Consider the following 57671-nt stretch of genomic DNA (forward strand, 5'->3'; position numbering starts at 1 on the left):
GCATGGAAGCATTTACGAAACGCTCGCAAAACCTTGTTCAAAACAATCTTTGGGCAGAACAACGAGGCAGCATGAACTATAAACCATGCGATCAGCTTTCAGACTCATTTACGGATTGGAAAATACTATAGTGTTTCTGTTTTAATCCATGGAAAATGGAATGCGCAGATGGCATCTTGAATAGATGCTGGCGTGTTTGAGTGGGCAGCGTTTGGATTCTGGAATTGATCCGGAGATGATCAGCCCCGCTGTGTGGTAACGGGGAGTTATGATGTCTTAAAAAGATAGCCACCCCGAAGGGTGGATTGAATCTGAATAATTGCTTCCTGGTTTAAAATGCAGATGAGATAATGCCCAAAGCACCTACAACTGCAGTAACCATGATGACAGTAGCCATCGGGCTCTGCTCATCTTCTTTTGAATCAAATGATTCCGGGGTATTACTGTGTTTATGCATATCAGCCTCCTGATCTTTAGCTACAAGCCAAATCTAGCTGGCGATGAATTGTGCTGATGTGAGATGTATTACAAAACCGCGTTAGAAAACTGTTTTTTGCTCCAGATTATTCTGGGTGCTTTTTAATTCTGATCTGTATGACTACACTGGCACCATGAGGTCTATTGATAATAGCGTCATCGAGAAGATTGCTACGCTGTCCGGCGAATTGCCTGAAAAGCAGAAACAGCAGTTGCTGGATCTGATCGGAAGTTGGCGGGAAGATGTACGCCAGGCACCTCGTGCTCCCTATAAAGAACTGCTGAACTTCACCTCAAAGAAAGGCAGTCATTACGGCCATGCCCACGATGTCAGTGCTTCGGGTGTGTTTATTGAGACTACAGCCTACTTTGAAGTTGGTGAGCAAGTTAATCTGGTCCTGACATTTATTTCTGCCCCGAATCCGGTGCGGCTGACCGGTTCAGTTGTTCGTAAAACAGCTGATGGAATCGGAGTGCATTTTGATGAAAGCAGTCAGTCGCAGGTGAAAGAGATGGATTCCATTATTTCCAAGCATGCACTGATTCTTCGCCAGCCTTGATGATCAGGTTGAGGGGTAGACTGTGAGTTATGTTGATCCCAATACTGTTAAACTGATTTCTAAGATTGCAAAGGGCTTGCCGCCTGACTTGCAGGAAGAACTATTGTTGCTGGTTGCATCGTGGAAAACGGATGTGCGTAATGCACCACGCTGGCATTTTGTTGAGATTCTGGGGTTCACCTCTGAGCAAGGAACTCATCAGGGAAGAGCTAAAAACATCAGTGTCACAGGTATATTTATCCAGACTAATTGTCATCTGAAATTAGGTGGTCATATTCATATGGTGCTTTCATTTATTGCTGATAGTAAACCTGTGAGTTTGCACGGCCATGTAGTGCGCCAGACATCTGAAGGTATTGGTGTGAAATTTGATCTGACTTTGATGGAAACCCACTACCTTGAAAAAATGATTTTGGATTATCACGAGACGATCAGATGATAGTCGCTAGAAGTGGTCTTTTTTTAATCTGATATCTGTAAATACGGCTACTGCATCATTCTCAATATTATTTTGCGTGGCGTATGAAGAACAAAAATTCTGATGTGATGGTCTGAGAAATGGATTGGTAAGTTTCTCCAGGCCAACAGTAGAGGGAATGGTAGGCTCGTTGGCATTGCGCTTTAGCTTGTCCAACTCGATACGCCGTTCAAGTTGCTTGTTATCCGCATCGATGTGGCGGGCAAATTCGAGATTGGCCAATGTGTATTCATGGGCACAGTAGACTCTGGTTTGATCAGGCAGTGCAGAAAATTTATTCAGACTCTGCCACATCTGGCTGGCTGTGCCCTCAAAAAGCCTGCCGCAGCCAGCTCCGAACAAGGTGTCACCGCAGAATAGGGCATCATCAATAAGGTATGCAATATGACCGCTGGTGTGTCCGGGTACTTCCAATACCGTGATGTTTAGCTCTGGTATATCAGGAGAGAAAGCTTCAGAGGTTTTAATATCAATACCGGGAATGCGTGGTGCATCCCCTTCAAAGCCAATGATCTGGCACCCGAAATCGGATTTAAGTTCCAAGTTCCCATCGGTATGATCCCAGTGATGATGGGTATTAATGATATGGCTAAGCTTCTTATTCAGCTTTTTGCAGGCGTTTCGCACCGATACCGCCACGGCCGGATCGACAGCAATCAGGATATTTGTTGTGTGTGACTCTATCAGATAGATATAGTTGTCCCGAAGAGCAGGCAGTTGATGGACGGTGAAGTTTTGATGCCGGTATGACCACATCGGGCCAGTTTAACCTACAAGGAGGTTTCATGTCACACGGTTCGACAAAAGCAGTGTTAACGGCGGTAGCAGGTAATTCACTGGTGACAATTGCCAAATTCGTCGGGTTTATGCTTTCTGGCTCCAGTGCGCTACTCGCGGAGGCCGTCCATTCATTGGCCGATACAGCTAATCAGGCGCTGCTATACCTCGGATTGAGGCGCTCTGTCCGCAAAGCGGATGATGAACATCATTTTGGTTACGGCCAGGAACGATATTTCTGGAATCTTGTTTCTGCAGTGACAATTTTCTTTCTTGGTTGTGTTTACACTATTATGCATGCTATCGAACAGCTTCGGCATGATCATTCACCGGAGATTTCGCTGATTCCGTTTCTGATTATTGGTTTCGCATTTATTGTAGAAGGATATTCACTCATTGTTGCTTTGGTTGAATTCAAGCGTCAATACAGGGAGGCGGGTAAAACGTTTCGCCAGTATTTTGTAGAAACGAAAGACCCGACCACGCTGGCAGTATTGATTGAGGATTCAGTCGCCGTGTTCGGCCTGCTTGTGGCTCTGGCGGGCATTGGCCTTGCAGCTTACACAGGCTCAGCTGTATTTGATGGTATTGCGGCTATTGTGATCGGTTTGTTAATGGGTGGACTTGCTTATTTCCTGGCCTCAATGAATCGCAAATACCTGCTCAACCATTCCAATGAAGAGGTGGATGAAGTCGCGAGGAAAATCTGGCAGGCGGACGGGCAGGTGCAGCATGTGCAGCGGGTGAATAGTATCGTGCTGTCACCCGAGGACACTTTGCTCATGGCAGAAGTGGAGTTGCGTGAAGAGACAATATTTTCTGATATGACACAGGAAGAAATTGCCCGCGCAATCCAATTTATGCATAAGCTGGATGATATTCGCAGATCGCTTGAAGGTGATGTCAGTCGTATTGCTCCAGAGACAAAACATATCTTTATCGAGTTTACCACCCCACAGGATAAACCTGATAAAGCGTAGGGTGGTGCGATCTGCATGAATCCACTACCATTGCATTTCACATTATTTGTATCATAAGGAGTTTTAATAATGAGCGTATTGGTTGGCAAACAGGCACCTGATTTTACGGCCGCTGCTGTGATGGCAGACGGTTCTATCAATGAGAACTTTTCTCTTTCCGATTACAGTGGCAAATATGTTGTGCTGTTTTTCTATCCTCTGGATTTTACATTTGTATGTCCATCCGAGCTGATCGCATTTGATCATCGTATTGCAGAATTCGAATCTCGTGGTGTTCAGGTTATTGGTTGTTCTGTTGATTCACAGTTCACCCACGCAGCATGGCGTAATACTGCAGTGGATGCCGGTGGTATTGGTCCTGTGGCATACCCTCTGGTTGCAGATCTGAGCAAAAATATTGCTGCTGACTACGATGTGTTGATCGATAACGACAGTGTAGAAGATGAAGATGGCGATGCGGTTCACTTGCTGGGCGGTACTATTGCACTGCGTGGTTCATTCCTGATCGACAAAGATGGTGTTGTACAGCATCAGGTTGTAAACAACCTTCCATTGGGTCGTAATGTTGATGAGATGCTGCGTCTGGTTGATGCACTGCAGTTCACTGAAGAGCACGGTGAAGTCTGTCCTGCAGGCTGGAACAAAGGCGACAAAGGCATGGTTCCTGATGCAGATGGTGTTGCTTCTTACCTGTCTTCTGAAGCGGACAAACTGTAAATCTAATCTGAATCAAAAAAGGCGGCTCGATGAGCCGCCTTTTTTTGTGCGATTTTTTTTTTAAGGCTAAACGTGAGCTGCAACCAGCTTGAGCCAGTAGTTTGTCAGGGTTTTGCTGTAACTATCCGGCTCTCCATCCTGAAGCTGCTGGACCAGATCAAAAGCATGTTCTTCCGGAATGTGGTAAATAGCTCCGGATGTTTCCCATGCACCTTCACACTCTATAAGGCGAAGTCCTACAATATCACCGGCATCAAACATGCGGCTGGTTACAGCATCCTCGATTTCTACAACTTCCGAGTTGTCATCAGGATATAGGGCGAGGGAGTAACTTTTGCCTGCAATGCATTCTGTCACCTGATATAAACGCAAAGGCCGTTCTGCCAGTTGGTTCAGGTAAGCGCGCTGCTGTTCATCAAGGTCCAGATCTGCATCAAGAATAAGCTGCAGAGGACTGGAAGTGTTGCCCTCTTCATCGGTGAATACGCCTTCTGCAACCAGATATTCGAGAAGGTTTACATCGTGAACGCTGCGGATGCGCGGATCAGCACTGGTGATGCCCGTGCGCTCCTCGGTGGGGATATCCTTGAGCCAGCTGTCTTCCAGCCAGCGGCCGATATCATCCTGATGCGCATGGTTGATCCATCCTAGCGATTTTTGAATGCCATCGCGGCGATTGATGCGATTGCTGGCCAAGTCTCTGGCTTTCAGGCCGCAGCATCGTTTATATTTTTTTCCGCTACCACATGGGCAGGGCTCATTGCGTTGAACTTTACGAACCACAGGTGCTCCTTGCTGTTAATGATGATTGCGCGTCAGCATATACTAGAAGACAAGCCGGGTGAATATTAAGCTGAAAACTAATAACTATCAGTGGATATTCACCTTTTATAATTAATTATATTATGCCATTGCCATATCGGCTTTGCGTGCTATCTTTCCGGCCTGCAAAAAGAGAGGCCTGTTTGAAGTTGTTTTTCAGGTCTGATGTAGTAACAACGGAAGGGTGACAGAGTTGGCCGAATGTACCGGTCTTGAAAACCGGCGTAGGGAAACCTACCGTGGGTTCGAATCCCACCCCTTCCGCCAGTTATCTCTGTGATGCGAACAGCTCGCGCATTACTACGAGACATAGTTGAATCAACGGAGAGATGGCTGAGTGGCCGAAAGCGCGCCCCTGCTAAGGGTGTATAGGCTAAAACCTATCGAGGGTTCGAATCCCTCTCTCTCCGCCAGTATTAACAGCTTTAAGTTTTTTCGCATGTCAGCTTGGCATGCATAAAGCTTTAAAGAGTCAGGCTTTGGTAAACAGGAGGCAGCTTGAAGAAACTTGCGTTATTCGCTGTCGCTTTATTGATGCTGTCGGCCTGTGAACAAAAACAGGCTGAACAGATCGAATGGCAGCTACCATTGGAAGCGCAGGAAGATCCTCACGGAAGTCAGAATCTTGCAGTTGTTCCGGACTGGGCAGTAGCAATCCCCGGGGAAGCTGAACTGGTTTGGCTGGAAAAAAGTACGACGAAAACTATTCCGTCTATCGTATCGCTTGGCACTGCGACACAGGTAAACGGATGGGATGTTCAGCTGCTGGGATTGGCAACAGGCCTCAGAGTTGAAAATAGCGCTTTTCTGAACGATGAAAATGTGCATAATCCCGCCGCCTTCGTACAGATCAGCAAGGATGGTGACATTCACTATCGTGGTTGGCTGTATCAGAACTTTCCGGAGTTGTTCGGTATGGATAATTTGGAATGGAAAGTTTGGTTGAAAGGCATTACTCTTCGGCCCGCTTCATAAGGACGAAGGATTAAGAAGCACAACAGGCTCCCTTAGCTCAGCTGGATAGAGCATCTGACTACGAATCAGAAGGCCGGGCGTTCGAATCGCTCAGGGAGCGCCATATAAATCAAGCACTTACGGAAACGTAGGTGCTTTTTTTTGCTTGAAGAATGGATTTGTATGCAAGTTTGTATGCAAGTTTCTATCAGGCACATGTGATTTTAATGTGGGAGTCCATACATTCGGGATTAGCCGCTATAATATAGATTCATAAATATGATCTTATGGTTTCATACACATGGCCTTTTCGAAATTTACTTGTCAGTTCCAGATGAAATTAAGCTGGATAACCTTAATCCGGTCCCAATGAAGAATAGCATCCAGTAGTTTCTTCTCGAAAAATCATGTAAACCTTTGATGGTGAATAGATTCAAGTAAATCGAAGCAACAACCAGTAACAAACCTATCTCTCTGCATTTTTTCATATGTTTTATTAATTATTATTTTACTTCTCCAGCTTTTGAGTTGGTTTATTTTGTGGATAAGCAGGAGGGGCGAGAATCGCATTCATTTGGCAGGTGAAGAGAAACCAAGGGGGCTGAATAGAGGTTTTTGGTGATTTGGGCTTTAGAAGAAATTCCTCGTGTAGGGTGCCGGATATCGTTTAGATAATACTTACCAACGGAGAAGAGTATGCTGCAGCAAGAAATGTATTACGTAAAAGATATGTCGATTTTGACAGGCAGGACAGAGAAGGCAATTCGTACGGCATTGTGCCGTGGGGATGACGGGAAAACCTTACCGCCATCCATAAAGGCGGGTGGCCGCCGCTGCTGGAAGCGAAAAGTCCCAGATGATTGGTTCTTAAACCTCGGGGAAGAAGAGTGAGTATCGGGGATGATGAGTTGCAGGGAGGGCAGAATTGTGTCCTTACCGCTCCTGTGCCAGTAATGGAAGAAAAGGAGATGTATCAATTTAGGATTAGCGCGGATGTGGAAGGCAGAATAATCGAAGCGGTAAATGATTATTTTGCTAAGAATCATAAGATGCCGTCTGTAGCAGTGGTTCGTAGCGTAGCACGTGTAGATGGTAATGCTGCGTGTGAAGTGATGCGAGTATTACGCGAATCTTTGAAGGAACAGTCACCACTACTTACTTCAGCAGTTACCGAGAAAAAAGATACTCTGGTAGAAACGAATATAAGTAATTCATATGAAGCTGAGTGTGAGATAGAACATTTGCGCAGCGAGTTGGCTATGGCAATAAAAGAGGCAAACCAATTTCGGACTTACTCTGCTCGGCTCTTAGGTCGGCTTGAAATAATTACGCAGGAAAAAGCTGATCTGCTAGCGCTGGTCGAAGCCAGGGTTAATCATCGCACTTTTTTTGGCTTACTGAAGTTTTGGGGAAGTAAATGATCCACCCCATGTGGTCGCCTATAAGTGCCGCACCAATCACTGGTGCGGCAGGTTAATGAAATCGATGATTTTAAACGTGAAGACGGATTCAAATTTCAGGCTGCATAACGCAGGTCATCATCAATCATTCTTCTTCTGATTGTTATTTCCCGGTGGCACGGTCTGCAAACGGCTTGCAGTAGGGCACATTCATGTATTTTGAGAACATACTCAATCGAGGGATGATCTTCTGGCAATAACAAAGGCTTTTGCGTTAACCAATCCATCTTCTGCTGCGATACTTCGAGGTTCATAGTTGGAGTCAGGCTCATCGCATTCTCTATTATCGTGTTGAATTGTGGAGAAATGTGGTCCACCTCTTCGCTTGGATTGTGTCCACAATGCTCACAGATTGGGTGCTTATTTTTATACGCTATTATTTGAGGATAAACTGCATACCTTAGCCTTTGTTCAAGTATTTTTTTGTGATTTTTAGGGTATACGCACTCGTACCATGAGGTTCGATGCCACCCATGAGCAGGAAAGTGAGCTTCGAGATAATAGTTATTTCTTGCGTTGGGTTTCTTTCTGAATAGCACAGGAAATAGGTTATGGCGTGAGCAATAATAATGCTTTTTCAGGATTAGATCAGAGAGCAGTGGGAAAGAAAACTCCTGATCATATTCATATGTCTGTATAACAGTTTGGATTTTGATCGCTAGCTCAGACTTGCTCATTCCCTCAAAAAAATCATTTTTTGTATTCATAGTTGTATGTTTCTCCTGTGATTTAAAGTCACAGGTAAGTTTTTGAGGGGGGCTCAAGAGAGAGTGGCGAGTGTCGTGCTATTTGCTATTCACAACGATTGATGTGAGAGCTGGCGCTAGTCAGCTTTTAGTCTGTTATCTAGAATAATAATGTTATTATTTCATGTTTTACTCTCAGTTAATACATTGAAACTGTCTTATTATATAGCCGTTGATCATCTTGGGAGTTAATCGCTGCAAGTCTCGGAAGGATGTCAGTACGTGAGATTAGCTCGCCATAATCACAGGATACATAAACCTCACTTTCGCATCTGATTTCTTGCCCGAAAATGCCCCTGCCATTTTCACAGTGCTACTGCCATACCGTTTATTAATTTTATCCATGGTAAGAAATAGGCCAGCCTGTTTCTCATCAGTCTTCATAACGCCAAATAAGTCAGGTAGAGCATCTTCAGCATTGGTAATGTTTTCTGCAATTATGCCGCAAGCCCGATATAGCTCATTGGCCTGATAAAGATCGGTCACCATACCTTGAACGGAGCGGAAGATCCTGAAGTAGTTGTTTGTCGGGTACTCAAAATCAGCCTTGGCTGAAACCGAGCTGAAGTCTTTGAGTCTCATGAAAATAGTAATGCGTTTAATAAGAAGACGCTTTATCACAAGTTCCGTTGCCAGCCGAGTTATATGGCGGATCAGATGCGATATAATGGTTTTCTTGTTGCCTGTAACTTCTCCCATGCTGGCTGTTCTGGCCATGCTTTTGGGGAGCTGAGTGTGTAGCTCCAGTCCTATAGCTGTTATACCTTTCATCTCATGCCAGAGGTCGTTTCCGGCCTTTCCGAGGAGGTGTTTGATGGCCTCAAGATCAGCATTAACAAAGTCCATCGGAGTCTGAATGTTAGCTTTGTTCAAGGTTGAGAGCCGATTGGATCCAATGCCGCATACATCAGATAGTTCAACCCGTTCGAGAAACAGTTGAATCATGCTGGTTGGTACAATGGTTGTTCCATTCGGTTTATTATATTCCGATGCCATCTTTGCCAGAATCCGTGTGACCGAAACACCTACTGACACTGTGATTCCGACCTCACGATGCACTGCACGCCGAATATCATGGGCGATACCTTTGTAGTCCTTCTTCCAGAGCAGTCTAGTGCCATTCAGATCGAGGAACCCTTCATCAATTGAATAGACCTCCATATCAGGGGAGTAACGCCTCAGAATTGAAAACATCTTCTCTGAGATCAGGCCATAGAAGCGGAAGTCTGCTGAAAGGTAGGTGGCATGTGGCATCAACTTCTTTGCTTCCCAAATCGGCATGCCTGTTTTAATGCCCACAGCCTTCGCGTCATAGGTCTTGGCTACCACGCATGCATCTTGGCTGGAAAGAATGCATACAGGCGATCCTATGAGTTCTGGGCGACGTACCAGTTCACATGATGCGAAGAAGCAGTCGGCATCTATGTGGGCTATGGCGTTCGGCCAGTCGGGATCAGGGGAGGAGGTCATGCGCGCATTGTAGTGTACGTTCGTACACCTATAAAGGGATAATAGGAGGGGATTGGCCATCCACCATTACCTCTGCGGTTGATCTCGAACGAGATCTCGCATATGAATTGACTCAGTTTTGTTACCTCAAGGAACAGTTTTTTGTGGGAGTAGCTCTGAGGATGGAAGAAGGGAGGAAAAAGGGGTGAAAAACGGACACTGAGATTCAGCTATTATCGGCGCCCCCCCCCCCCGCAATTCGACACACATTTCAGCGTTCCAAAATCATAAGAAGCGGGTGGTCATTGGAGCGAAAATCAGAGGCCGGATTTCTGGCATCCGGAGATGTCATCACCACCATCATCAAGGTGAAAATCGAGAGGGCGATCTGGGGTGCGTTTCTGAGAGAGATGATTGACTTCATGATAGCGACTCCTTCTTCACGAAGATGCTTTTTTGTGGGAAAACGGGAGAGAGATGATTTGCCGAAAACATGCAAAATCAAATCTGAAGAATCGGCTCGAAAGGCGATGGGAAAAAAAGAGGGGACGGAGAGGTTGTGTTGCCGAAGGCAGGAGGGGTTGCATCTTGGATGCGGTTATTTTTTATCTCTCTTGAGATGGGTGTTTGGGCACCTGGTAGAGGGTTTTGGTGTCACTCTGGATTTGTTTGAGTTGTAGCTACACTTTTTGGTGTGAGACACTTTTTCAAAAAGAGGGTTGAAACACAAACCTCTATTAAAGGCTTTTGCGCCGTAGAGGTGGTTCGAAGTGTAGCTACGCTGTCCCACGCGACACCCTGCTTGTCTCATGGGACAGGTGGGGTGTGGCGTCGCACATGGGTATTTGTCTCACGGCTAAAAGTCCAATGTTTTCAACAAAAACAAAAAAAACGGCTGATTAAGACCGGTTTCATTGCAGGTGTGTTTTTGTGTGTTTCAGGGGTGTCTTAGTTACCCCCAGAAGTCATTTGTATCGATTGATTTTGTGACAACCTCATCGTCAAATTCCTTGTATGCTTCCTCTCCATTTATCTGGTCGTTGGACAATTTTCGGATACAATCTTTGGTCCTTTCGTATAGTCTGAGAGGCTTCTTTTTGCCGTGATAGGAAGCTCTGGAATCTTATCTTCAACTGGATAGTTGACCGGAGGGTTCACAAAAGCATGGATGGTTTTGATGCGGCGAAGACCTCCATCACGGTAGGTTAGAGCCTCCCACAAATCGAGGTTGGCGAACATCTGAGAATGGACTAAATCATCGAGCTGTTCTGAGTATCCATGGGTCATTGTTGTACGCACATCTTTGTTCGGATTTATGAACCTTTCAGCGCTGAATTTTTTACCTGATTCACCACCCATTTCAGCAGCCGAAATAATGCGCATATGAAATGTTATTTTAACGAAGAATTTTGCTGCTCATTGGCACCCTAAAAGCACTCCATTTTCATCAAAAGATGACGATCGATTTCCTCAGATAACCCATGTCACTCTTCACTACTGCTTGAAGAGTCCTGATTGTAAATTCCGAGCACCCAGAGGGTAATGCCACTTATACTCAGCAGCCCTAGCCTAGTGGGCTCCACCCCATCCACCTCAACCACAAATAACAAAACTGAGATCACGGTTAAGTATAATCCAAGATCACGGCACGATTGAAACACTATGTTTTTATTAATCATCATTTTTTACACCTCAAGTTTGGTAGGTATAATTTTTAAGCATGGAATAATTTTTTGAGGGATGATTCATGAAGGTTATTTGAATTCGCCAGTACTTTTGTCGGTATTTCTTAATATGAATGGGGGAGAGCCTAAACTATAGGATCAAAAAGGTTCGAAGATGTGAGTCCTTGAAACGCCACCTTACATTTCATGTGGCGCTTTTCGAGTACCGAAAGAGAATAAGACTCTCAGTCTCTTTTGATAAAATTTTATTCGATGGATTAGAGATCAGGGTTAGATCAGTTCTTTATTACCTTAACACACTTTGATGGGAGTTTTCTAATCTCTTTTTTCAAGTTTATTCATTGTTTTTTAATCTTGGGAGGCATAACGTAGGCCGCATGTTGAATCGTAAACTGAACCTGCGTGGCCTTTCCCGACTGATGATCGGGCTGTTTGCCGTGCAGATTCTGGCAGCTGGATTTTGTCTGATTTCACCAGAATCACATACCGCTAATGCTCACGCTGCAGATATGCAGATGCCAATGTCCACTGACATGCTTGAGCATTGCGATGTGAATGCTGAAGCTGAATCCGGCCATGGTGATCATGGTTCTGCTTGCGCTCACTGTAACCAGCCGGACGAACTGGTGCAGAGCAAAGCTTCTACATTCAACATCGATTTCGATCTGCCTGTTATGCTGGTGGCATCTACCGAAATAGTGCTGTCCGCTCCGGCTAGTATCGATCTAGCTGTGCGAACCCCCACAGGTCCACCGCGAAGTTCCACCCTTATCTACACAACCACTAAACGTATTCGTATTTAAAACCCACCTTCTGCCGATACCGCGATTCGACTGAATCGAGGTGCATGCCCCTGTGACTTTAAACAGGCATGCGCATCTTTTGCAGGAGGCCTTCATGCCTTTATTTAAACCGCCTTTTTATAAACTACCTTTATTCAAAACCGGCTGGCTGTTGCTGGCACTGCTTTCCTATTCTTCTCTTGGCATAGCAATACCACTGACGCTCAAACAGGCTGAGGCGTTGGCATTAACCAGCAATCCAGCACTGCATGCTGCTGATAGTAACGCGGTAGCCATGGCTACCATTCCATCTCAGGTTAGCAGCCTGCCTGACCCGACACTTTCACTGAACGCAATGAATCTGCCAGTAGACTCATTCTCCACCACACAAGAAAACATGACTCAGCTGCAACTGGGCATCTCTCAGAGTCTGCCATTTCCCGGCAAACTGGCTCTGAAAGCCGAGGCGGCAGAAAGCCTTGCTGGGGCTGCAGCCAGTAACCGCGATGAGTTACGTCTGCTTCTACTACGTAATGTACGTATTCATTGGTGGAACCTGGCATATCTGGATAAAGCACTGATGCTGGTACAGAGCAATCAGGCTCTATTACGTAATCTGGTGAGGGTTTCAGAAGCCAAGTACAAAACCGGCTCCGGGCTTCAGCAGGATGTGCTACTGGCACAGTTGGAGCTATCTCACCTGTTGGAGAGGGAATTATCCCTGAAGACTCAACGCGAATTTCAGGTGGCAGAGCTCAATGCTCTGCTTGGCCGTGATTCAGTTGCTGCGCTTACATTGCCTGAGCAGTTACCTGAAATCATAAAGGTCACCCCGAATATTATTGCGTTAAAACAGTGGGCACGTGATAACCGACCCATGCTGACTTCTCTCAACCGCCATGTTGATGCAGCCGACAGTATGGTTGCTCTGGCTGAAAAAAATTATTACCCGGATTTTAAGCTGGGTGCGGTCTACGGTGTCAGGCAAGGCATCAATCCTGTGAGTCGCCAGTCACGTTCTGATCTCGGCAGCATTATGCTATCCATGACATTGCCTATATATACCGGCAATAAGCAGGACCGGGCTGTAGATCAACGTAAGGCTGAAAAGGCTAAAGCAGAGTATTCCTGGCAGGACGGAGTTAACCGGGTTAATGCCGAGATTGATGCAGCAGCTGCAGACTTGCGCATAACTCGAGAGCAATTATCCCTGTTCAAGCAGGGCATCATCCCGCAAGCGCGGCAGACCACAGCATCTATGCTGGCGGGATATCAGGTGAACAAGGTCGATTTCCTTAACCTTGTTCGAGCCCAGTTGGCCGAATTCAATAACGACATTCAATACTGGCAACTCTATGCCCGCGCAGCACAGGCCGAAGCTCGCCTTGCTGCTGCATCCGGTAAAAAACATCTGGAAAAGGACGTGATAAATCATGAATAAAAACACACTGATGATGGTTGTAGCGGCTCTGGCTGCGGGCCTTGCAGGCGGTTACTTTTTCTCCGGCGCTGAGCAGAAAAGCAGTGGAGTTGAGCCTGTTGCAGGCGATGGCCCATGCCCCGATGGTTCCAAAGCATTGTCCTGGCGCAATCCGATGAATCCAGAGGTCACCTCGCCGGTATTCAGTAAAGATGAAATGGGCATGGACTATTTACCTATCTGTGCTGAGACCAAGAAAGAAAAGAAAATTCTATTTTATCGCAACCCGATGAATCCAGCTATTACCTCACCCGTAGCGGCCCAGGATGAGATGGGTATGGATTATATCCCGGTTTATGAAGATGGTGGCAATGATGCGGTAGCAGGCACTGTCAGCATTGATCCAACCGTAGTTCAGAACATCGGTGTGCGTACAGTGAAGGCAAAGAAGAAGACCATCTCTCGTGATGTACGCACCGTTGGCCGTGTCACCTTTGATGAACAACGTGTGGCTCGCTTGCATCCCAAGGTTGAAGGTTGGGTAGAGAAACTGTTTATCGACAGGACCGGCGAGAAAGTAAGTAAAAATACCATGCTGTTGGCTATCTATTCACCTCAGCTGGTGGCTAGTGGTGAAGAATATCTTCTGGCCCTGAAAAACTGGCAGACCCTGAAAAATAGCCCGTTTGCAGATATCCGTGATGGAGCCAAACGACTGCTGAACACATCACTGGACCGGCTGAAACTACTTGATGTACCAGAGCATCAACTGAAACAGATTCGCGATACCGGTCGCGTACCAAAAGCACTGCATATCCATTCACCGTTCGATGGCATTGTCATGAATATCGGTGCCCGTGAAGGGCAACGTATTACGCCGGAAACCGAACTGTACATGGTTGCCGATCTCTCCCGTGTCTGGGTGCAGGTGGATGTCTATGAGGATGAACTGCCCTGGGTACAGCTTGGTGATGAAGCAGAAATGCGATTGCCGTCCGTACCCGGTAAGGTGTTCAAGGGTAAACTCAGTTATATCTATCCTTATCTGGAAGGAAAAACCCGCACCAACAAGGTACGCATCGAATTCGCCAATCCCGACCTGGCCCTGAAGCCGGACATGTTTGCCAATATCACCCTGAGAGCATCACGCACAGTTGATGCGATTGTGATTCCATCTGAAGCAATTGTACGTACCGGAGCACGCGAGCAGGTGTTTGTTCAAAGGGCTCCCGGAAAGTTTGAACCGCGTGTAGTACAGCTGGGTCTCTCTTCTGACGGTGAAGTACAAGTCACCTCCGGTATCAAAGCCGGTGAACAGGTCGTCACCAGCAGTCAATTCCTGATCGATTCCGAGTCCAAACTGAAAGAAGCCACCGCAAAAATGCTGGATGCGATGAATGAACAACAAACTCCAGCTCCGGAAATGGATATGCAGATGGAAGGCATGGAAATGGACAGCAAAGAGATGGATATGGATGCCATGAATATGGGCATGGATGGGAAGAACATGGATTCGATGGACCATTCGACAGGAGATCCGAATGGGACGGCCACAGGCCGCCCACAGGGTGAGGGGCAGGAGGCCCCGAATCAGATGCCCGCGGATAAACCTGCGCATCAGATGGAGCACCATCATGGCCACTAATGTTTCTAATACATTCAAGGTGAACAAACCATGATCCGCAAACTGATTGAATACTCGGTTCACAACCGTTTTCTCGTACTGATTGCCACTGTCATTATTGTTGTAGCAGGTATTCAGGCGATGCGGGCGACACCGCTGGATGCCATTCCCGATCTCTCCGATGTGCAGGTGATAGTCTTCACAGATTATGCCGGTCAGGCACCACAGGTGGTTGAAGATCAGGTCACCTATCCGCTGACCACAGCCATGCTCTCTGTACCCAAAACCAAGGTGGTGCGTGGTTACTCATTCTTCGGATTCTCCATGGTCTATGTCATTTTCGAGGATAAGACAGATATGTACTGGGCGCGCACACGCGTGCTCGAATATCTGAATTATGCCCGTGATCGTTTGCCATCATCCGTATCTCCAAGGTTGGGGCCTGATGCCACCGGTGTCGGCTGGATCTATGAATACGCACTGGTTGATAAAACCGGCAACCTCGACCTGGCTCAATTGCGTTCACTTCAAGACTGGTATATGCGCTACCCGCTGCAGACGGTTCAGGGTGTTGCTGAAGTGGCCTCCATCGGTGGATTTGTGAAACAGTACCAGGTCGAAGTTGATCCTGATGCCCTGGCCGCATTCAATATTCCTTTATCCAAAGTGAAACAGGCGATTGCGCGCAGTAATAATGATGTCGGTGGCCGATTAATTGAAATGGGCGAAACCGAATACATGGTTAGAGGCCTGGGTTATATCAAATCCATTGCTGATCTTGAGATCACACCGATTGGCGTGGATACGCACGGAACGGCTATTTTTCTCAAGCAGGTGGCACATATTCACCTTGGCCCTGAACTTCGGCGTGGTGCGGCTGATCTGAACGGTGAGGGTGATGTTGCCGGCGGCGTGGTGGTCATGCGTTATGGTGAAAATGCTCTGACGACAATCGAGCATGTGCGTGAAAAACTGGATGAACTGGCCAAAGGGCTACCTGAAGGCGTGGAAATTGTACCTGTTTATGATCGTGGGGCATTGATTGAGCGCGCTGTTGATAATCTGGCTGAAAAGCTGATTGAAGAATCCATCGTTGTAGCTCTGATCTGCCTGATCTTCCTTATGCACGCCAGAAGTGCATTGGTTGCTATAGTTTCATTGCCCATAGGCATCCTGATGGCCTTCCTGATTATGCAGTGGCAAGGCATATCCGCCAACATCATGAGTCTGGGCGGTATCGCCATTGCTATTGGTGCCATGATTGATGGTGCGATTGTAATGATCGAGAATGCACACAAACATCTGGAACGTGCCGGGGAAGATCTATCTACATCGGCCCGCTGGGATGCTGTGTTGGCTTCCACCAAGGAAGTCGGACCGGCACTGTTTTTCAGCCTGCTGATAATCACTGTCTCCTTCCTTCCTGTATTCACACTTGAGGCTCAGGAGGGCCGGCTCTTCTCGCCACTGGCCTTTACCAAGACCTACTCCATGGCCGCAGCAGCTTTGCTGGCTGTGACACTGGTGCCGGTGCTGATGGGGCTGTTCATTCGTGGACGCATTCCATCTGAAGAGCGTAATCCGCTGAACCGTATTCTGAAGAAGCTGCATACACCGCTGTTGAATCTGGCGGTTAAAGCACGGGCACTGACCGTGGTGCTGGCTGTCGCGCTGCTGGCAGTTAGTGCATACCCGGTGATGAAAACAGGTTCGGAATTTATGCCGCCACTGGATGAGGGAGACATTCTCTACATGCCGACGACATACCCCGGCATTTCGATTACCAAGGCTCGTGAGTTGTTGCAGCAAACTGACCGTATTCTGAAAACCTTCCCTGAGGTGGAATCGGTGTTCGGCAAAGTCGGACGTGCTGAAACGGCCACTGATCCTGCACCACTGGCCATGCTGGAAACCACGGTCAGACTCAAGGATAAGAAAGATTGGCCCGATCCGGATAAAACGACACGACAGCTGATGGATGAGATGGATGCGGCGATCAAGTTCCCGGGTCTGGCCAATGCCTGGACTTATCCGATCAAAACACGCATCGACATGCTTTCCACCGGCATCAAAACACCCATCGGCATCAAAGTCTCCGGCCCTGATCTGAAAACTCTGGAGAAAGTCGCTGGTGACATTGAACAGGTGTTGAAAACCCATCCGGATACTCTCTCTGCTTTTGCTGACAAGGCGGCTGGTGGCTATTACCTCGATTTCGATATCAAACGCGAAGAGGCAGCGCGATACGGGCTGACCGTTGGTGATGTTCAGGATGTAATTACCAGTGCCATCGGTGGTATGAATGTCACACACACCATTGAAGGCCTGGAGCGTTATCCGGTTAACGTGCGTTACCCGCGTGAATTGCGTGACAATATCCAGTCATTAAAACGTGTGCTGGTGCCAACACCAACTGGTGCACAGGTCCCGCTATCGCTTGTTGCCGATCTTGAACTCAGGCGTGGCCCACCATCCATCAAGACCGAAAATGCACGTCCAAACGCCTGGGTCTATGTCGATATCAAAACCAGTGATATTGGTGGCTTTGTACGGGAAGCGAAACAGATCGTAGATGAGCAAGTGAAGTTGCCAGCCGGTTATACCATTGGGTGGTCCGGCCAGTTCGAGTACATGGAAAGGGCCGCAGCTAAGCTGAAACTCGTTATTCCGGCAACATTGCTGATCATCTTCCTGCTGCTCTGGTTCAACTTCCGCAATATGGCGGCACCGGTTGTCGTGATGCTATCTATTCCGTTCGCCATGGTTGGCGGCTTCTGGCTGGTCTGGTGGCTGGGTTACAACCTTTCGGTCGCTGTCGCTGTCGGTTTTATTGCCCTGGCAGGCGTTGCCGCCGAAATCGGCGTGCTTGTACTTACGTTTATTGATCAGGCAGTAGCTGAAAGGCGAGCTGAAGTAACGGGGCCACTCAACAGAGAGTCATTATGGCAAGCGGTTCAGGAAGGCGTAGCTCAACGTGTGCGCCCCATTGCCATGACCGCGACAGCGGTAATAGCAGGCCTGCTACCCATCATGTGGGGCAGTGGCACGGGCTCGGATGTTATGCAGCGCATCGCAGCCCCCATGATCGGCGGCATGGTCACCACCACCATCCTCTGTCTGATCGTATTACCGGTGATCTACGGGTTAATTCTGCAATGGAAGGAAAAATCAGCACAGAAGGAGGCGACATGAAATATCACATGAGAATAACTCTGTTGTGGCCGCTATTCCTGGTTGGCGTGATGCTTGCCGGTTGTGAGGCATCTAGCGCAACTAAACCTGCAGCGGTTGTTTCTGAATCCAAAGCCGAGATCGTAATGTTTAAATCAGAGGGCTGTGAATGCTGTGCTGGCTGGGCTGAACACATGCGTAATGCAGGTTTTAACGTCGTTGAGAAAAAGCAGAACGACATGGATCTCATCAAGACCAAGTACGGAGTACCGGAAAAACTTTCATCCTGTCACACCGCAATTGTGGATGGCTATGTTATTGAAGGCCATGTACCAGCGAATGATGTGGCTCGTCTTCTCAAAGATAGACCAAAAGTAACAGGCCTTACCGCGCCCGGCATGCCAATGAAATCACCCGGCATGCAGGCAGGGGGACAATCACCTGAAAATTATGACGTATTCACCTTTGATGAGGTTGGAAAATCAAATGTTTTTACTAGTTATTAAGACGGAGAGAAGAGCTATGGATTCACACGTTAGAAAAATGAATAAGGAGGAGTTATGAACAAAATGTTGGCAGTTGCGATGGTGCTGGTCGCAACCTGGATAGGCGGCTGCTCAAGTATGCATGACGGAAAAGGCTGGGAACACAAGGGCGACCCTATAACGCATGAGAACAATCAATCTGATGTTTTTGAACATCGACATTAAAGGAGAAAAAACATGAAAAAATCAATGATTATTTTGACAGCTATTATGGCAATGGCAACTGCACAACCAGCTTTGGCTGCTGGAGATACCCATCACATGGGTGGTCATATGCAAGGAGACCACCATAACGGAGACATGCAGAAGCATGGAAAGCATGGAGATATGGATAAAATGCAGGGCATGAAAGGTGATATGAGCCAGATGAAAGGCGCATTTCTCGTTAAAAAAGAGATTGATGGTTACACGGTTAGTTTCCATGTCATGAAAGCGAAAGAAGGCATGCAGCATGGAGGAACGCATAATTTCATGGCTAAAGTTGAAAAGGATGACAAAGCACTGACTAATCTGGTGGTAAATTCGAAAGTCACACATCCGAATAATAAATCTGAATCAAAAATGCTGATGAAGATGGGTGATTGGTATATGGCAGGTTACGACCTTGGCCATGAGGGCCAGCATCAGTTGATGGTGCTGTTTAAGACCGCTGATGGGAAGAAGCACTTCATCGGTACCAACTATCCAGAGAATAAACATCAATATCACGATGAAGAAGATGCGAAGGAAAGCGAATAAAGCTATGGCTAATAGATAGTAATTCAACGTATGGGATACCCTGGTTGTTGCAGGGGATCCTGAGGCTGAGTGATGAAGTCTTATCAGTTGCAGGCGATCCAAGTAGCAAGGAGTAAATCATGAATAGCAACTCCTGCCTAGTGTGTAGAAGTACAGTAACTTTGTACGACCATAGACACGAAGATGATGTTTATTATTTCTGCTGCTGGCAATGCAGGGAAAGCTTTTTGGAGCGGCCGGATTTATATAGCCAAAGTAATGACTTGGTCAAAGATAACATGTTTCAAAAGTGGATATGTTTTTTGTTTGAAAGAAAGGAAAAGCCATGAAATACAGAAAGTTCAATGCCATTATAAGTTCTTTAAATCTGGAAAAAGTCGAATCGGCATTGCGGGATTTAATGGTGTCAGGTATCAGTATTACTCAGGTTCAAGGCTATGGAGAATACCATGACTTCTATAAGCCGGACATGATGTGCAGTCATGCTCGAATTGAGATTTTTTGTCATAAATTCGAAGCTGAGGCAATTGCCCAATGCATTATGGATGCAGCACATATTGGTCAGCCCGGTGACGGTATCCTCCCATTCTTCCAGTCGAGACAGTGTTTCGCATCCGCACTAAAAGCGAAACTTCCTCTGATGAGGGTACAACAGGCACTTAAGTTTATCAGGATGATAAGCAGTGCTATGACTTTAGGTTGGCAGGGAGAATTAACATGAGTAAAGACTTGGCAATTTCAGTAATCATTATGTTACTCGGTAATATTCAACCGAGTTGGGCTGGTGATGGGTCTCATGATGAGAAGCATCATAACAATGTAGATACACTGTATGAAAAAAGCACTGAGTATATGCATACGGAAAACATGAAGGGACTCTTGTTAAAGAAAGAGGTCGTTGATGGATATCACCTAACTTTCCATGTGATGAAAGCAGAAAAAGACGAAGTGCAGGGCTGCGAGTTCCGGTTCATGTTCAGGGTTGAACAGAATGGGGCGATGGTTCAAAACGTAATTGTGAACTCCAGAGTCAGGCACCCCAATAATCAGTCAGAATCAAAAATGATGGTTAAAACAGGTGACTGGTATACAGCCGCATATGACCTGACTCATCCAGGTGAACATGAACTTATAGTGTTGTTCAAAGTGAAAGATGACTCGAAGCATTCAGCTAAGGTGACTTATATGGTTGAGAAGAAGGAGTAGGCGATGAAAACATTGATTTTAGGAAGCCTGTCCTTACTTATTCTAGCTAATTGCAGTGAACCACAACAGACTGATTCCAGGCAAGACGATTACCCATCCCCGGTAGTAGTCCAAGCAGATGCAGGGAAGGGTCTTGATGTTTTTTTAGCAAAATGTGCCCTGTGCCATGGCAAGTCTGGTAAAGGTAGTAATCAAGGTCCGCCGTTGGTGCATAACATTTACAGACCCGATCATCACAGCGATTACAGTGTTGAAAGAGCCGTAAAGTTTGGCGTTCAAAGCCATCATTGGGGCTTTGGGAATATGCCTCCAATTCCAGGCTTGAGTCAGGAGGATATTAAGCATTTAGTCGCTTATATTCGTAAGGAACAGAACAAGGCAGGCATTCAATAGCTGTGTCTTTATTTTCTATGAAAGCACTTACTGACAGCAAGTTATTATGCGAGGTGATCATACTATGATTTTCAAAGGACTTTCAGGACGTATCGCACTTTGGTTTCTTGCAGTTTTTGTATTTGTCGCATTTGTTGGATGGCATCAGTTACGGGATATCACATCCATTCATAATAAGGCTACAGAATTGGAAATGGTAAATCACCAGAGCCATCGTTTGCATGAACTTGAGACAGGCATTCGCAAGCTGATTGATATTGTACGCAACTATTTAATCACAGGCTCTGCATATCATATCAGGGACTTTCGGGATGCAGATAATAGGGTTCAGCGTATTATTGACCATGCTCGGGCAAATGGTATTGAAGTGAGCAAAGTGGAAAGCACTTTAAAAGATGTCTCAATGTTGGCGAGCAAGATTTTCGCATTACCTTTTTCAACAGGCAATATGGAAGGCCCTATCCTCATGCAGGAAATTGATGAGAAACTAGGAGAGTTATCACAGTCCTTATCCAGCAGACACCATGAGATGGATGAATCCGTCAATCAATCCATGAGCATGGTTTCAGGGCTGCATGTGGACATGAGATACGACATCATGGTTTCACTGATTCTATTGTTTGGACTGCTATTAGGTCTAAGTGTTTACCTATATTTGCGAATGATTCATCCGATAATTCTGTTGCGCCGGGAAGTAGGCCGGATTGAAAATGGTGATTTTTCACCGGTAAGCCCTGATCTGGGCGACAATGAGCTTGGAACACTATCCCTAGCGCTAAATTCAATGGGGCAAACACTATTGCACAGGAATGATGAATTGGTTCAGGCGAAAAGTCTGGCCGCACATCAGGAAAAAATGCATGCACTGGGTCTTATGACTGCAAGTATCGCTCATGAGGTTGGCAACCCCTTAACCGCAACGGCTGCGTTGCTTGATCTAGCCAGACACAAGCTATCCAGAGGTGAGCATGATGCTGCAGATAAACCTCTCAATGAAGCGGTGCAGGAATTGAGACGAACAGAGATGATGATCAACAATATCCTGGATTACGGTAGAATATCTTCACAGGAAAGTGAGCCAGTGAATCTGGATGCTGTAATTGAAAGTGCCGTTCAGCTGGTGCGATTGTCGTCTAAACCAAATGGCATAAGGCTGATTAGTCATAAAGATTCCAATCTTCCGTCTGCATGCGGAAACATAGATATGTTGAGGCAGGTGATGGTCAATCTCTTGCTCAATGCTGTAGATGCATGCCAAGCTAATGGAGAGATTTGTATCGAGTCTCATAGTGATGATCAATATGTATATGCCGATGTTGTTGATCAGGGTGAAGGTGTACCTGAATCTATGGCTGAAGAAATTTTCTCTCCGTTGTTCAGTACCAAGCCGAAAGGAGAGGGGACCGGGCTTGGGCTGTCCATAAGTCGAGATCTGATGCGAAAAATGTCCGGTGAGTTGGAGTTGATAGCAGGTGATGCCAAAGAGTGTCGATTCCGTTTAAGTATTCCATTGATGAGTGAGGATTAACATGCAGATACTGATCGTTGAAGATGAAGTACATATTCGCAGTAGTATTGCTGAAATGTTAGCTGACGAGGGCTATACAGTGCTTGAGGCGGGTTCAGTTGAAGAGGGCATCAGGATAGTAGATCAGGAAGCTCCCTCAGTAGTGTTGAGTGACATTAATCTACCTGATGGTGATGGTTTTAGGATATTGCACTACTGCAAAAGCCAGGGGCATCCTTGCTCTGTACTGTTTATGACCGCTTTTGGTAACAGGGAATTAGCGATTCAGGCGATTACAGAAGGAGCGGACGACTATATCTCCAAGCCAATTCGCTTTGATGAGCTATTTGCCCGACTGCACAGGATCAAGGAGATGCAAAACCTCAGGGGGCAAGTTCAGAGGAAAGTTGCCAGGAAAGTTGCTGAGAGCGAATTGTCGATACTGGGTGATTCGCGACCAATGCAACTTGTACGCCGTATCGCTGAAAAAGCATCAGAATCACATGCCCCGTTATTGATCACAGGTGAGACAGGAACAGGAAAAGGTCTGTTAGCCAAACTGATACATACGAGCAGCACGAGAAAAGAACATCCTCTAATTTCCATTAACTGCGCATCGATTCCGGAAAACCTTCTCGAATCAGAGTTGTTTGGATATAGAAAAGGAGCATTTACTGGTGCAGATAGAAACAAACAAGGTTTGCTGGAGGAGGTTGGTGATGGGACATTGTTTTTAGATGAAATCGGAGAAATGCCTTCAGCACTGCAGGCCAAGCTATTACATGTGTTAGATGATGGGGCATTTCGCCCACTGGGAGGAATGAAAAGCCAACGATTTAAAGGCAGAGTTATTGCAGCTACTAATGTTGACCTGGAAGAGAAAATCGGACAAAAAGAGTTCCGAGAAGATTTATATTATCGTCTCTCAGTGTTAACTATCGAGATGCCTCCACTGCGTCATCGAATTGAAGATATCATAATATTGGCAGAAAGGATTTATGCAGTCCTTGCCGAAGAGATGGGGTGTTCTGAGACCCGGCTACCATTTAATATGGTTGATCAACTGCAATCTCAACCATGGCCGGGCAACGTCAGGCAGCTGAGGAATTATCTGGAGAGGATGCTAATTTTGGATGGAGATACCGATGTTACATTGGCTAGTCCGAACTTGGCTGAGGCACTCCATCGTTTTGAGAAATCATTTATTGAACGAACAATAGCTGAATGCTCTGACGATAAGCAGAAGGCAGCTGATCAGTTGGAGATAGGACTTTCCACACTGTATCGTAAGCTGGAAGCCTAATTCCCGTAAGTGGGAATCAGGCTATGATAAATTCTCATCTCTGGTAGTGGAGTACTGTAAATACGTTGCTATATATTGCCTTTTCATATCCTATGTTTTGGCACAAAAGCTGCGAATGGTGTTCAATAGGAGAATCTATGCGCAGTTATATAATGAGCATGCTGATGTTGAGCAGCCTTGTTCTTTATCCTCAGATTTCGTGGGCTAAAAAAGTGTATTCACCGCATGCAGAGCAAGGTGAGATGGCATTAGAGACACAGACCGATGTTTATTTTGATCCTGACCCGGCCAGGGATGGGAAAGTTCGCCAACAGTTTGAATTGGAGTACGCTTTTTTCGATTGGTGGAAAACCGGTGTATACGCTGTATATGAAAAGCCTGCTAACAGGTCGAGCTATGATTACACGGCTACGAAATGGGAGAACATGTTTGTTCTTCCTGAATTGTCTGGGCTGCCTGTTCGCTGGGGAGTGTATGGCGAATATATTTGGGCTGCCCCCTCCACAAGAGCAGCCGATGCAGTTGAAGGTAAACTGCTCGTTGAAACGGAACTTAGCGACTGGAAACATACGCTTAATCTGACATTGAAACAGGTTCTTGCATCGACTGCTCCATCGGCCAACTTCAGTTATGCGTGGCGATCCAGAGTGAAAGTGTCAGGTATTGACTTGGCTTTAGAGGCATACGGTTCGGCAGGCCCTTTTGACCAGTTTCTTCCACTGGCTAGTCAAAGCCATCTGATAGGCCCGGTGGTTTCATTTGAACCTCTGGAGCATGTTGAACTGGAAGCCGGCTGGTTGATGGATGTTAATGCAGGCCCAGGTTACGGTGACTTGAAAATTAATATGGAATTAGAGTTTTGATCACTGGGGTGTTGCTGTGATACTAAATCAACACAAGCCTCGAATTTCCTTTGAACACCTGAGGCTATGTTTTGCTTGGATGTTATCGTGATAAATAAGCATATTCGGATCGCCACTCACCGGTCGCCTTTGGCTCTTATGTACACCGACAAAGTTGTTTCGGATATCAAACGACTGCATCCGTATATAAGCATAGAGTTGGTTAAGGTTGCTACCAAAGGCGATCAATTTTACTTTGAGCCGCCACCGGAATGGGGTGGTAAGAGTCTGTATGGCAGTGATGTTGATCAGACTCTGTTGGATAGGCGGGCAGATATTGCTGTGCATGTGATAGAGGAGCGTCCGCGAGCGAGTACAAATTGGCCCAGGGGATGGCTATCTGCTTTATCATACCCTTATGGGAATGATAGCTTCTGTTTTATTACAGATTTGAGAAAGATTCCTGAGTTGCTCTTTTCAATATCCAAAAGCCGTTCAGATTAATCGATCACACATATCTCTCTTCTTAACTCCTTTTCTGCAGTTGTACTGCTGATGCATGGTGAATGTATGGCCATTTTGCGTGTGCGTGTGTGGTTAAGTAAACCAGCCATCTGAAAGGTCAAAGTGACCAGCACCATGAAAATAATTATGAAACCATAAGGGTATGATTGTTACATCAGCGGGATTGTCATTTCTAATGCAATATCGATTCTCGAAAATGGGACAGAGTGATATGCATATTCTCGATTATGGGAACCTTATTACCTAGGGTTGCCAAAGGATTTCTTGTTAACTCACTGAAATATAAAGAAAATATATTAATATTCAGTGAATACATTTTACTTTGATGTATTGGCAACAACCTTTCTCTCATTTAAACCAGATCAACACTAGGTTGATATGGAAATCTAATGGAGGATGATTTTATGAGAAAACTACTGATGGCCTTGGCTGTCAGCTCTTTTAGTCTTGTGGGTACTCTCACGTTCTGGGCTGATGATGCTGATGCAATTCCGGTCTTTGCACGAAAATACGGCATGTCTTGCAACTCGTGTCACACAATGTTTCCCAAGCTGAGCAAAATGGGAGTGGCATTCAGGGAGCGCGGCTTCCGCTTTGCCGAAGGCAAGGATGATCTAGATAGTCAGGATGACCGAGGTAAGAATTTTGATACAGATGATTCTCCTGCAGCAGTATTTGCTGCGAACTTTCCGTTTACAGTAAGAACTCAGATATTGTACAGCGGTTCCGGACCCATTGCTGATGTAAATGACCAACCTGTTATGCCCGGACACCGTATAGGCATGCTTGATGGCTCTCTCACTCAGGATGCGACAGGTAAATGGTCATCCAACAATAAGGTTGGTTTTGGTGAATTTGGGCTAATTTCATCCGGTTCGTATGACAATTTTTCTTGGTGGATGGATGCCAATTTGAATGGTATTGCGATGGCTGAAGGCGTGTACTTCGTAGATGATCTATTCAAGGTGAGGGTTGGTCGTGTGCAGAATAATGTGGGATACGGCATGACTATGATGTCTCGCAGACCACTTGGTTTTGGTTCAATAGATGCTGCGCAAATGGCCGGAGGCTCTATGCTGATGATGGGTGATGGTATCTCTATCCATGGCACGACCAATGGTGATTCTGGCGTGGGTACACTGTATAACTTCTCCGCTTTCACTTATGGCAAAAACGGCGATGCTGATGGATTGGGCAATGCAATCAATGCCAGTTTGGCAGGTAAGCAGTCTGGGGCAATTTACGGAAGAATTGCCCAGGAAATCATGGATAATTATGTAATTGGTGTCTATGGGTATCAGGCCAAGAACTGGGTTAGCGATGCCATGGGCGGTGAAGCCGCAATGTATATGAATATGGGTGGTGCTGCAGGTGTGGGTGGTGCAGCAAACTCCATGCAATTTACTGATGTGACCCGTTATGGTGTGGACTTTGCGCTAAATTATGGTGAGCCACTGCAGCTTTATGGTGGATTTACTTTTGGCAAAAATACCAACCCGGTAACTAAGCAGAAACTCGATGTGCGCGGATTTACCGTTGCAGGTGAATGGTTGATTCAGGACGGCATTATGCTGGGTGCAAAGTGGGACTATAGTCGCACTGATCTGCAGATGCTTGGAAATACAAAGGTTCGTCCAAAGGCAACCCAGAATATTACCTTATTTGGTCTTTATCAGGTGGCCCAGAATGTGCAGGCATTTCTCAGCTATACCAATAGCAAAAATCTTGTGACGGGTATGGGTGCAATGGCTGGTAACACAGTGGTTTTCCAGCAAAACAGCCTAAATACCGCGATTGCAGGTATTGATATAGCTCTATAAGCCTAGTGAGAGGCCGGAAATTCTCCGGCCGTCATCCTCAGACTCCGGTCTCTTGCTAACCATTTTTATGATGTTTTTAAATTGGAGACAATATGAACGAAAGCATTTTGGGCACTATTCAGCCGATACGGCATGGGTTGTTTATGGCGGTTTTGGCCCTTTTGTTCGGAGCACTTTGGGCAGCTTATATGGCTACGCATCATGAGCAGTTGCATGGTGCATTCGAAGCACAGGTAGAAAAAAAACAACAGGCTGAAATGAAGCATCTGATGGAAGGAATGGATATGGAAACCATGAGTATGGACCATAGCCATTCGGCAGGGACAGCTGTCGGTCATCATCAGGCAGTCACGCCAGATTATTTTAGTGATGGCCATGATGATGCTTCGGGTCATGAGGCAGGCGCTCAGCACTCCCACTCCGGCTCGTTAGCAAAAGATGCTATGCAGCGACTTCTGCGTGGACATATACATTTCATGGGTATTGGTGTTCTGGCAGCAGTATTGTTGTTAATCACTGCATTCACGTCTTTGAAAAACTGTTGGAAATATGTGCTCGGTTTCACATTTGGCATTGGTGCACTGGCATACCCTCCCGCGTGGATATTAATGGGTTTTCGTACTGTTGAGTTAGGGCCTGAAGCTGCTGAAGCCAGTGTTATGTGGTTGTTTGGGCCTGCTGTAGCTTTGCTTATGGCATCGATGGCCGCCGTGTCCGTCGTATTGCTACTAGAAACTTTATTTTTACAAAATCGTATACCGATTTTAAAAAACTGCTTTATTGACAGAAAAGGTGGATGAATAGCGACTGTTGTTAAGAAGGTTGAATAAATGAGAAAGGTGGTCATGACTGTAAAGGGAATGGATAGCCCCGAGTGGCAAGGGGTTGCCGAACAATGTCTTTCAGTGATTGATGGTGTAATCAATGTAAAAGCCACCCCTAAGTCTGGTGAAATTCTAATAATTGTAGATCATGGCTTTAGTTTAATACGTATTTTTAAAGAACTGAGGAACCTTGGACTTTCTTTCGCAGGACGCTTGAGGTCTTCTGAGATAGCCCACGTTGAAAATTGTAAGAGTCGATAATGTTAACTGTTGGAGATTTGGCAAAACGCTGTAACGTTACATCTGAAACTGTGCGCTACTATGCACGAAAGGGTTTATTGCAGCCGACACAATGCTCTGCAATTGGGTACAAATTATTTGGCACTTCAGACATACAAAGGCTTCGTTTTATCAGGCGGGCAAAACTATTGGGGTTCTCGCTTGCTGAAATTGGTCAAATAATTCAACACAGCACCAAGGGGGAGTCTCCATGTCCTCTTGTTCGTTCATACATTCAGCAAAAGGTTAAAGATAATCGACAAAAATTAGAGGAGATGAGCGCACTGCAGCAACGCATGGAGAGTGCAATAGCACAATGGGAGGCTATGCAGGATGGAATTCCTGATGGTCACTCTATTTGCAACTTGATTGAGAAATTTGCTGATGAGGCTTGACCTGTGTGTAGCACATAGGTTTATCCTTCAACTAGGTAATCAGCAGACAGGAGGTTGCCATGTTTAAAAACCTAATATCCATTGGCTTGATAATAATTGGCGGTATTACCGTCGTATTGTTTATTTCGACTCACCTTGCCATGGCCGCTGATTCAGAGCGCCATAAACGAGTCAATGGTATGGATGTCTACCTTGGAGTGATTCCTTCACAACTTATATCTAGAAACCATTCCAATATGCATGCCCCGAGAGCTTTGGGCTACCATGAATACCATGTGATAGTTGCGTTGTTTGATAGTAAAACCGGCAGCCGGATTACAGATGCAACTGTGAGGGTGAACCTCCCAGCTTCCGCACTAACCGAAACGAGCGAGGTTCTGGAGATTATGCAAACAAATGGTGTTATCAGTTATGGTAATTTCTTCCGAATGACTGTACCAGGCAAGTACAGAATAAAAGTAATGATTGAGCGACCAGAAATGAATGGAACAGATACAGTGTACTTTATCTATCAGAGGCCTAGAGACTAATGAAAGAACTATAGATAAAAGAGGTTAGGTTTAAATGAATGTTCGCATGGTAGTGAAGACATGCCCGGTATGTGGCATGAATGTGGGGCAAGATAAGTGGGCTCTCAAGCACACAGGTATTGAATATCTTTTTTGCTCCAGCCAGTGCCGGGATAACTTTATTGAGCGCCCGCTACTCTATACGGGTGAGAAAGTGATTCATTCACATGAAAGATTGATTCGGCGAAAATTTAATCTTGTAGGTCCTCTTACCTCATCTCAATTGGGCGTTGTTCGTGAAGAGCTATGCAAAATGATGGGTGTAAAGGAAGTGAATACTAAAGGGCGACAGGTCATGCTGACCTACGATCTATTTCAGTGTACCGCTAAACAGGTCGAAGAAGGCTTGAGACAGGCTGGCGTCCAACTTGGAGAGGGGTGGGCAGACAAATTTAAGCGGGGCTGGATGAGATATACTGAGGAAAATGAGTTAGATAACTTGCTTGAGCAACCGAAAGCCTGCTGTAACAGGTCGCCCAAAAAGAGTTAAGGAAGAGTAATTATGATGGTTCGCGCCCTTATTCGACTAATCACTCTCGTTGTGTTTTTTTCGGTGACGCAGGCATGGGCAAATGATTCTCCGAGACACAGGTTGGTTTATGGTGTTGATGTTTATATCAGCATCCAACCTGGTGAACTGGTGAGTCAGAGTTTGGCCAATATTCATAGTGCTATTCCATATGAGCGAAGCTTTCATTTGGCTGTGACCCTCTTTGATGAAAACAGCGGTAATCGCATCACAGATGCAGAGATTATTGCATCACTAAATGGACCAGTTGAGATAGAAAGCAAAGAACTCGATATTATGTCTGTTGGGGATACGTCTTCCTATGGCAGCTTTTTCATGTTGCCAAAACCTGGGAAATTCAGCCTCAACCTGATCATATCGCTAGCCGACAGAGCCGATGCCATCAACACATCATTTGAATTGGACTTTATCGACGCTGATGAAAGTAAAAGTCACTCATTAGAATTTTTGGAAGGCAGTGAGAAAAACCTCGGCCATTCTTATGACTACGGGTCTTGGTCATTTGTGGTCATCAATTCAGCAGTAATCCTAATATTCGCATTCAGTTTTTATCATCCGAAGACAAAACGAGACTGGCGCTCATTCGGCGCGTTTTCCGCCTTTGTTATTGCTCTTTTCACAGAAATGTATGGCTTCCCACTAACGATCTATCTGCTTTCGGGCTGGTTAACCAGCAACTTCCCCAATGTGGATATTTTCTCGCATCATGCCGGGCATTTGTGGTGGGTTGCATTCGGAGGGGACACGAATCCGCATTCGGACCCATTTCATATACTAAGCAATATTCTGATCTTTGGAGGCTTGGCGCTGTTGTATGTCGCATGGCGTGTTTTGCATAAGGCTCAGCAACTTGGTCAAGTAGCCAGTAGTGGAATTTATGCATATATCAGGCACCCGCAATATGTTGGATTCATAATCATTATGACCGGATTTCTGCTGCAGTGGCCGACGCTACCCACGTTAGTGATGTTTCCGATTCTAATATGGATGTATGTGCGCCTGGCACACAGAGAGGAGCAGGAATCATTGCGCCTGTTTGGTGATGCGTATCGAGACTATGCGCAGTCAGTACCGGGATTCATTCCGGGGTTACCCAGGATAGGAGGTAAATCATGGAAGGATTAGGTTTGGAAGGATTAAGCTCATTACTGATATATGCAGGGCTATTTTATCTGGTCATGCGCTATGGGTGCGGCGCACACATGATCCATGGGCACGGTTCGCATAAGCATGAAGACAATAAAGACGGTGGTGGAATGTTTCTGGACCCAGTGTGCGGCAAAGATGTTCAACCAAATCAGGGCTATGGTGTCATGTATAAGGGAGATCTATACAGGTTCTGTTCACGCCAGTGTCTGGATCAGTTTGATACCCAGCCATCACTGTTTATTCATAACAACAAACATCAGGAGGAAAGTCATGAACAGTAGAATATCGCTAGCTGCAGTCGGGCACGCGACCAGTATTTTTCTGGCTACAACTTTCACTTTATGTGTGGCTTTTGATCTTTTATTACCGGATCACGCAATGTATGAGACATGGCAGAAACTGCTGCCGGGCTTTGAATGGATCAGCTGGAAAAGCTATCTGGTCGGACTGCTAGAAGCTTATGCTTATGGATGGTATTTCGCCCTGATTTGGGTGCCGTTATACAATGTGTTTGCTAACCGTTATTCAAAATGCTGCTGTCATAGTAAGGGAGATGCATAGGCAGGACAGGACAAAAGACAACGCATGAACAAACACCTAAGGAGACAGTGATGAAAACACAACATAAGGAACGAAACTTCAATGATCCAGTTTGCGGTATGGAAGTTAGCCGTATGTCTGCCATAGATGAGTTGGTTTATCAGGGAAAGACTAACTACTTTTGTGCAGGTACTTGCCGGCAGGCATTCGAGAAAGAACCTGAGAAGTACCTTCGGCACCACCGTCAGCACGGGATTAAGTAGCGGGATAACTGGTGAGTAACAAGATTCGTATCTGTGCAGTCCTGAGTGCAGGCGGCGTGCGGAGTGTCTATGCCCACACTGATTTTCTGCAATGTCTTGATAGCATAGATCTTCGGATTTCCGCGCTTACCGGATGTAGCGCCGGTGCAATTGTTGGCGGTATCTATGCCAGCGGCACCCCACTTAATCAGTGGTTGGATGCGCTGGAACATATGCGCTGGAAAGATTTTTGGGAGCCAGGATCATGGATGCGGACAATATCTGAGTTGGTGTTGCATCGTGGTAAAACATTCACTGGTGTGGCGACAACAGATGCCCCTTTAAATTTCTGCCGCCGAAATATTGCTGTCAGTACGTTTGAGGAATGCCATACACCATTTCATACGGTGGCTACGAGTTTGGCGACCGGTAAGAAAATGTTTTCACAAGGTGATTTGGCACTCGGTATTGCGGCCAGTGCCTCTCTTCCTTTGCTATATCAGCCTGTTGAAATCGATGGCGAATATTATTGCGATGGTGGAGTGATTGATCTTGGGCCGACTAATGCCATCTGCTGTAGGCACAAGCTGGATGTGCTGGTTGTTCATCATGTCGAGGCACGCACAAAAGGCTTCCATGGTGTCTGCAGTTCAAATGGTAATGGGTGGCCGATTCTCGGAATCATTGATTCTCTTTTATTTCGGAATAGGTCTTGGTATTTGTCGGATCAACCTCTGACCTTTCGCCGCTGCCCTTGTGGTTGTGATGCATCGATCGTGGTGCTGGAACCATCACTACCGGAGCTACCATGGCCACAAACTGAACATGGGCCCAAAGTGCAGAAGGCTGCAAAGAATCAGGCGGAGGAGTTGCTAGAACCTTATCTGGATGTAATTAGGCGGGCTCCGTCCGAACTTTTGGAGCAGATCCAGTCACCGGAAACGCCAGCTACTAGTGGAGGGTGCCATTGCTGAATAATCTTCGAACGGACGCATGCTCAGCACTTCTCAGCTTCGATGCTCGTTGGGTCACTTTCATGCTTTTTCTTGCAGGCATACTGCTTTTGCTGGGGCTTGCTGCTTGTGAGAAAGAAAATAATAACGCAACCCGCTGGTACTCCCAGAAGCAGGTGATTATTGGGGCAAAAGTATTCTCCAATCAATGCGCGACTTGCCATGGCGATCAGGCTGAGGGAGCCGTTGATAACTGGAAGGTTCGCCTTGAAGATGGTTCATATCCAGCGCCACCTTTGAATGGATCAGGGCATGCTTGGCACCATTCGTTACCCCTGTTGTTACAGGTTGTGCAGCAGGGTGGTGCACTTTTTGATGGCAAGATGCCTGGCTTTGGAAACAAGCTGAATGAAGCAGAACAGTATGCTGTGATTGCCTGGTTCCAGAGTTTATGGGGAGATGAAACCTATCAGTTATGGCAAGAAGGGAATAATGCTACCCAGATTATAGGGGGTAACTCAGATGACTAACAGGATGCATATCGTGTCTGATAAGGGCTATCACCCTGTAACTCGATGGCTGCATGCCGGACTGGTGTTGGGTGTGATGTTTCAGCTGATCGGTGCCTTATTAATGGCTCACCCAGATCATGCTGATACAGGTCGCAACGGACTTGTTATGAATCATGAAGCTGTAGCTGCAGAGGTGGCCCACTCTGAGCATGAAGCCAATGAGCTTGGAAAGTTCTTTATGAGCGCTCATCGAACAGGTGGTACTGTTGTTGCAGCGATTGTATTGGTCAATTTGATTTGGGCAGTGGTACTAAGAGGTGCCCCTAGAAAGCGCCAGATGTCCGTCCTCGGTTCGTCCCGGCATTGGCATGAAGCATTATCAATAGCCAAAAATATTCCCTCGATGTTATTGGGAAGAATCCCCTTACCTGAGCCAGGTAACTCTCTATCTCTTGTATTCGAAATGTTGGGCCTGCTCACTATGACGACTATGGCTGTCTCCGGCACTGTCATTTGGATGTTATGGGATGGGCCGGGCAATACTGTATCAGCGATGGCGGAAACATTGATGGGAGTGCATGCATCTGTTGCTGTGATATTGCTTTTATATCTAGTGGGTCATGTGTCCATGGCTCTCATGCATGCGAAGGCTGGTGATCCAGTATTTAACCGGATATTACCAAAGAGAAAAAGAAGTACAGCAGCTCAAGGAGATAAGTTATGAATGTCGACCCTGTATGCGGAATGGAAGTCATAACGGATTCTCTTCACAGTACTGAACATGATGGTCACCAGTGGCATTTCTGCAGCAGCCACTGCCATGAAAAATTTGAGGCAGATCCTGATCAATACACCATTGATCCGGTTTGCGGTATGCACGTTAAACCTGAATCTCCCCATAGAACGAAACATACCGATAACAGTTACCGTTTCTGCAGTGAGAAGTGTTTGCACAAATTTGAGACTGATCCGGTAGCGTATGATGGCAAAGGTCATGCAAGTGAACATGAGCATGCCTCCAAACCTGTTGCAGCAGCAGATCCGGAAGCAACGTATTTCTGTCCCATGTGCCCGGGTCAGGAGCAGAAAGGGCCGGGTATCTGCAAGTCGTGCGGCATGGCACTGGAATCGATGGCCACACCGGTATTAAAAGAGAAGACTGAATACGTGTGCCCGATGCATCCGGAGATTGTCAGTGATGCTCCGGGGTCCTGTCCAAAATGTGGCATGGCACTGGAGCCGCGCACCGTGTCTGCCGAAGAGGATCATGCAGAACTCGATGACATGTCCCGTCGATTCAAGGTTAGTGCAGTACTGGCCGCGCCGGTCTTCGTACTGGCCATGGTCGCTGATCTGGCACCGGGCTGGTTACCTGATGGGCTTGGTATGGGTGCAGTTCAATGGATTGAATTTGCCCTGGCCTCTCCTGTAGTGCTGTGGGGAGGCTGGCCATTTTTCGAACGTTTTGCTCTGTCTCTGAAAACCTGGAACCTGAATATGTTCACGCTGATTGGCCTCGGTGTTGGTGTGGCATGGATTTACAGTGTAGTTGCGCTGTTGATGCCGGATATTTTCCCACCGGTGATGCAGATGGAAGGTGGTTTCGTAGATGTTTATTTCGAGGCCGCAGCTGTGATCACTGCGCTGGTTTTGTTGGGGCAAGTTCTGGAACTGCGCGCCCGTTCTCGTACTAATGAAGCAATCAAACTTCTATTAGGGATGTCTCCGAAAACAGCCCGCCGAGTAGCTGAAGATGGAACTGAAGCTGATGTGCCTTTAGAGGATGTGCTGCCGGGTGATGTGCTGCGCATCCGCCCCGGAGAGAAGGTGCCTGTGGATGGTGTTGTGACCGAAGGCGAAAGTAATGTCGATGAATCAATGGTTACGGGTGAACCCATCCCCATCGAAAAAAGCGCTGGAGAAAAATTAATCGGTGCTACAGTGAATGGAAATGGTTCTCTGTTGATGCGAGCTGAGAAGGTGGGGGCGGATACATTGCTCTCGCAGATCGTAAACATGGTGGCTGAAGCCCAACGCTCTCGCGCTCCGATCCAGAAGATGGCTGATACCGTTGCCGGATACTTTGTGCCGGTCGTGGTACTGATTGCGATTATAGCCTTTATCGTTTGGGCAACAGTTGGTCCTGAGCCGCGTTTAGCACATGCAGTTGTTAATGCAGTGGCTATTCTGATTATTGCCTGTCCTTGTGCGCTGGGTTTGGCGACACCGATCTCTATCATGGTTGGTACTGGTCGAGGGGCCACAGCCGGCGTATTGATCAAAAATGCCGAGGCATTGGAAATCATGGAAAAGGTAAATACAGTCGTTGTGGATAAAACTGGAACATTGACTGAAGGCAAGCCTACCTTAACGACTGTTCAAGCCGTCGGAAACATGACTGAAGACGAAGTTATGGTCTTGGCAGCCAGTATTGAACGAGCCAGCGAACATCCTCTGGCCGAAGCCATTGTAGCCGGTGCAACTGAAAAGGGACTGGAACCTCAATCAGTCGAAGGGTTTACAGCAATCACAGGTAAAGGCGTGTCCGCTAGCGTGGGCGGGCACACCGTATTGCTGGGTAATGCGAAACTGATGCAGGAGAACAACATCGATGTCACTGATGTGGCTATTACCGTTGAAGAGCATCAGCGGGGAGGCGAAACGGTGATGTATCTGGCTGCAGATGGGAAACTGGCAGGGATGGTTGGTGTATCTGATCCCATCAAGGTATCCACTCCCGATGCGATAAAAGAACTTCATGATGAAGGTATAGAAGTAGTGATGCTAACCGGTGATAATCACAATACAGCAGCCGCCGTAGCCGAAAAACTTGGCATTGACCGCTTTGAAGCAGATGTGTTGCCCGATCAGAAAGCTGCTGTGGTCAAAAAGCTGCAGGGTGAAGGGAAAATCGTGGCAATGGCTGGTGATGGTATCAATGATGCACCGGCACTGGCCCAGGCTCATGTTGGTATTGCCATGGGAACAGGTACCGATGTGGCGATGGAATCAGCAGGTGTAACGCTAGTGAAAGGCGACCTGACCGGCATTGTGCGCGCTCGCAGGCTATCCCGCGCCACGATGAAAAACATTCGCCAGAACTTGTTTTTCGCCTTTATCTACAACTCGGCAGGTGTGCCAGTAGCTGCTGGGGTTCTTTATCCGTTATTTGGCTTGCTCTTGTCGCCGATTATTGCAGCAGCAGCAATGAGTTTCTCTTCAGTATCTGTGATTACCAATGCCCTCAGGCTTAGGAATGCGAAATTGTAGATTGTTAAATGAATTTGAGTTAACTGAATCAATGTAATTATAACAAGGAGTTCAAATGAGAGAGGATGAGAAATTCAAAATGTCTCAGTCAGAAAAAGCGGAGGTGATTTATGCACGGTGGTGAAGAATACGCTTACGGGATGTGGATCGTGGCATTATTTAATGTCGGTATTTTCATGTTCTTTATACTCAGTTTTCTAAAGCCGAGAGGTAGTGATGAATGGCGTAGTATGGGCGTTGTCACAGCTTTTCTTGTTGCATTGTTCGCCGAGATGTATGGATTTCCACTGACCATATTTATGCTTACCTCATGGCTTGGAGAGGTTTACCCAGCCTTAAATCCCTTCAGTCATAAACTAGGTCATTTATGGGTTGTGGTATTCGGTGGATCAAACTTTGCATGGGCTATAGTAATGGGCTTGAGCTTGGCATTTATGTTAGTGGGATACACGCTGCTATCCAAGGGGTGGACCCAGATTCATGCATCGCGTGGCAAACTGGTTACTAATGGCATTTATGCATATGCACGCCACCCGCAGTATACAGGCTTATTTCTGGTTATTATCGGTTTCCTTATCCAGTGGCCCACCTTGATTACGGTGCTGATGGCCCCATTGCTGTTGTTCGCCTATACGCGCCTAGCCCGGTTTGAAGAGAGAAAGGCTCTGAAGGAGTTTGGCGGCGACTACAGATTATACGTTGAAAAAACTCCAGCTTTTTTTCCACCGCTGAAAAAATGGAAGGACTTCCTTATGGTGTATGTCCCGGATGCAGATTAAATAAAAATGGCTCCTATTGTGTTGCATGGGCAATGGAAGGACCAACTTGAGTGTTGGTCAAGCTTTTGCCATGTGCTTCCAGTGAGAACTGGCCTGTGACGGCATTTCACCTTACTTCTGACCAGTATGTATGGTTGGTATGGTCAAGTGCCTTCTTGGTGCCTTGGCTTGCTGTGTATCTACTATTTCCGAAGCATCGGAGGGCAATGTTGTGGGCTAGCCTCTTCACTACGCCATTCGGGCTGACGGAACCCTTGTTCGTACCCGAATACTGGATGCCTCCCAGTCTTCTTGATCTTGCTGAAACCACTGGTTTTGATATCGAGAGTTTGATCTTTTGCTTTGGTATCGGCGGTATAGCTTCCGTGGCATATAACTTGATTACACGTCAGGTGCCTCAGGAAGTGCCCCATGCTGAGAAAAGTAGCCCGTTACACAAACACCACTACAAGGCGATTGCCGCTCCGTTTGTTGCATTTCCATTTCTCTACCTGCTGCCGTGGAATCCAATTTATCCATCTATCGCATCATTGTTTATTGGCGCTGTGGCCAATGTGCTGTGCCGCCCTGACTTAAAGCGAAAGAGCTGGATTGGCGGACTGCTATTTCTGATCTATTACGCTGTTTTTCTTGCCGGGCTGGAATGGAGTGCGCCGGGTTATATCGATCGTGTTTGGAATTTAGCAGCACTTTCCGGCTGGAGTTTGGGATTTATGCCTGTTGAGGAATTGTTGTTTGCCATCGGTTTTGGAATGTATTGGTCGGGTGTGTACGAGCACTTCACATGGAGAAAGTGAGGCGAGTCCTTGATGGATGAGAGAGTGTAGTAGGACAAGAATGATAGAGAGGTATAGCCATGTTCACTGTTTACGGCCCAGGAGTTACCGATCCAATTCGTTTGGAAAAGCTGCTTGAGCGCCACGCTATAGCAAAAGCTGGGGCCGTGACTGCAAAGCAGCCAATTAAGCAGGAGAAAGGTCAACCTCAATCGCTTTCAGCTTACCAGTCAGCACATGTAAAACAGAGGTATCAGGCAGTCGAGACTGCTGATGAACGCGATTTAACCCTTAATGCATCTCAACTCATGACTTCCCCGGTTAAATTTGTTTATGCGCATACCACGGCACTAGAAGTGTTGAAAATTCTTGATGCCGGTGGTTTTCACCACATCCCGGTCATGTCATCGGAAAATCAATTGGTCGGTATGGTTTCAGATCGAGATGTTATTCGGTGTATGTGTGGCTCCGATACAATTTGCCTGCATTGTTCAAAAGATAAGCAGGCTGTGCTGGTTAGTGATTTAATGAAAGATCATGTGCTGACCGCTACCGTGGAAACGGATGCGCGTTATATTGCCAGACTGTTTGTAGAAAAACGCATTGGAGCCATTCCCGTTATGGAAAACGGCGGTTTGGTTGGAATCATCACACGAAGTGACATTCTTAGAGCGGTTATGCTCCACTTTGACCTGAATATCTGGACTTGAAAAAGGCGCTTCACATGCCTCACTATCGTCGTTTTATCGATGCCTCAGTAAGTGAAAAAATTCTTGATACGATGTTTTTGATCACCATTGGCCTGGGATATCTTTTTGCGCTTACCCACCTCTATTATTCCCACCAGGGAAGAGACGAAAACCCTGGTCTGTCTGTTGAGGATATCAAAATCACATATTATGGTGAGCATCAGGAAACTCGGCTTGGAGCGGCATTGAACGGTTCGATGGGTGCTAATCTGGAGAGTCCTGTGAACAGAAGCAGGTCATTGTCGCTTGGCTTGAGCAGGACGCACTTGAGGAGGAGTTCGACAGATCAGTGGCCCAATTCTGAATAGTAACTGCATTGCCTGCCATTCTACCGAAGCTGGCATGGGGCTACCGCCATTGACCTCCTACAGCGATGTGAAAAAGCTGACGGAATCTGATCAGGGTGCATCTATCCAGAGTCTTGTGCGCATTTCCCACATCCATTTGTTCGGCATTGCCTTCATTCTGTTTTTTGTTGGGCGCATCTTCATTCTGTGTGAGATGCCTGTTGTGCTGAAACGGATCACTGTTGCTATCCCGTTTTTCGCGATTCTTCTGGATATTTTGTCGTGGTATGTCACCAAGATAGTACCCGGTTTCGCTGTGATGGTAGTGCTTGCCGGTGCTTTGATGGGACTTTCACTTGGCATCCAGATTATTGTTTCACTATATCAGATGTGGTTTTTTAAACCTGAGGTAGATCCCGTCGAAATGTAAAAGTGTAGTGGTTGAATGTATTCGAATTGAAGGGGAGTAAATATATGTGCTTTTCGGCTACAGCCAGCTTTATTGCTGGAGGAGCGCTGACTGCGATTGGTGTGAAGACGGTTAAATTGGCTGCGAACAGGGCAGAACTTCCGTTTGTCTCGATTCCTCTGTTATTCGGGATTCAGCAGATCATCGAGGGGGTGCTCTGACTGTCGTTTAATTACGATGCTACACAGCTTAAGGTGGCCACCACTTATATATTCACAATGTTCTCGCACGTTCTATGGCCGATCTATTTACCGTTTTCTGTCCGGTTTATAGAGCGGAATCGATGGCGAAGAAAGGTGATGCGGGGGTTCCAATTTGTCGGTGCTGGAATCGGCATTTACCTGCTTGTTCTAATTATTACTCTTCCGCTTAAAGCTGTGGCTGATGAACACATCATCTACGTTTCGCCGCACTTTTACGAATGGGGAGTGATGGTGCTCTATATTGCGTCAACCTATCTGGTTTCATTTTTCTCGAGCTATTCTCTGATTCGGCTCTTCGGCGTGTTGACACTGTATTATTCTTTGTGGCCTACTATTTCTATACCGTGGCGTTCTTTTCAGTTTGGTGTTTCTTCGCTGCTATTCTCAGCGTTGTCATTTATCTCTTTTTTTAGGGGGAAATAAACCATCACTATTGCTGAGTGCAGATTGCAGAGAAGCGAGAGTCTTTCTCACTTTCCAAAGTTACTTAACAGCGTCTTTTAGAGCTTTGCCGGCTTTGAATTTTGGCGCATTAGAGGCAGCCACTTCAATGGCTTCACCTGTGCGTGGATTACGTGCTGTGCGCGCTGCGCGTCCTACCACAGAAAATGTGCCAAAACCTACAAGGCTAACTGAACCACCACCGGTCAGCGTATCCGTAATACCACCAATGACTGCTTCAACAGCATCTCCTGCTGCTGATTTGCTTAGGTCTGCTACTGATGCCACGTGATTGATCAAATCTGTTTTGTTCATTATTCCTCCCGATTATCTTGTTGAATATGCAAACTATAGTTATGAAATGTTATGTACTGTCAATCATATCCTTATTTTTTTAGTTAAAGGAGTGTTGGTAAATGGAGTTTCTGCTTTAGGGGGTATTCTGAACTTCGCTATTCATGCACAACCTCTTGCCAGAGCTGTTATCTATCCTTACCTTGCGGTTATGCGTTCATTAGCACTCATGGCTTTTCTTGCCCTGCAGTTATCTGTATTTACATGTGGATTCGATATTCACGTGCATGCGGCTGGCATTGATGAGGGGCATGTTGCTGAGCATACCCATGATAGCAACGCTGATCATGAACAAGAGTCTCATGATCATGGATGCCACGTTCATGCATCGCATTCATTTACTATGGCTGATGAGAAACAGATTGATTCGATATCTGTAGTTTCTACGCCCCAGCATTTCGCAATGGCAGGGACTTATTTGAAGAACCTGCCATCCTTAATAGAACACCCTCCAAAGCTGCAGTACTGCTGATTTTCTAATTTAGTGGCATAAGGACAGTCTAACCAGACTGCGCCTGTTTCATCCATTTAGAGGTCAGCTTCCCCAATAAAACTAAATTAATTCACAGGGGGAAACTGTGCGAATACGAATATTAATGATCGGGATGTTATTATGCATTCACCCATTCTATGCCCATGCAGTAACACTGAAGGCAGCTATGGATGCTGCTGTAGAACAACATCCAATGTTAACAATATCTAAGATGCAGATTGACGGTGCTCAAGGTGAGCTTCAGGAACAAGGCTCTTATGCTTATAATCCTGAGCTGTCAGTTGAACCACAACGGCGTAAACTAAACGGTGGTGGCTCATCGAATGATTATTATATCACGCTTTCTCAAGGTATTGAGTTAGGAGGCAAGTGGGGGTACCGCGAGCAATCCGCAGAGGCAGCTTTAGAAGCTACCAGGCTTGAATCTGGAATTAACCTTCAACGGGTTAAAGTGAATGTGGCTAGAGCGTTGGTCGCAGTCTATTTTTCCAAGCGGGAGCTATTGTGGCGAAACCAGCAGTCATTAACGCTAATGCAGTTGAATAAAGCTGTGCAAAGGCAGATGGATGTTGGGGAAGCCAGTCAGTTGGATGTAAATCTGGCCCATGCCTCCCTGACTCAGGCTATCAATGCTGAAGCTCAAGCAAAACAACAGCATGCTATGAATGTATCCAGATATTTCCTGGCAGTTGGTAAAACCAGCGAGATTAAAAATGTTGAACCGGAATTACCGAGATTGCTGGTTGGCTGGGGGCCGCAGTCTGATCCGGTAGAGATAGCTTTGAATTCACGCCTGGATATTGCTGCCAAACACAAACGTTTGGCCCAATATTCCGCGCAGGCTGATCTAGCGAAAGCGAACAAGGTTCCTGATCTGACTGTTGGTTTTACCACCGGCAGAGAAACAGGTGACAGGCTCTATTCTCTCGGCTTCACGATGCCTATTCCTGTATTGAACAGTCACGATGGTGCATATCGGGCTGCATTGTCTCAGGAGTCTGTAAAGCGAACCGAATTGGCATGGCTGGAACAGCAAGTCAAACTTGAAGTGCAGGAAGCTGCATATAACCATGCTACAGCCATGCGTGCTGTGTTGAGCGTGAATAGAATTGAAACAGACACCCCAACCCCAGACAGCATCGATTTAGCCAAGGCTGCTTTCGATGCCGGCGAGTTGAATATCGAAGAGTTGGTCGTACACATCAACCAGATACTTGAGTCACGTATCAATTCCGCAGCAATTCTAAAACAGGGCTGGTTAGCTCGTATTCGCCTGGCTGAAGTGCTGGGACACCCGGAATATATTCTCCAAGGAACCCAATAATGAAAACATTAATAGCGTTAATAACAACACTTGTATTATTTATGAGTGCTCCTGCGATTGCGGAAGATCATGGACATGAAGAGGCTAAACATGTTCATGAAAGCCATGCTGAACATAAAGAAGATGGCCATGAAGAAGGAGATGGTCATAAAGGAGATGATGACCACGAAGAGAAAGGCGGAGAACATGAAGACCACGGTGTTCATAAAGAGGAAGGCAGTGGCCACGGCGGCCATGGCACCCATGAGGAAGAGGGGGGGGCAATCAAGCTGACACCCGCACAGATCAAGCAGGCGGGCATTGAATCTGAAATCATGAGACATCAACCTAGGTTGCAGGCTATGAGTGCGCCGGGCAGCGTGACTTTCAACAGATATAATCTGGCTGATATCACCACACTGGTAGATGGTGTCGTCCATGCTCGCCACGTACGTTTGGGTAATGAAGTCCAAAAAGGACAGAAGCTTGTAACGCTCACCAGTTCAGAGCTTGCACAGGCGGAAGCCGGATATCTTAGAGCCGAAGCGGAACACCGCAAAAGCAGGCTGGCTCTGAAACGGGTAGAAGGACTGGCGAAAGAGAAAATCGTTTCTCAGGCTCGCCTGCAACAGGCCCAGAGTAGTTATCAGGCCGCCCATGCAAACCTTGCTGCATCAAAAGCAACTCTCTCTTCTTACGGATTAAGCCGGAGAGAGATCGGTCGCCTGCTAAAAGCTACCCGCTACGGTCAGTTAACACTCTATGCACCCGCTGCAGGCACAGTAGTAGCAGATGCCTTTATAATTGGACAGCACATCGCTGCTGGAACGCGCCTGATGCAGATTGTGGATGAATCTACAGTCTGGGTTGAAGTGAAACTGGCCCAATCACAGCTAACAGGAATAAGCACAGGCCGCTCAGCTGTCGTATCCACAAAGAGTGGCAATAAACGTTACAAAGGAAAAGTAATAAATATTCATCACCAGCTTGATCAGATCACCCGTACTGTGGGTGTACGTCTGGAGGTGAAGAACCCTGAAGATGTGTTACACCCCGGCATGTTTGTACAGGCCGAGATTGAAGCAGGTAGTGGTGAAGAAGCATTGCTATTGCCTGAGTCTGCCATTCAACGACAGGGCAATGAGTTGATTGTTTTTGTTGAAGAGGAGCCGGGCCATTTTGAGCGCCGCGAAGTGAAAGTTGGTAAGGCTGTCGTGGGTATGGTTATTGTCCTTGAAGGTCTGAAAGAAGGTGAATCCGTTGTCATAAATGGTTCCTTCGTTCTTGCTTCAGAGCTGGCAAAATCCGGCTTTGAAACGCATAACCATTGAGGTGATGCTATATGTTCTCAAAACTCATTGATGCGGCGGTTAATAACCGCCTTCTGATTCTTTTGTTACTGCTGGGTTCGATGGCTTATGCACTGTTTGTTGTGCCTAAATTGAATCTCGATGCATTTCCCGATGTGACCAATGTGCAGGTGCAGATTAATACCGAAGCGCAAGGGTTAGCCTCGGAAGAGGTGGAGCAGTTGATCACCTATCCGATTGAGGCCGTGATGTATGCATTGCCGGATGTTGAAGAGGTTCGCTCGATTTCCAAAACGGGACTTTCTGTGATTACTGTTGTGTTCAAGGAAGGGACAGATATTTATTTCGCCAGGCAGCTGGTGTTCCAGAAGTTGCAGGATGCCAGTCAGACTGTTCCAACATGGGCAGGTACACCTAAAATCGGGCCGAACACATCAGGTCTTGGGCAGGTGTTCCAGTATATCATCAAGTCGGCTCCGGAAGCAGGTTTTGATGCACTGACACTAAGAGCACTGAATGACTGGGTAGTGAAGTTGATGCTGATGCCGGTAGAAGGTGTGACGGATATTCTCTCTTATGGCGGTGAAACGCGTCAGTACCAGGTGCAAGTGAACCCTCAACAACTGCTTTCCTACAACTTGCATGTAGATGATGTGGCAAAAGCCATTGAAGCTAATAATCGCAATGCCGGTGGCTGGTATCTGCCGCAGGGTGATGAGCAGTTGGTGATTCGCGGTGTTGGCTGGGTTCCCGGCGGTGAAGAAGGATTGAAGGCCATTGCGGCGATTCCGGTCAAAACCGTGGATGGTACTTCGATTCGCGTGTCAGACGTTGCGACTGTCGCGTTTGGCGGCGAGATTCGTCAGGGCGCAGTGACCATGACTGAACGAACTGAAGATGGAAAGATCACTTCGCTTGGTGAAGTCGTCGTAGGCATCACGCTTAAACGTTTTGGTGCCAACACCAAGAACACCATTGATGATGTTAAATCAAGACTGGAGATCGTGCAGAAAGCGCTTCCCAAAGGCGTGACCATTCAGCCTTTTTATGATCAGTCTGATTTGATTAACAAGGCAGTCTGGACAGTTGAAAAAGCACTGCTGGAAGCATTTATTCTAATCATCATCGTGCTGTTCCTGTTTCTGATGAACATGCGAGCAGCAACACTGGTGTTGCTATCTGTGCCGATTTCAATTCTCGCGGCATTGGGCGTTATGCAACATTACGGTATTTCAGCCAACCTGATGAGTCTCGGTGGACTGGCGATTGCTATCGGTATGATGGTCGATGGTTCTGTGGTGATGGTGGAGAATATTTTCAAACACTTGGAGAAAGCTCGTGAAGGAGACCATGGCATTGCCCTGCTCATCACAGAGGCGGCAAAAGAAGTAGCGCGCCCGGTGCTGTTTGCCGTACTCATTATTCTGCTGGTGTTTACTCCGCTGTTTTCACTGGAAGGGGTTGAAGGCAAAATGTTTACGCCGATGGCGCTTTCCATCTGCTTTGCCATGTTTGCTTCTCTGCTGGTGGCCCTGTTTGTGATGCCTGTATTGGCAACTTATGCTTTCACCAAAGGCGTGGTTCACAAAGATAGTCCTGTGTTAGCACCGATTGCTCGTGCTTATCATGGCCTGCTTAAATCCGCTCTGAAGGCGCGCAAAGCAGTGGTTGGTGGTGCAGCTGCGGCTTTTGTACTAACGATTGCCACAGTGCCATTCCTGGGTACTGAATTTGTGCCGGAACTGGAAGAAGGAACGCTGGCTATTCGCATCACTCTGGCACCATCCTCTTCACTTGAATATGCCAAGGGTGTTGGTGAAAAGCTGGAGCGGGTACTGATCGAGAAATTTCCGGAGATTACTTATGTCTCGGCTAGAACAGGTCGTGCAGAGATTGGTGGAGATCCGGAGCCTGTATCCAATGTGGAGCTATTTATAGGTTTAAAACCTGTTTCCGAATGGACAAGTGCAAGCGACAGAAAAGAGCTACAAAATCTAATGCGTGAAGAGATGGAGGTTGTACCCGGAATTCTGATCTCGTTCACCCAACCGATTGCGATGCGGGTTGATGAACTGTTGTCGGGTGTGAAGGCGGCTCTTGCGATTAAACTGTTCGGGCCTGATCTGAAAGTGCTTGCGGAAATGGGTAAGAAAATTGAAACAGTAGCGAAAAGTACTGAAGGCACGCGAGATGTTGAGATGGAACAGATTGAGGGTGAAGCTCAGTTAGTAGTTCGTCCTGATCGCAGCAAGCTGGATCGTTATGGCATCCCTGTGGATGATGTGATGAGTCTGGTTGCGGATGCTATTGGCGGTGCATCTGCTGGACAGGTAATTCAGGGCAATGAACGTTATGATATTTATGTCCGACTGGCTAAAGATTACCGTCACAATACTGAATCGATTGGCAGCCTGATCTTACAATCGCCAGGCGGTGCATGGGTGCGCCTTGAAGATGTGGCCACTATTGGGGTGGAGCAAGGCCCTCCTATGATCAAACGTGATGATGTGCAGCGCCGCGTCGTGATTCAAAGTAATGTTGAAGGGCGTGACATGGGTAGTCTTGTAGCTGAACTGGATCAGCGCATTCAGAATGAAGTCGATCTTCCTCCAGGTTATACCGTGGTGTTTGGCGGTCAGTTTGAGAATCAGCAACGAGCGCAAGCTAAGTTGATGGTGGTTGTACCATTATCACTGCTCATGATCTTTCTGCTTCTCTATTTTGCATTTCACTCTGTAGGTCAGGCCGCACTCATCATGCTCAATGTGCCAATGGCATTGATTGGCGGCATTCTCGCTTTGCTTATTTCGGGACAATATCTCTCTGTCCCGTCCAGTATCGGTTTTATCGCACTGTTCGGCGTAGCTGTGCTTAATGGCGTGGTGCTGGTCGATGCAATCAATCGTCATCTTGATGAACATGAATTGGGTGATGCGATTCGACATGGTGCTGAGAGTCGTTTAAGACCAGTGCTGATGACTGCCATGATTGCGGCACTTGGGCTGATCCCTTTACTGCTGGCTACTGGTATTGGCTCTGAGATCCAGAGGCCATTAGCAACAGTAGTTGTCGGTGGCCTTGTCTCTTCCACACTATTAACACTGTTTGTTCTACCGTGCCTGTATGAACGATTTAGCAAGAGCCATATCAAGGAAGGAAAGTAGTATGATACGCAGTGCTATTTTTGGAATCATTGTATTGGTTGGCATTTCATTCGGGCTTACTGGATGTGGGGAGTGGAAGCCACTGGGGCATAGTGTTGGTAAACACAGCCAACATCATCATGGATCGGGGGCAAGAGAACACAAGAAAGAGCACCCGGATGACTAACAGAAGGTCTGGTGGTGGAGGGTTGCTTCTGTCGGAGCAGCTCTCCACCAGCTTTGAACTGGTTTCTTTTTTAAAGAGTAGCGGCAAATGCAAACAGGAGTGCATTCGTGGGGCATAAGCATCATTCTCACGATGATCCATCTAAAATGGGAGAGCGACGACTCTTATTGGCCGTAGGGGTAAACGTTCTGCTCACCCTGGTACAGGTTGTTGGGGGAATTGTCTCCGGCAGCCTTTCTCTAATGGCGGATGCGCTACATAACTTCAGCGACGCAGCATCGCTTTTAATCGCTCTGGTAGCGATAAGAGTTGGAAGAAACCCACCAGATCAGTTCAAAACGTTTGGATATAAACGTGCAGAAACAATTGCTGCACTTATTAACCTGACCACATTAATCATGATAGGTTTGTACCTTTGTTACGAGGCAATCATGCGTTTTATCACGCCTGAGCCTATTACGGGTTGGACTGTGATCATGGTTGCAGCAGTGGCACTGATTGTTGATGTGGTTACTGCTCTACTTACATATTCGCAATCCAAGAATAGTATGAATATCAAAGCAGCCTTCTTGCATAATGTAACGGATGCGCTTGCTTCAGTTGGAGTGATACTAGCCGGGACGTTCATTTTGTTGTTTAACTGGCTATGGACAGATGCTGCGGTGACATTACTTATCTCTGGATATGTTCTGTATTATGGCTTTAAGGAAATACCGAAAGTCATTCACCTGCTCATGGAAGGAACACCGGAAGGTATAAAGATCGATATGGTGATATCTGCCATGGAAGAGATTGAAGGCGTAGTAAATATCCACCATGTTCATGTTTGGCAATTAGATGAGCATCGTAATGCTCTGGAAGCTCATGTGCTTATATCGAGCGTTGCCAGTATAGAGAATGTCAAAGCAGCACTGAAAGGCATGCTCCATAGTTATGCCATTACCCATTCAACTCTAGAGTTTGAATTTAGTGAGTGTGAAAAAAGTGATGATTGTTCACCCTGTGTAAATGGCAACAGGAGTTGTCAAGATTAGAGGGCGATTTCAAAGCGTAGAAGTCCAACCTTTATTGTAGCGTTAGCAGGGTCTCCTCCAGGATTCTGAATGAACTGAAAGGAAGGCTGAATTACCAACCAAGGCGAAAGGACTGCTCGGTATGTGAATTCGTACACTGTTTCATTTCCAATATGGGTGTTAGCTCTAATATATGCGATACCAAAATCATCTTCATCGCGTGTGGGAATAAGACCATGCATATGCAGGCCGAATTGAAGATTACTGATGATTTCATTTCTATTTGAAGGAACAGCACCCCAGCGGACGAAAGCACCAATATCACCATGTTCCCCTATATCAAAAAGTTTTTGATCAACAATACCGAAATAGCCGTAATCACCACTGAAGTTATTGCCATTGAAAGTGATGTTAGCTGTGTGCATCCAGTAACCAGCTTTATATGTACCCATTTCAGTGCTAATCCCACTCTCAATGATATACATTTTTCCTTCACTAGATTTCAGTGAACGAGTTGCCGGATCACCATCATATGCTGCTGTCTGAATATACCAGTTATCAGTAGGGGAAAAATGAAGGCGTACTGCCAACCCTGTTTTTGCAAAGATTGAGACGGGCACATTACCTGACATTTCGGCCCCAACTCCAGGCGATGAGTTAAGAAACAGACTGCTGTATTCTGAGATATAAAACTCTGAGTTTAGATCATGAAAGCCAAATAGAACCGAAGTAAAGTCAGAAAACTCCTGTTCATACCATAACTCATAGAGAAGGAACGTGTTAGGAGCTTCAATATTACTAGCCGTTTGTAAGTCGCCAATCACACCTTCTGATGGGTTTCTACCGCTATTAGCTAGGCCATAAATGAAAAAAGTGCCTCCTGGCCAGAGGTCAGCTTTTTCTGTATCAATGGTTAATGTTAAATCGATATTATCAAGATAGATGCTGTCTTTTTGGTTACTGATTAGGCCGGGGTCAAAGTTTGATGCAATTTCTCCAGTATAAGTGGCTTCAAAACTAACACCATTTTTTTTCAGCAAATCTCGAACACCGCCCCAGTTGCCAGTAAGTCCCGGTGAATCGATATCATCATTGTGCCCATGAATTGAGGCCTCCCTTTCAGAAGTACTTGGATGCCCAAGGAATCCAGAATCATCAGCAACTGTAGGGATGGGTAACGCCAACAATCCCATGGAGAGTATAATCACTTTGAATAATGATGATTTCACCTTATTTGCCTCAATGCATGAAACCTCACTCATTTTTATCTAATCACCCAAGCCAATGATATTAATAGCGCTAGGATTGAAGTCACTAATAGCTACACCTAGAAAGGAGTATGCCAAATTTAGGAAACTTCTTCGCCGCTAAACTTTCAGTTCCTTAAGTTTGTTGTAGATATAGATGAAGTGATCAATTATGGCTAGTTTTTCTTTGAGATTAACGTCTCGTTCGGCCACAGGTAAACTTTCAGGGGATGATATGACCACACCAAATCAACATTGGAACAAGATATTCTCCAGCAAAACCGACCCGGATCTTGGTTGGTATGAGGGTGATGCCTCGCAGACGTTAAAATTTCTCGACCTTATTCCGCTGGGCGAGGCTGTTACTATTTTTCTCCCCGGTGCGGGAACATCCGTGCTTGTCGATGAACTTCTGGCTAGAGGACATAAACTCATTCTAAATGACATCAGTGATGAAGCCCTCAATAAGCTGAAAAGCAGGATAGGCATGAATGACAGAATAATATGGCTTCACCATGACATATCTAAGCCTTTGTCTGATGACCTTCCCCAAGCCGATATCTGGATCGATCGGGCTGTTCTTCATTTTTTGCTGGAAGAAACTGCCATTCAAGGATACTTCGCTAATTTACATTCAGCGATACACAAAGGAGGGTATGCATTGCTAGCAGAGTTTTCGACCTCGGGTGCCCCTAAGTGTGCAGGTCTTGAACTCCATCTCTACTCAGTCGAAGAAATGGCAGAGCGCATGGGTGTAGAATTTAAACTCGTTACACATGAAAATTTCACATTCATCAATCCATTTGGTGACCCTCGCCCCTATATCTATGCGCTTTTCAGAAAATATGATGGCTAGCTTGATGTTGCTGGCTGTTGGCATGGCATTACAAGCAACCTAGAGCCTGGTCGCAATCGAATGCCTACCACCTCTTGTGTATCCATTTTGGGCTATTCATCACTGCTATCATCAAGCAGCGTACTTGGTGAATTACTGCATGTGCTGATGGGCTATGATGATCAGCCCAGTGCCATGCAAGCGATAGTGATTTCTATATCACTTACAATTATGGTGATACTTTATTATCGCCTACAGCGGACGTGAAAACCATTCTCATTGCCGCTAAAGGAATTTTAATACCTCTCAGAGTAGCCACCACATAACTACATTTATTACGAATTGATTATATGTAATTGCCATTGCACAGTTCTGAATCTAGCATTGCTGACATGCGTTATTTGGCTTGGATTGCCGTTTTTTCTCTTCAAATGGGTATTTTTATCTGTGGATCTGGTGTTGGCGAATGCTATGCATCAGATACCCCTGCTCATATTGAAGCATCGAAATCAAATCCAAATCAAGATGGCGCCCCAATTGATCAGATATGTTCTGCACAATGTGCGCATATCTTTATGGGCCAGCTTAGTAATAATCAAATTCAACCAGAAATTTATGTTGAACCGGTCAATCTTTTGGCCTCATTAAATCTTCCTGAGATTTTCAACTTAATCGAACAACCTCCCAAGTTTTTGCACAGCTGATTTTTTAATAACTGAATAGCCAACCTGATATTTTGTAATATCAGGCCGCCATTGAGCAATTTTATTTAGAAAAATCAGCTTCCCCGTAGTTTATTAATTCTATTTCACAGGGGGAAACTGTGCGCACAAGTTTTATTATGACCGGAATGCTGTTATGCATTTACCCATTCTATGCCAATGCTGTAACGCTTAAAGCAGCAATAGATGCTGCTATCGAGCAGCTCCCAATATTAAAAATATCTAAATTGCAGATCGACGGGGCACAAGGTGAACTTCAGGAGCAAGGATCCTATGCATATAACCCTGAACTATCCGTTGAACCTCAGCGAAGAAGGTTAAATGGTGGTGGCTCAACAAATGATTACTACGTTACGTTATCGCAAGGAATAGAACTTGGTGGTAAACAAAAGTACCGCGAGCAGTCTGCTCAAGCTGGCTTAGATGCTGTTAAACTGGAATCAGAGGCTCTTTATCAACAAGTTTCTTTAAATGTGGCCAGGGCTTTCATAGAGCTGCATTTTTCCAAGCGAGAGCTTATATGGAGAAATCAGCAAGCCGGAACGCTGATGCAGTTACACAAAGCAGTTTCGAGACAGATGGAGCTTGGTGAAGCCAACCAGCTGGATGTGAACCTTTCTCAAGCTTCACTGACTCAGGCTATCAATGCTGAAGCCCAAGCTAAGCAACAACATGCCATGAATGTGTCCAGATATGTGATGGCCGTGGGTGCAGGTGGTGAAGCACAAGAATTTCAACCTGAGTTACCTAAACTACTCGTGAATTGGCGATCACAATCCAACCCTGTTGAGATAGCGATGAGCTCTCGACCCGATCTCACCGCCAAACGGCAACGGTTGGCTCAGTATTCAGCTCAGGCCGATCTATCGAATGCAAAACGGACTCCCGACCTGACTGTTGGTTTAATGGCTGGCAAGGAGGCCGGTGATCAACTTATTTCACTTGGCCTTACGATAGCAATCCCTGTACTCAACAGTCACCGTGGCGCATATCGGGCTGCACTCTCTCAGGCGTCGGCATATGAAACTGAACTGCAATGGTTTGAACAGCGCGTGAAACTCGAAGTTCAGGAAGCGTTGTTTAACCACACCACTGCTATGAAGGCTTTGTTAGCAATGGGCGAGGTCGAAGGCAAACCTGCATCCACTGATAACATCGAGTTGGCCAGAATGGCTTTCTACGCTGGCGAATTGAATATCGAAGAGCTGGTCCTTCACATCAACCAGATACTTGAGTCACGCATTAACTCTGCATCAATCGTTAAACAGGGCTGGTTAGCCCGCATCCGCCTGGCTGAAGTGCTAGGACATCCGGAATATATCCTCCAAGGAACCCAATAATGAAAACATTAATAGCTTTAATAATAGCACTAACAGTATTTATGAGTGTTCCAGTCTTCGCTGGAGATCATGAAGAGGCAGAGCATACAAATGAGAGCCATGAAGAGAATGGATCACTCGAATCGACAATAGCGCAAATCAAACAAGCGGGTTTAGAAACTGAAGTAATTAGATTTAGACAAAGGTCACAGGTGATTAGTGCTCCCGGAAGTGTGGCTTTCAATGCCTATAAACTGGCCGACATTACCACATTGGTTGATGGCGCTATTCATACCCGCCATGTGCATTTAGATGAAGATGTGAAAAAAGGACAAGAGTTGGTGACACTTACCAGTTCAGCTCTGGCACAGGCTGAAGCCGAGTATCTCCGGGCTGAGGCAGAACACAGTAAAAGCAAACTGGAATTAAAGCGTGTGGAAGGGCTAGTGAATGAGAAGATTGTTTCTCAGGCCCGGCTTCAACAAACACAGAGCACTTATCAGGCGGCCCATGCAAACCTTACCGCATCAAAAGCTACTCTATTCGCGTATGGCATGAACAAAAGAGGGATCAATAACTTGATTAAGGCAACCCAATACGGGCAATTAACACTTTATGCACCTAGTTCAGGAACCATTGTAGCCGATGATTTTAGAATCGGTCAGCACATTGCCGCAGGCACAAGGCTGATGCAGATAGTTGATGAATCAACTGTATGGATTGAAGTCAAGCTGTCTCAGGCTCAAATGAGTGGCATTAAAATAGGTCACTCTGCTGTTGTTTCTACGAAAAACAGTAAAACAAAGCACGAAGGAAAAGTGATCAATATTCATCACCGCCTTGACCAAACGACTCGCACCATCGGCGTACGCCTAGAAGTACAAAACCCCGAAGATGCATTACATCCAGGTATGTTCGTACAAGCTGAGATCGAAGCGGGTAGCGACGAAGAGGCTTTGCTGTTACCTGTACAGGCGATTCAGCGATATGAGGGTGATAAAATTATATTTATCGAGGAAAAACCCGGACATTATGAGCTGAGGGAGGTTCGTGTCGGTAAAACAAGGATGGGGCTCGTGCCAATTCTTGAAGGGCTGAAAGAGGGAGAATCTGTTGTTGTTAAGGGCGCATTTGCACTTACTTCAGAGCTGGCGAAGTCCGGCTTTGACGCAGATTGAGGTTGCCAATATGTTTTCAAAATTAATTGATGCTGCGGTAAATAATCGTTTTCTCGTTGTTCTATTGTTGTTGGGCTCTGTTGCTTACGCTCTATTTGTTGTGCCAAAGTTGAATCTGGATGCGTTTCCAGACGTGACCAATGTGCAGGTGCAGATCAATACTGAAGCTGAGGGTTTGGCTTCGGAAGAAGTAGAGCAGTTGATCACCTTTCCCATTGAAGCTGTGATGTATGCCTTGCCAGATGTGGAAGAGGTACGCTCGATTTCCAAAACGGGTCTATCCGTAGTCACCGTTGTATTCAAGGAAGGCACCGATATTTATTTCGCCAGACAGTTGGTATTCCAAAAACTTCAGGATGCCAGTCAGACTGTTCCAGCGTGGGCGGGTACACCCAAAATAGGACCAAATTCATCCGGGTTGGGAGAGGTGTTTCAGTATATTATAAAGTCGGATCCAGCTGTCGGTTTTAATGCGATGACACTCAGGGCTCTGAACGACTGGGTAGTGAAGTTGATGTTGATGCCGGTTGAAGGAGTGACAGATATTCTCTCTTACGGCGGTGAAGTGCGTCAGTACCAGGTGGAGCTGAACCCACAACAACTGCTCTCTTATAACCTACATGTCGATGATGTGGTCAATGCCATAGAAGCCAATAACCGCAATGCCGGCGGTTGGTATCTGCCGCAGGGCGATGAGCAGCTGGTAATTCGCGGTGTAGGCTGGGTTCCCGGCGGTGCAGAGGGCTTGAAAGCCATTGCGGCGATTCCGGTTAAAACTGTGAATGGTACATCTATTCGAGTACGTGATGTGGCTACAGTGGTGTTTGGAGGTGAAATTCGCCAAGGCTTAGTCACGATGACTGAGCGAGCTGAAAATGGAGACATCAAAAAGCTTGGCGAGGTCGTTGTTGGTATTGCCCTGAAACGATTTGGTGCCAATACTAAGAATACTATTGATGACATTAAGGACAGGCTGGAGATTGTACAAAAGGCGTTGCCAGAGGGTGTGTCCATTCAACCTTTTTATGACCAGTCTGACCTGATTAACAAGGCTGTGTGGACAGTAGAAAAAGCGCTGTTGGAAGCCTTTGTGTTGATCATCATCATCCTGTTCCTGTTTCTGATGAACATACGAGCGGCGACACTGGTATTGTTATCGGTTCCGCTCTCGATTTTGGCTGCTCTGGCTGTGATGCAACACTATAATATTTCTGCAAACCTGATGAGTTTGGGTGGATTGGCTATTGCAATCGGTATGATGGTGGATGGTTCTGTGGTGATGGTGGAGAACATCTTTAAACATTTGGAGAAAACACCGGAAGGAGATCATGGCATTGCCCTCCGGGTCACAGAAGCAGCTAAAGAGGTAGCTCGCCCTGTGCTGTTTGCTGTACTCATCATCCTGCTGGTGTTCACGCCTCTGTTTGCTCTTGAAGGTGTGGAAGGAAAGATGTTTACGCCGATGGCACTGTCCATCTGCTTTGCCATGTTTGCATCACTGCTGGTGGCTATATTTATTATGCCAGTGCTGGCAACGTATGTTTTCACTAAAGGTATAGTTCACAAGAACAGCCCGGTATTGGCGCCTATTGCCCGTATCTATCATGACCTGTTGAAACGTGCATTGATGGCCCGTAAAACAGTGGTTGGCGGTGCTGCAGTGGCTTTTGTTCTTGCGCTTTCTACAATTCCATTTCTTGGGACTGAGTTCGTGCCGGAACTGGAAGAAGGTACGCTAACCATACGCGCAACGCTTGCGCCATCCTCTTCTCTTGTTTACGCCAAAGGTGTGGGAGAAAAGCTGGAGCAGATTCTAATCAATAACTTTCCTGAAATTATCTACGTTTCAGCTCGAACGGGTCGTGCTGAGCTTGGTGGCGCTCCAGAGCCGGTATCTAATGTTGAGCTGTATGTTGGACTAAAGCCTGTTTCTGAGTGGACGAGTGCTGATAACAGGGAGGATCTGCAAAACTTGATGCGAGAAAAGATGGTAGATGTGCAGGGTATTCTGATCTCCTTTACTCAACCCATTGCTATGCGTGTTGATGAACTGCTTTCCGGTGTCAAAGCAGCTTTGGCAATCAAGCTTTTTGGGCCTGACTTGAAAGTGCTGGCGGAAAAAGGCAAGGTGATTGAGACACTGGCCAAAAGTGTCGAAGGCACGCGTGATGTGGAAATGGAGCAAATTGAGGGTGAAGCTCAGTTGGTGGTTCGTCCTGATCGCAGCAAGTTAGATCGGTACGGCATTCCGGTGGATGATGTGATGACGCTGGTATCGGATGCCATTGGGGGCTCATCAGCCGGGCAGGTAATCCAGGGGAACGAGCGATACGATATCTATGTCCGTTTGGCTAGTGATTACCGTAATGACACTGAAAAAATAGGCAGCCTTATTCTGCAAGCTCCGGATGGCGCATGGGTACGCCTTGAAGATGTAGCCTCAATTGACGTAGAGGAAGGGCCACCAATGATTAAGCGTGACGACGTGCAGCGTCGTGTAGTGATTCAGAGTAACGTGGAAGGGCGCGATATGGGTGGTCTTGTGGCTGAGCTGGATCAGCGTATTCAAGACGAAGTTGAATTACCACCGGGTTATACGGTGATCTTTGGTGGTCAGTTTGAAAATCAACAACGAGCACAGGCCAAGTTGATGGTTGTTGTGCCACTTTCTTTACTGATGATTTTCCTGCTGCTCTATTTTGCATTCCATTCTGTTGGGCAAGCGGCGCTTATTATGCTCAATGTGCCGATGGCACTGATTGGGGGGATTCTGGCTTTGTTTATATCGGGCCAATATCTATCTGTGCCGTCCAGTATCGGCTTTATTGCTCTGTTCGGGGTGGCTGTACTCAATGGAGTGGTATTGGTCGATTCGATCAATCGGCATCTTGGTGAACATGATCTGAATGACGCTGTTCGTCATGGAGCAGAGAGTCGATTAAGACCAGTATTGATGACCGCTATGATTGCGGCATTAGGTTTGATTCCGTTACTTCTGGCTACCGGTATTGGCTCTGAGATCCAGAGGCCATTAGCAACAGTAGTTGTCGGTGGTCTTGTCTCTTCCACGCTATTAACATTGTTTGTTCTACCGTGCCTGTATGAGCGGTTTAGTAAGAGCCAGATCAAGGAAGGAAAGTAATATGATACGTAACATTTCTTTTGGAATAATTGTTTTAGTTGGTATTTCATTCGGGCTTACAGGATGTGGGGAGTGGAAGCCACTGGACCATAGTGTTGCTAAACATAGTCAACATCATCATGGAGCAGGAAGCAAGGCACATAAGAACGGTCATCCAAATGATTGATTATATTGTTGGTCTAGAAGGATGATTTCATCATTACTGATTGTATTCAGAGAGATGTTAGAGATGGTGCTGGTCGTCGGCGTGTTGATGGCAGCAACACGAGGGTTACCAGGATCAAGACAGTGGATAGGCCTTGGTGTGTTTCTCGGTTTGATGGGCGCTCTTGTTTTCGGCCTATTTATGGAGCAAATGGAGGCTTCCTTCGATGGTGAAGGTGAATTCATTTTTAATGCAGTTGTGCTGTTACTGGCATCAATGCTGATTGCATGGACTGTGCTTTGGATGAGCAAGCACGGGAGAGAAATGAGTCAGCGTATGATGCAGATTGGGGGCTCTGTCAAAGAGGGTGATTTACCATACACGGCATTGATTGTCGTAACGCTATCCGCTGTTATGAGAGAAGGTTCAGAAGCCGTATTCTTTTTATTTGGTGCCGCCCAAGGCGTACAAGAGGATGGTTGGAGTATGCTGGTTGGTGGGTTAATAGGAGCTGGTTCTGCGTTAGCCATTGGCAGTATAATTTATTTGGGTTTGGTTCGAATTCCGATGAAACAATTGTTTAGCGTGGCTGGCTGGCTATTGATGCTGCTTGCTGCCGGTATGGCATCACAAGCAACCTGGAATTTGGTCGTAATCGAATGGTTGCCACCTCTTGTGGATCCATTATGGAATAGTTCATCTCTGCTATCATCAAGCAGTATATTGGGTGAATTATTGCACGTGTTGGTAGGTTATGATGATCAACCAAGTGCCCTGCAAGTAATCGTGTTTGTGGTTTCTTTAATCATTATGGCGACACTGTATTATCGCGTACAGTCTCATGCAGTGAAGGCTTAATCAGCAGAGAGAGTAAACTCGATTGCACAAAATGGAGTGAGAATTGGACTGTAATTGTAACGAAGAATTGGGCGATCAAGCACAGCGAGGCGCACTGATCGCCTTGTTATGCATTAATGCTGCAATGTTTGTAGTTGAGTTTTTTGCAGGCTGGATATCTGATTCAACCGCACTGATTGCTGATTCGATGGATATGCTGGCAGATACATTGGTGTATGCCGTTAGCCTCTATGCTGTAGGCAGAAGTATCTACGCTAAAATTCATGCTGCCCGCTTAAGCGGATTACTCCAGATTATACTTGGCCTTGGAGTGGCGGTTGATGTGATTCGTCGTTTCTTAGTTGGCAGTGAGCCGGAATCTGAATACATGATCATTGTTGGGTTGATTGCTCTTGTTGCCAATGTCATATGTCTATCCATTATCGCTAAACATAGAAAAGGTGAGATTCACATGCGGGCTAGCTGGATATTTTCC

63 protein-coding genes and 3 tRNA genes (1 of these 66 running past the window's edge) are annotated in these 57671 nt (G+C 46.3%); 57 read left to right on the forward strand and 9 right to left on the reverse strand.

The features are described from left to right. Positions 1-331: 331 nt before the first annotated feature. The gene (locus tag MMIC_RS12900; RefSeq protein ID WP_265331368.1) at positions 332-457 is read right to left on the reverse strand and encodes a hypothetical protein; all 126 of its coding nucleotides are present in this window, start codon (positions 455-457) and stop codon (positions 332-334) included. A 154-nt stretch (positions 458-611) separates the two neighbouring features. Between MMIC_RS12900 and MMIC_RS07830 the strand changes: the two genes are divergently transcribed. Both MMIC_RS07830 and MMIC_RS07835 read left to right on the forward strand, forming a co-directional pair. Beyond that, the gene (locus MMIC_RS07830; protein WP_072659980.1) at positions 612-1037 is read left to right on the forward strand and encodes a PilZ domain-containing protein; all 426 of its coding nucleotides are present in this window, start codon (positions 612-614) and stop codon (positions 1035-1037) included. A 22-nt stretch (positions 1038-1059) separates the two neighbouring features. Further along, positions 1060-1476: a PilZ domain-containing protein gene (locus MMIC_RS07835; RefSeq protein WP_072659915.1), complete on the forward strand. Its 417-nt coding sequence runs from the start codon at positions 1060-1062 to the stop codon at positions 1474-1476. 6 nt (positions 1477-1482) lie between these two features. On the opposite strand, the gene gloB is transcribed toward MMIC_RS07835, so the two are convergent. Then, positions 1483-2271 (reverse strand): hydroxyacylglutathione hydrolase, encoded by a 789-nt coding sequence (gene gloB, locus MMIC_RS07840; RefSeq protein WP_072659916.1) that lies wholly within the window; start codon positions 2269-2271, stop codon positions 1483-1485. A gap of 29 nt (positions 2272-2300) precedes the next feature. On the opposite strand from gloB, the gene MMIC_RS07845 reads away from it, so the two are divergent. After that, positions 2301-3272 (forward strand): cation diffusion facilitator family transporter, encoded by a 972-nt coding sequence (locus MMIC_RS07845; RefSeq protein ID WP_072659917.1) that lies wholly within the window; start codon positions 2301-2303, stop codon positions 3270-3272. Positions 3273-3341: 69 nt separating this feature from the next. Continuing rightward, a complete protein-coding gene (locus MMIC_RS07850) occupies positions 3342-3989 on the forward strand; it encodes a peroxiredoxin (protein ID WP_072659918.1) in 648 nt (215 codons plus the stop codon). A 66-nt stretch (positions 3990-4055) separates the two neighbouring features. Here the strand turns inward: MMIC_RS07850 and MMIC_RS07855 are convergent, their stop codons facing one another. Beyond that, positions 4056-4772 carry a YecA family protein gene (locus tag MMIC_RS07855; protein WP_072659919.1) on the reverse strand — a complete coding sequence of 239 codons (717 nt, stop codon included), beginning with the start codon at positions 4770-4772 and terminating at the stop codon, positions 4056-4058. Positions 4773-4989: 217 nt separating this feature from the next. Here MMIC_RS07855 and MMIC_RS07860 point away from each other — a divergent pair. The 6 genes from MMIC_RS07860 to MMIC_RS07885 all read left to right on the forward strand — a co-directional run bounded on the left by MMIC_RS07860 (position 4990) and on the right by MMIC_RS07885 (position 7186). Next, positions 4990-5078: transfer RNA gene (locus MMIC_RS07860), tRNA-Ser, on the forward strand. Between the two features lie 56 nt (positions 5079-5134). Next, positions 5135-5224 (forward strand) — tRNA-Ser (locus MMIC_RS07865). 85 nt (positions 5225-5309) lie between these two features. Next, positions 5310-5786 carry a DUF2155 domain-containing protein gene (locus MMIC_RS07870; RefSeq protein ID WP_072659920.1) on the forward strand — a complete coding sequence of 159 codons (477 nt, stop codon included), beginning with the start codon at positions 5310-5312 and terminating at the stop codon, positions 5784-5786. A 26-nt stretch (positions 5787-5812) separates the two neighbouring features. Then, positions 5813-5889 (forward strand) — tRNA-Arg (locus tag MMIC_RS07875). A 572-nt stretch (positions 5890-6461) separates the two neighbouring features. Then, complete coding sequence (locus MMIC_RS07880) at positions 6462-6656, forward strand: hypothetical protein (RefSeq protein ID WP_072659921.1); 195 nt, start codon at positions 6462-6464, stop codon at positions 6654-6656. Continuing rightward, positions 6653-7186, forward strand: a complete 534-nt coding sequence (locus MMIC_RS07885; RefSeq protein WP_072659922.1) for a hypothetical protein — start codon at positions 6653-6655, stop codon at positions 7184-7186. The genes MMIC_RS07880 and MMIC_RS07885 overlap by 4 nt, the downstream gene beginning before the upstream one ends. A 95-nt stretch (positions 7187-7281) precedes the next feature. Here MMIC_RS07885 and MMIC_RS07890 read toward each other — a convergent pair whose 3' ends face one another. The 4 genes from MMIC_RS07890 to MMIC_RS07905 all read right to left on the reverse strand — a co-directional run bounded on the left by MMIC_RS07890 (position 7282) and on the right by MMIC_RS07905 (position 10803). After that, a complete protein-coding gene (locus tag MMIC_RS07890) occupies positions 7282-7932 on the reverse strand; it encodes a hypothetical protein (protein ID WP_072659923.1) in 651 nt (216 codons plus the stop codon). A gap of 267 nt (positions 7933-8199) precedes the next feature. Beyond that, entirely contained in the window at positions 8200-9441 is a 1242-nt protein-coding gene (locus MMIC_RS07895; protein ID WP_072659924.1) for a DNA polymerase Y family protein, read from the reverse strand. 250 nt (positions 9442-9691) lie between these two features. Next, positions 9692-9844 carry a hypothetical protein gene (locus tag MMIC_RS12705; RefSeq protein ID WP_171966478.1) on the reverse strand — a complete coding sequence of 51 codons (153 nt, stop codon included), beginning with the start codon at positions 9842-9844 and terminating at the stop codon, positions 9692-9694. Positions 9845-10449: 605 nt separating this feature from the next. Further along, positions 10450-10803: a hypothetical protein gene (locus MMIC_RS07905; RefSeq protein WP_072659926.1), complete on the reverse strand. Its 354-nt coding sequence runs from the start codon at positions 10801-10803 to the stop codon at positions 10450-10452. 679 nt (positions 10804-11482) lie between these two features. Between MMIC_RS07905 and MMIC_RS07915 the strand changes: the two genes are divergently transcribed. The 34 genes from MMIC_RS07915 to MMIC_RS12825 all read left to right on the forward strand — a co-directional run bounded on the left by MMIC_RS07915 (position 11483) and on the right by MMIC_RS12825 (position 39464). Then, on the forward strand, positions 11483-11908 hold the full coding sequence (locus MMIC_RS07915) for a hypothetical protein (protein WP_072659928.1): 426 nt from the start codon (positions 11483-11485) through the stop codon (positions 11906-11908). Positions 11909-12002: 94 nt separating this feature from the next. Further along, complete coding sequence (locus MMIC_RS07920) at positions 12003-13328, forward strand: TolC family protein (protein WP_072659929.1); 1326 nt, start codon at positions 12003-12005, stop codon at positions 13326-13328. Beyond that, positions 13321-14952, forward strand: a complete 1632-nt coding sequence (locus MMIC_RS07925) for an efflux RND transporter periplasmic adaptor subunit (RefSeq protein ID WP_072659930.1) — start codon at positions 13321-13323, stop codon at positions 14950-14952. Before MMIC_RS07920 ends, MMIC_RS07925 begins: the two co-directional genes overlap by 8 nt. A gap of 30 nt (positions 14953-14982) precedes the next feature. Beyond that, positions 14983-18123: an efflux RND transporter permease subunit gene (locus MMIC_RS07930; protein ID WP_072659931.1), complete on the forward strand. Its 3141-nt coding sequence runs from the start codon at positions 14983-14985 to the stop codon at positions 18121-18123. Beyond that, complete coding sequence (locus MMIC_RS07935; protein ID WP_227819420.1) at positions 18120-18608, forward strand: DUF411 domain-containing protein; 489 nt, start codon at positions 18120-18122, stop codon at positions 18606-18608. The genes MMIC_RS07930 and MMIC_RS07935 overlap by 4 nt, the downstream gene beginning before the upstream one ends. A gap of 54 nt (positions 18609-18662) precedes the next feature. Next, positions 18663-18812 (forward strand): hypothetical protein, encoded by a 150-nt coding sequence (locus MMIC_RS12710; protein WP_171966479.1) that lies wholly within the window; start codon positions 18663-18665, stop codon positions 18810-18812. 12 nt (positions 18813-18824) lie between these two features. After that, positions 18825-19385: a hypothetical protein gene (locus MMIC_RS07940; RefSeq protein WP_072659932.1), complete on the forward strand. Its 561-nt coding sequence runs from the start codon at positions 18825-18827 to the stop codon at positions 19383-19385. Positions 19386-19710: 325 nt separating this feature from the next. Further along, positions 19711-20106: a P-II family nitrogen regulator gene (locus tag MMIC_RS07950; protein ID WP_072659934.1), complete on the forward strand. Its 396-nt coding sequence runs from the start codon at positions 19711-19713 to the stop codon at positions 20104-20106. Further along, complete coding sequence (locus MMIC_RS07955) at positions 20103-20591, forward strand: hypothetical protein (RefSeq protein WP_072659935.1); 489 nt, start codon at positions 20103-20105, stop codon at positions 20589-20591. Before MMIC_RS07950 ends, MMIC_RS07955 begins: the two co-directional genes overlap by 4 nt. Before the next feature lie 3 nt (positions 20592-20594). Then, on the forward strand, positions 20595-20984 hold the full coding sequence (locus MMIC_RS07960) for a c-type cytochrome (RefSeq protein WP_072659936.1): 390 nt from the start codon (positions 20595-20597) through the stop codon (positions 20982-20984). 64 nt (positions 20985-21048) lie between these two features. Next, positions 21049-22512 carry a sensor histidine kinase gene (locus MMIC_RS07965; protein ID WP_171966480.1) on the forward strand — a complete coding sequence of 488 codons (1464 nt, stop codon included), beginning with the start codon at positions 21049-21051 and terminating at the stop codon, positions 22510-22512. A 1-nt stretch (position 22513) separates the two neighbouring features. Continuing rightward, a complete protein-coding gene (locus MMIC_RS07970) occupies positions 22514-23794 on the forward strand; it encodes a sigma-54-dependent transcriptional regulator (RefSeq protein WP_072659938.1) in 1281 nt (426 codons plus the stop codon). A gap of 137 nt (positions 23795-23931) precedes the next feature. Beyond that, on the forward strand, positions 23932-24657 hold the full coding sequence (locus MMIC_RS07975; RefSeq protein ID WP_072659939.1) for a hypothetical protein: 726 nt from the start codon (positions 23932-23934) through the stop codon (positions 24655-24657). Between the two features lie 87 nt (positions 24658-24744). Beyond that, positions 24745-25140: a hypothetical protein gene (locus MMIC_RS07980; RefSeq protein ID WP_171966481.1), complete on the forward strand. Its 396-nt coding sequence runs from the start codon at positions 24745-24747 to the stop codon at positions 25138-25140. Between the two features lie 425 nt (positions 25141-25565). Further along, positions 25566-26981 carry a hypothetical protein gene (locus MMIC_RS12810; protein WP_227819421.1) on the forward strand — a complete coding sequence of 472 codons (1416 nt, stop codon included), beginning with the start codon at positions 25566-25568 and terminating at the stop codon, positions 26979-26981. A 92-nt stretch (positions 26982-27073) separates the two neighbouring features. Next, complete coding sequence (locus MMIC_RS07990) at positions 27074-27781, forward strand: hypothetical protein (RefSeq protein WP_072659941.1); 708 nt, start codon at positions 27074-27076, stop codon at positions 27779-27781. Positions 27782-27811: 30 nt separating this feature from the next. After that, the gene (locus tag MMIC_RS07995) at positions 27812-28066 is read left to right on the forward strand and encodes a hypothetical protein (protein ID WP_143144916.1); all 255 of its coding nucleotides are present in this window, start codon (positions 27812-27814) and stop codon (positions 28064-28066) included. Next, entirely contained in the window at positions 28066-28479 is a 414-nt protein-coding gene (locus MMIC_RS08000) for a MerR family transcriptional regulator (RefSeq protein ID WP_072659943.1), read from the forward strand. The genes MMIC_RS07995 and MMIC_RS08000 overlap by 1 nt, the downstream gene beginning before the upstream one ends. Positions 28480-28538: 59 nt before the next feature. Continuing rightward, entirely contained in the window at positions 28539-29009 is a 471-nt protein-coding gene (locus tag MMIC_RS08005) for a thioredoxin domain-containing protein (protein ID WP_072659944.1), read from the forward strand. A gap of 76 nt (positions 29010-29085) precedes the next feature. Beyond that, entirely contained in the window at positions 29086-29538 is a 453-nt protein-coding gene (locus tag MMIC_RS08010) for a hypothetical protein (RefSeq protein WP_171966482.1), read from the forward strand. Positions 29539-30024: 486 nt separating this feature from the next. After that, positions 30025-30702 (forward strand): methyltransferase family protein, encoded by a 678-nt coding sequence (locus MMIC_RS12975; RefSeq protein ID WP_072659983.1) that lies wholly within the window; start codon positions 30025-30027, stop codon positions 30700-30702. After that, on the forward strand, positions 30690-31007 hold the full coding sequence (locus tag MMIC_RS08020; protein ID WP_227819423.1) for a YHS domain-containing protein: 318 nt from the start codon (positions 30690-30692) through the stop codon (positions 31005-31007). The genes MMIC_RS12975 and MMIC_RS08020 overlap by 13 nt, the downstream gene beginning before the upstream one ends. Next, entirely contained in the window at positions 30997-31287 is a 291-nt protein-coding gene (locus MMIC_RS08025) for a DUF5676 family membrane protein (RefSeq protein ID WP_072659946.1), read from the forward strand. Before MMIC_RS08020 ends, MMIC_RS08025 begins: the two co-directional genes overlap by 11 nt. A 50-nt stretch (positions 31288-31337) precedes the next feature. Further along, positions 31338-31529, forward strand: a complete 192-nt coding sequence (locus tag MMIC_RS08030; RefSeq protein ID WP_072659947.1) for a YHS domain-containing protein — start codon at positions 31338-31340, stop codon at positions 31527-31529. Between the two features lie 11 nt (positions 31530-31540). Then, positions 31541-32482, forward strand: coding sequence for a patatin-like phospholipase family protein (locus MMIC_RS08035; RefSeq protein ID WP_072659948.1), 942 nt, complete (start codon positions 31541-31543; stop codon positions 32480-32482). Positions 32483-32544: 62 nt separating this feature from the next. Continuing rightward, positions 32545-32991, forward strand: a complete 447-nt coding sequence (locus tag MMIC_RS08040) for a c-type cytochrome (protein WP_072659985.1) — start codon at positions 32545-32547, stop codon at positions 32989-32991. A gap of 4 nt (positions 32992-32995) precedes the next feature. After that, positions 32996-33697, forward strand: coding sequence for a cytochrome b/b6 domain-containing protein (locus tag MMIC_RS08045; RefSeq protein WP_227819429.1), 702 nt, complete (start codon positions 32996-32998; stop codon positions 33695-33697). After that, complete coding sequence (locus MMIC_RS08050) at positions 33694-36243, forward strand: heavy metal translocating P-type ATPase (RefSeq protein WP_072659950.1); 2550 nt, start codon at positions 33694-33696, stop codon at positions 36241-36243. Before MMIC_RS08045 ends, MMIC_RS08050 begins: the two co-directional genes overlap by 4 nt. Before the next feature lie 110 nt (positions 36244-36353). Beyond that, positions 36354-37022: a methyltransferase family protein gene (locus tag MMIC_RS08055; protein ID WP_072659951.1), complete on the forward strand. Its 669-nt coding sequence runs from the start codon at positions 36354-36356 to the stop codon at positions 37020-37022. 206 nt (positions 37023-37228) lie between these two features. Continuing rightward, positions 37229-37819: a lycopene cyclase domain-containing protein gene (locus MMIC_RS08060; protein ID WP_171966483.1), complete on the forward strand. Its 591-nt coding sequence runs from the start codon at positions 37229-37231 to the stop codon at positions 37817-37819. A gap of 59 nt (positions 37820-37878) precedes the next feature. Next, positions 37879-38508: a CBS domain-containing protein gene (locus tag MMIC_RS08065; protein ID WP_072659952.1), complete on the forward strand. Its 630-nt coding sequence runs from the start codon at positions 37879-37881 to the stop codon at positions 38506-38508. A 14-nt stretch (positions 38509-38522) separates the two neighbouring features. Further along, a complete protein-coding gene (locus MMIC_RS12815; protein WP_227819424.1) occupies positions 38523-38855 on the forward strand; it encodes a hypothetical protein in 333 nt (110 codons plus the stop codon). Positions 38856-38889: 34 nt separating this feature from the next. Continuing rightward, entirely contained in the window at positions 38890-39264 is a 375-nt protein-coding gene (locus MMIC_RS12820; protein ID WP_227819425.1) for an Aq_1264-related membrane protein, read from the forward strand. Between the two features lie 44 nt (positions 39265-39308). Next, positions 39309-39464: a DUF6629 family protein gene (locus tag MMIC_RS12825; protein ID WP_227819426.1), complete on the forward strand. Its 156-nt coding sequence runs from the start codon at positions 39309-39311 to the stop codon at positions 39462-39464. A 525-nt stretch (positions 39465-39989) separates the two neighbouring features. Here MMIC_RS12825 and MMIC_RS08080 read toward each other — a convergent pair. Next, positions 39990-40262, reverse strand: coding sequence for an HU family DNA-binding protein (locus tag MMIC_RS08080; RefSeq protein ID WP_072659953.1), 273 nt, complete (start codon positions 40260-40262; stop codon positions 39990-39992). Between MMIC_RS08080 and MMIC_RS08085 the strand changes: the two genes are divergently transcribed. The 5 genes from MMIC_RS08085 (at position 40240) to MMIC_RS08105 (ending at position 47771) form a co-directional block, all read left to right on the forward strand. After that, complete coding sequence (locus MMIC_RS08085) at positions 40240-40773, forward strand: hypothetical protein (protein WP_143144917.1); 534 nt, start codon at positions 40240-40242, stop codon at positions 40771-40773. The two genes, MMIC_RS08080 and MMIC_RS08085, sit on opposite strands and share 23 nt — an antisense overlap. A gap of 106 nt (positions 40774-40879) precedes the next feature. After that, on the forward strand, positions 40880-42118 hold the full coding sequence (locus tag MMIC_RS08090; RefSeq protein ID WP_143144918.1) for a TolC family protein: 1239 nt from the start codon (positions 40880-40882) through the stop codon (positions 42116-42118). After that, a complete protein-coding gene (locus MMIC_RS08095) occupies positions 42118-43428 on the forward strand; it encodes an efflux RND transporter periplasmic adaptor subunit (protein WP_083530520.1) in 1311 nt (436 codons plus the stop codon). Before MMIC_RS08090 ends, MMIC_RS08095 begins: the two co-directional genes overlap by 1 nt. 11 nt (positions 43429-43439) lie before the next feature. After that, positions 43440-46571: an efflux RND transporter permease subunit gene (locus tag MMIC_RS08100; RefSeq protein WP_072659955.1), complete on the forward strand. Its 3132-nt coding sequence runs from the start codon at positions 43440-43442 to the stop codon at positions 46569-46571. Between the two features lie 273 nt (positions 46572-46844). Next, positions 46845-47771 carry a cation diffusion facilitator family transporter gene (locus tag MMIC_RS08105; RefSeq protein ID WP_083530521.1) on the forward strand — a complete coding sequence of 309 codons (927 nt, stop codon included), beginning with the start codon at positions 46845-46847 and terminating at the stop codon, positions 47769-47771. Here the strand turns inward: MMIC_RS08105 and MMIC_RS08110 are convergent. Then, complete coding sequence (locus MMIC_RS08110) at positions 47768-49012, reverse strand: carbohydrate porin (protein WP_072659956.1); 1245 nt, start codon at positions 49010-49012, stop codon at positions 47768-47770. The genes MMIC_RS08105 and MMIC_RS08110 overlap by 4 nt on opposite strands. A 220-nt stretch (positions 49013-49232) precedes the next feature. Between MMIC_RS08110 and MMIC_RS08115 the strand changes: the two genes are divergently transcribed. The 8 genes from MMIC_RS08115 to MMIC_RS08150 all read left to right on the forward strand — a co-directional run. Further along, positions 49233-49853, forward strand: coding sequence for a class I SAM-dependent methyltransferase (locus tag MMIC_RS08115; RefSeq protein WP_072659957.1), 621 nt, complete (start codon positions 49233-49235; stop codon positions 49851-49853). 371 nt (positions 49854-50224) lie between these two features. After that, positions 50225-50536, forward strand: coding sequence for a hypothetical protein (locus tag MMIC_RS08125; RefSeq protein ID WP_072659959.1), 312 nt, complete (start codon positions 50225-50227; stop codon positions 50534-50536). 137 nt (positions 50537-50673) lie between these two features. Then, complete coding sequence (locus MMIC_RS08130) at positions 50674-51894, forward strand: TolC family protein (RefSeq protein ID WP_143144919.1); 1221 nt, start codon at positions 50674-50676, stop codon at positions 51892-51894. Continuing rightward, positions 51894-53051, forward strand: a complete 1158-nt coding sequence (locus tag MMIC_RS08135; protein WP_083530523.1) for an efflux RND transporter periplasmic adaptor subunit — start codon at positions 51894-51896, stop codon at positions 53049-53051. The genes MMIC_RS08130 and MMIC_RS08135 overlap by 1 nt, the downstream gene beginning before the upstream one ends. A 10-nt stretch (positions 53052-53061) precedes the next feature. Then, a complete protein-coding gene (locus MMIC_RS08140; protein ID WP_072659991.1) occupies positions 53062-56193 on the forward strand; it encodes an efflux RND transporter permease subunit in 3132 nt (1043 codons plus the stop codon). A 1-nt stretch (position 56194) separates the two neighbouring features. Beyond that, positions 56195-56359: a hypothetical protein gene (locus MMIC_RS12720; protein WP_171966484.1), complete on the forward strand. Its 165-nt coding sequence runs from the start codon at positions 56195-56197 to the stop codon at positions 56357-56359. A gap of 21 nt (positions 56360-56380) precedes the next feature. Beyond that, the gene (locus tag MMIC_RS08145) at positions 56381-57196 is read left to right on the forward strand and encodes an FTR1 family iron permease (protein ID WP_072659960.1); all 816 of its coding nucleotides are present in this window, start codon (positions 56381-56383) and stop codon (positions 57194-57196) included. Between the two features lie 67 nt (positions 57197-57263). After that, positions 57264-57671, forward strand: partial view of a cation efflux transmembrane domain-containing protein gene (locus tag MMIC_RS08150; protein ID WP_227819427.1) — the 5' portion only. Its footprint extends 177 nt past the window's final position; the window shows 408 of its 585 coding nt (coding positions 1-408); its start codon is at positions 57264-57266; its stop codon lies off the right edge, out of view.

This window comes from Mariprofundus micogutta (assembly GCF_001895085.1).
Lineage (GTDB): Bacteria > Pseudomonadota > Zetaproteobacteria > Mariprofundales > Mariprofundaceae > Mariprofundus > Mariprofundus micogutta.

Bases quoted from the DNA above. Each gene is read 5' to 3' on its own strand.
- MMIC_RS12900 (WP_265331368.1), bottom strand. From the start codon at position 457: ATGCATAAACACAGTAATACCCCGGAATCATTTGATTCAAAAGAAGAT.
- MMIC_RS07830 (WP_072659980.1), top strand. From the start codon at position 612: ATGAGGTCTATTGATAATAGCGTCATCGAGAAGATTGCTACGCTGTCC.
- gloB (WP_072659916.1), bottom strand. From the start codon at position 2,271: ATGTGGTCATACCGGCATCAAAACTTCACCGTCCATCAACTGCCTGCT.
- MMIC_RS07845 (WP_072659917.1), top strand. From the start codon at position 2,301: ATGTCACACGGTTCGACAAAAGCAGTGTTAACGGCGGTAGCAGGTAAT.
- MMIC_RS07850 (WP_072659918.1), top strand. From the start codon at position 3,342: ATGAGCGTATTGGTTGGCAAACAGGCACCTGATTTTACGGCCGCTGCT.
- MMIC_RS07880 (WP_072659921.1), top strand. From the start codon at position 6,462: ATGCTGCAGCAAGAAATGTATTACGTAAAAGATATGTCGATTTTGACA.
- MMIC_RS07890 (WP_072659923.1), bottom strand. From the start codon at position 7,932: ATGAATACAAAAAATGATTTTTTTGAGGGAATGAGCAAGTCTGAGCTA.
- MMIC_RS07895 (WP_072659924.1), bottom strand. From the start codon at position 9,441: ATGACCTCCTCCCCTGATCCCGACTGGCCGAACGCCATAGCCCACATA.
- MMIC_RS12705 (WP_171966478.1), bottom strand. From the start codon at position 9,844: ATGAAGTCAATCATCTCTCTCAGAAACGCACCCCAGATCGCCCTCTCG.
- MMIC_RS07905 (WP_072659926.1), bottom strand. From the start codon at position 10,803: ATGCGCATTATTTCGGCTGCTGAAATGGGTGGTGAATCAGGTAAAAAA.
- MMIC_RS07915 (WP_072659928.1), top strand. From the start codon at position 11,483: ATGTTGAATCGTAAACTGAACCTGCGTGGCCTTTCCCGACTGATGATC.
- MMIC_RS07920 (WP_072659929.1), top strand. From the start codon at position 12,003: ATGCCTTTATTTAAACCGCCTTTTTATAAACTACCTTTATTCAAAACC.
- MMIC_RS07925 (WP_072659930.1), top strand. From the start codon at position 13,321: ATGAATAAAAACACACTGATGATGGTTGTAGCGGCTCTGGCTGCGGGC.
- MMIC_RS07930 (WP_072659931.1), top strand. From the start codon at position 14,983: ATGATCCGCAAACTGATTGAATACTCGGTTCACAACCGTTTTCTCGTA.
- MMIC_RS07935 (WP_227819420.1), top strand. From the start codon at position 18,120: ATGAAATATCACATGAGAATAACTCTGTTGTGGCCGCTATTCCTGGTT.
- MMIC_RS12710 (WP_171966479.1), top strand. From the start codon at position 18,663: ATGAACAAAATGTTGGCAGTTGCGATGGTGCTGGTCGCAACCTGGATA.
- MMIC_RS07940 (WP_072659932.1), top strand. From the start codon at position 18,825: ATGAAAAAATCAATGATTATTTTGACAGCTATTATGGCAATGGCAACT.
- MMIC_RS07950 (WP_072659934.1), top strand. From the start codon at position 19,711: ATGAAATACAGAAAGTTCAATGCCATTATAAGTTCTTTAAATCTGGAA.
- MMIC_RS07955 (WP_072659935.1), top strand. From the start codon at position 20,103: ATGAGTAAAGACTTGGCAATTTCAGTAATCATTATGTTACTCGGTAAT.
- MMIC_RS07960 (WP_072659936.1), top strand. From the start codon at position 20,595: ATGAAAACATTGATTTTAGGAAGCCTGTCCTTACTTATTCTAGCTAAT.
- MMIC_RS07965 (WP_171966480.1), top strand. From the start codon at position 21,049: ATGATTTTCAAAGGACTTTCAGGACGTATCGCACTTTGGTTTCTTGCA.
- MMIC_RS07970 (WP_072659938.1), top strand. From the start codon at position 22,514: ATGCAGATACTGATCGTTGAAGATGAAGTACATATTCGCAGTAGTATT.
- MMIC_RS07975 (WP_072659939.1), top strand. From the start codon at position 23,932: ATGCGCAGTTATATAATGAGCATGCTGATGTTGAGCAGCCTTGTTCTT.
- MMIC_RS12810 (WP_227819421.1), top strand. From the start codon at position 25,566: ATGAGAAAACTACTGATGGCCTTGGCTGTCAGCTCTTTTAGTCTTGTG.
- MMIC_RS07990 (WP_072659941.1), top strand. From the start codon at position 27,074: ATGAACGAAAGCATTTTGGGCACTATTCAGCCGATACGGCATGGGTTG.
- MMIC_RS07995 (WP_143144916.1), top strand. From the start codon at position 27,812: ATGAGAAAGGTGGTCATGACTGTAAAGGGAATGGATAGCCCCGAGTGG.
- MMIC_RS08000 (WP_072659943.1), top strand. From the start codon at position 28,066: ATGTTAACTGTTGGAGATTTGGCAAAACGCTGTAACGTTACATCTGAA.
- MMIC_RS08005 (WP_072659944.1), top strand. From the start codon at position 28,539: ATGTTTAAAAACCTAATATCCATTGGCTTGATAATAATTGGCGGTATT.
- MMIC_RS08010 (WP_171966482.1), top strand. From the start codon at position 29,086: ATGAATGTGGGGCAAGATAAGTGGGCTCTCAAGCACACAGGTATTGAA.
- MMIC_RS08020 (WP_227819423.1), top strand. From the start codon at position 30,690: ATGGAAGGATTAGGTTTGGAAGGATTAAGCTCATTACTGATATATGCA.
- MMIC_RS08025 (WP_072659946.1), top strand. From the start codon at position 30,997: ATGAACAGTAGAATATCGCTAGCTGCAGTCGGGCACGCGACCAGTATT.
- MMIC_RS08030 (WP_072659947.1), top strand. From the start codon at position 31,338: ATGAAAACACAACATAAGGAACGAAACTTCAATGATCCAGTTTGCGGT.
- MMIC_RS08040 (WP_072659985.1), top strand. From the start codon at position 32,545: ATGCTTTTTCTTGCAGGCATACTGCTTTTGCTGGGGCTTGCTGCTTGT.
- MMIC_RS08045 (WP_227819429.1), top strand. From the start codon at position 32,996: ATGCATATCGTGTCTGATAAGGGCTATCACCCTGTAACTCGATGGCTG.
- MMIC_RS08050 (WP_072659950.1), top strand. From the start codon at position 33,694: ATGAATGTCGACCCTGTATGCGGAATGGAAGTCATAACGGATTCTCTT.
- MMIC_RS08055 (WP_072659951.1), top strand. From the start codon at position 36,354: ATGCACGGTGGTGAAGAATACGCTTACGGGATGTGGATCGTGGCATTA.
- MMIC_RS08060 (WP_171966483.1), top strand. From the start codon at position 37,229: ATGTTGTGGGCTAGCCTCTTCACTACGCCATTCGGGCTGACGGAACCC.
- MMIC_RS08065 (WP_072659952.1), top strand. From the start codon at position 37,879: ATGTTCACTGTTTACGGCCCAGGAGTTACCGATCCAATTCGTTTGGAA.
- MMIC_RS12815 (WP_227819424.1), top strand. From the start codon at position 38,523: ATGCCTCACTATCGTCGTTTTATCGATGCCTCAGTAAGTGAAAAAATT.
- MMIC_RS12820 (WP_227819425.1), top strand. From the start codon at position 38,890: ATGGGGCTACCGCCATTGACCTCCTACAGCGATGTGAAAAAGCTGACG.
- MMIC_RS12825 (WP_227819426.1), top strand. From the start codon at position 39,309: ATGTGCTTTTCGGCTACAGCCAGCTTTATTGCTGGAGGAGCGCTGACT.
- MMIC_RS08080 (WP_072659953.1), bottom strand. From the start codon at position 40,262: ATGAACAAAACAGATTTGATCAATCACGTGGCATCAGTAGCAGACCTA.
- MMIC_RS08095 (WP_083530520.1), top strand. From the start codon at position 42,118: ATGAAAACATTAATAGCGTTAATAACAACACTTGTATTATTTATGAGT.
- MMIC_RS08100 (WP_072659955.1), top strand. From the start codon at position 43,440: ATGTTCTCAAAACTCATTGATGCGGCGGTTAATAACCGCCTTCTGATT.
- MMIC_RS08110 (WP_072659956.1), bottom strand. From the start codon at position 49,012: ATGAGTGAGGTTTCATGCATTGAGGCAAATAAGGTGAAATCATCATTA.
- MMIC_RS08115 (WP_072659957.1), top strand. From the start codon at position 49,233: ATGACCACACCAAATCAACATTGGAACAAGATATTCTCCAGCAAAACC.
- MMIC_RS08125 (WP_072659959.1), top strand. From the start codon at position 50,225: ATGCGTTATTTGGCTTGGATTGCCGTTTTTTCTCTTCAAATGGGTATT.
- MMIC_RS08130 (WP_143144919.1), top strand. From the start codon at position 50,674: ATGACCGGAATGCTGTTATGCATTTACCCATTCTATGCCAATGCTGTA.
- MMIC_RS08135 (WP_083530523.1), top strand. From the start codon at position 51,894: ATGAAAACATTAATAGCTTTAATAATAGCACTAACAGTATTTATGAGT.
- MMIC_RS08140 (WP_072659991.1), top strand. From the start codon at position 53,062: ATGTTTTCAAAATTAATTGATGCTGCGGTAAATAATCGTTTTCTCGTT.
- MMIC_RS12720 (WP_171966484.1), top strand. From the start codon at position 56,195: ATGATACGTAACATTTCTTTTGGAATAATTGTTTTAGTTGGTATTTCA.
- MMIC_RS08145 (WP_072659960.1), top strand. From the start codon at position 56,381: ATGATTTCATCATTACTGATTGTATTCAGAGAGATGTTAGAGATGGTG.